This window comes from Zoogloea sp. (assembly GCF_028689785.1).
Classification (GTDB): domain Bacteria; phylum Pseudomonadota; class Gammaproteobacteria; order Burkholderiales; family Rhodocyclaceae; genus Zoogloea.
In genome coordinates, this window is the sequence record NZ_JAQVCN010000008.1 from 1 (window position 1) to 56,745 (window position 56,745).

General features: G+C 64.9%; 49 protein-coding genes and 1 tRNA gene (1 of these 50 only partly in view). 22 read left to right on the plus strand and 28 right to left on the minus strand.

Features of this window, described 5'->3' with window-relative positions:
* On the minus strand, positions 1-517 hold a 517-nt coding region (locus PHI64_RS05855), incomplete at its 3' end, for an STN domain-containing protein (RefSeq protein WP_299880051.1).
* A 322-nt stretch (positions 518-839) separates the two neighbouring features.
* On the opposite strand from PHI64_RS05855, the gene acs reads away from it, so the two are divergent.
* The 6 genes from acs to PHI64_RS05885 all read left to right on the plus strand — a co-directional run bounded on the left by acs (position 840) and on the right by PHI64_RS05885 (position 8,018).
* On the plus strand, positions 840-2,798 hold the full coding sequence (gene acs / locus PHI64_RS05860; RefSeq protein WP_299880054.1) for an acetate--CoA ligase: 1,959 nt from the start codon (positions 840-842) through the stop codon (positions 2,796-2,798).
* Positions 2,799-3,176: 378 nt separating this feature from the next.
* Positions 3,177-3,485: a DUF485 domain-containing protein gene (locus tag PHI64_RS05865; protein ID WP_299880057.1), complete on the plus strand. Its 309-nt coding sequence runs from the start codon at positions 3,177-3,179 to the stop codon at positions 3,483-3,485.
* On the plus strand, positions 3,485-5,254 hold the full coding sequence (locus tag PHI64_RS05870) for a cation acetate symporter (protein ID WP_299880060.1): 1,770 nt from the start codon (positions 3,485-3,487) through the stop codon (positions 5,252-5,254). Before PHI64_RS05865 ends, PHI64_RS05870 begins: the two co-directional genes overlap by 1 nt.
* Positions 5,255-5,703: 449 nt before the next feature.
* Positions 5,704-6,378 (plus strand): response regulator transcription factor, encoded by a 675-nt coding sequence (locus tag PHI64_RS05875; RefSeq protein ID WP_299880063.1) that lies wholly within the window; start codon positions 5,704-5,706, stop codon positions 6,376-6,378.
* Positions 6,365-7,861, plus strand: a complete 1,497-nt coding sequence (locus tag PHI64_RS05880; RefSeq protein WP_299880066.1) for a sensor histidine kinase — start codon at positions 6,365-6,367, stop codon at positions 7,859-7,861. The genes PHI64_RS05875 and PHI64_RS05880 overlap by 14 nt, the downstream gene beginning before the upstream one ends.
* Before the next feature lie 81 nt (positions 7,862-7,942).
* A tRNA-Phe gene (locus PHI64_RS05885) sits at positions 7,943-8,018 on the plus strand.
* Between the two features lie 115 nt (positions 8,019-8,133).
* Here PHI64_RS05885 and PHI64_RS05890 read toward each other — a convergent pair.
* Entirely contained in the window at positions 8,134-8,331 is a 198-nt protein-coding gene (locus PHI64_RS05890) for a hypothetical protein (RefSeq protein WP_299880069.1), read from the minus strand.
* Positions 8,332-8,580: 249 nt separating this feature from the next.
* Between PHI64_RS05890 and PHI64_RS05895 the strand changes: the two genes are divergently transcribed.
* A complete protein-coding gene (locus PHI64_RS05895) occupies positions 8,581-10,584 on the plus strand; it encodes a glycosyltransferase family 41 protein (RefSeq protein WP_299880072.1) in 2,004 nt (667 codons plus the stop codon).
* A 13-nt stretch (positions 10,585-10,597) separates the two neighbouring features.
* On the opposite strand, the gene PHI64_RS05900 is transcribed toward PHI64_RS05895, so the two are convergent.
* The 3 genes from PHI64_RS05900 to PHI64_RS05910 form a co-directional block, all read right to left on the minus strand.
* On the minus strand, positions 10,598-11,452 hold the full coding sequence (locus PHI64_RS05900) for a 3-keto-5-aminohexanoate cleavage protein (protein ID WP_299880075.1): 855 nt from the start codon (positions 11,450-11,452) through the stop codon (positions 10,598-10,600).
* Position 11,453: 1 nt separating this feature from the next.
* On the minus strand, positions 11,454-12,122 hold the full coding sequence (locus PHI64_RS05905; protein ID WP_299880078.1) for an acetyltransferase: 669 nt from the start codon (positions 12,120-12,122) through the stop codon (positions 11,454-11,456).
* A 226-nt stretch (positions 12,123-12,348) separates the two neighbouring features.
* Positions 12,349-12,495 (minus strand): hypothetical protein, encoded by a 147-nt coding sequence (locus PHI64_RS05910; protein ID WP_299880081.1) that lies wholly within the window; start codon positions 12,493-12,495, stop codon positions 12,349-12,351.
* Between the two features lie 157 nt (positions 12,496-12,652).
* Here PHI64_RS05910 and PHI64_RS05915 point away from each other — a divergent pair, with 157 nt between their 5' ends.
* The 5 genes from PHI64_RS05915 (at position 12,653) to grxD (ending at position 17,366) form a co-directional block, all read left to right on the plus strand.
* Complete coding sequence (locus PHI64_RS05915) at positions 12,653-13,651, plus strand: LysR substrate-binding domain-containing protein (RefSeq protein ID WP_299880084.1); 999 nt, start codon at positions 12,653-12,655, stop codon at positions 13,649-13,651.
* A 118-nt stretch (positions 13,652-13,769) separates the two neighbouring features.
* Complete coding sequence (gene hemA, locus PHI64_RS05920) at positions 13,770-15,023, plus strand: glutamyl-tRNA reductase (RefSeq protein WP_299880087.1); 1,254 nt, start codon at positions 13,770-13,772, stop codon at positions 15,021-15,023.
* Positions 15,024-15,071: 48 nt separating this feature from the next.
* Complete coding sequence (gene prfA, locus PHI64_RS05925) at positions 15,072-16,157, plus strand: peptide chain release factor 1 (RefSeq protein ID WP_299880090.1); 1,086 nt, start codon at positions 15,072-15,074, stop codon at positions 16,155-16,157.
* A 2-nt stretch (positions 16,158-16,159) separates the two neighbouring features.
* Positions 16,160-16,990, plus strand: coding sequence for a peptide chain release factor N(5)-glutamine methyltransferase (gene prmC, locus PHI64_RS05930; RefSeq protein ID WP_299880093.1), 831 nt, complete (start codon positions 16,160-16,162; stop codon positions 16,988-16,990).
* A 61-nt stretch (positions 16,991-17,051) separates the two neighbouring features.
* Positions 17,052-17,366, plus strand: a complete 315-nt coding sequence (gene grxD / locus PHI64_RS05935) for a Grx4 family monothiol glutaredoxin (protein ID WP_299880096.1) — start codon at positions 17,052-17,054, stop codon at positions 17,364-17,366.
* 26 nt (positions 17,367-17,392) lie between these two features.
* Here grxD and PHI64_RS05940 read toward each other — a convergent pair whose 3' ends face one another.
* From PHI64_RS05940 to argH, 6 genes are all read right to left on the minus strand, one after another.
* A complete protein-coding gene (locus PHI64_RS05940) occupies positions 17,393-18,493 on the minus strand; it encodes a nucleotidyltransferase family protein (protein ID WP_299880099.1) in 1,101 nt (366 codons plus the stop codon).
* Positions 18,490-19,404 carry an HprK-related kinase A gene (locus tag PHI64_RS05945; protein WP_299880102.1) on the minus strand — a complete coding sequence of 305 codons (915 nt, stop codon included), beginning with the start codon at positions 19,402-19,404 and terminating at the stop codon, positions 18,490-18,492. The genes PHI64_RS05940 and PHI64_RS05945 overlap by 4 nt, the downstream gene beginning before the upstream one ends.
* Positions 19,401-19,715 carry a PqqD family peptide modification chaperone gene (locus PHI64_RS05950; RefSeq protein ID WP_299880104.1) on the minus strand — a complete coding sequence of 105 codons (315 nt, stop codon included), beginning with the start codon at positions 19,713-19,715 and terminating at the stop codon, positions 19,401-19,403. The genes PHI64_RS05945 and PHI64_RS05950 overlap by 4 nt, the downstream gene beginning before the upstream one ends.
* Before the next feature lie 17 nt (positions 19,716-19,732).
* Positions 19,733-20,275 (minus strand): hypothetical protein, encoded by a 543-nt coding sequence (locus PHI64_RS05955; RefSeq protein WP_299880107.1) that lies wholly within the window; start codon positions 20,273-20,275, stop codon positions 19,733-19,735.
* A 244-nt stretch (positions 20,276-20,519) separates the two neighbouring features.
* Positions 20,520-21,800, minus strand: a complete 1,281-nt coding sequence (locus PHI64_RS05960) for a serine/threonine-protein kinase (RefSeq protein WP_299880110.1) — start codon at positions 21,798-21,800, stop codon at positions 20,520-20,522.
* A 10-nt stretch (positions 21,801-21,810) separates the two neighbouring features.
* Positions 21,811-23,265, minus strand: a complete 1,455-nt coding sequence (gene argH / locus PHI64_RS05965; RefSeq protein ID WP_299880113.1) for an argininosuccinate lyase — start codon at positions 23,263-23,265, stop codon at positions 21,811-21,813.
* An 85-nt stretch (positions 23,266-23,350) separates the two neighbouring features.
* Here argH and PHI64_RS05970 point away from each other — a divergent pair, with 85 nt between their 5' ends.
* The 3 genes from PHI64_RS05970 to PHI64_RS05980 all read left to right on the plus strand — a co-directional run bounded on the left by PHI64_RS05970 (position 23,351) and on the right by PHI64_RS05980 (position 27,417).
* Positions 23,351-24,370 (plus strand): histidine kinase, encoded by a 1,020-nt coding sequence (locus tag PHI64_RS05970; RefSeq protein WP_299880128.1) that lies wholly within the window; start codon positions 23,351-23,353, stop codon positions 24,368-24,370.
* Positions 24,367-25,143, plus strand: coding sequence for a LytTR family DNA-binding domain-containing protein (locus PHI64_RS05975; RefSeq protein ID WP_299880130.1), 777 nt, complete (start codon positions 24,367-24,369; stop codon positions 25,141-25,143). The genes PHI64_RS05970 and PHI64_RS05975 overlap by 4 nt, the downstream gene beginning before the upstream one ends.
* A gap of 144 nt (positions 25,144-25,287) precedes the next feature.
* Positions 25,288-27,417, plus strand: coding sequence for a YgiQ family radical SAM protein (locus tag PHI64_RS05980; RefSeq protein WP_299880323.1), 2,130 nt, complete (start codon positions 25,288-25,290; stop codon positions 27,415-27,417).
* Between the two features lie 118 nt (positions 27,418-27,535).
* Here PHI64_RS05980 and ppc read toward each other — a convergent pair whose 3' ends face one another.
* Positions 27,536-30,298, minus strand: a complete 2,763-nt coding sequence (gene ppc, locus PHI64_RS05985) for a phosphoenolpyruvate carboxylase (RefSeq protein ID WP_299880132.1) — start codon at positions 30,296-30,298, stop codon at positions 27,536-27,538.
* Between the two features lie 203 nt (positions 30,299-30,501).
* Here ppc and hemC point away from each other — a divergent pair, with 203 nt between their 5' ends.
* From hemC to ahpC, 5 genes are all read left to right on the plus strand, one after another.
* Complete coding sequence (hemC, locus tag PHI64_RS05990) at positions 30,502-31,431, plus strand: hydroxymethylbilane synthase (protein WP_299880133.1); 930 nt, start codon at positions 30,502-30,504, stop codon at positions 31,429-31,431.
* 12 nt (positions 31,432-31,443) lie between these two features.
* Positions 31,444-32,235: a uroporphyrinogen-III synthase gene (locus PHI64_RS05995; RefSeq protein WP_299880134.1), complete on the plus strand. Its 792-nt coding sequence runs from the start codon at positions 31,444-31,446 to the stop codon at positions 32,233-32,235.
* Positions 32,236-32,245: 10 nt separating this feature from the next.
* On the plus strand, positions 32,246-33,349 hold the full coding sequence (locus PHI64_RS06000) for a uroporphyrinogen-III C-methyltransferase (protein ID WP_299880136.1): 1,104 nt from the start codon (positions 32,246-32,248) through the stop codon (positions 33,347-33,349).
* An 8-nt stretch (positions 33,350-33,357) separates the two neighbouring features.
* Positions 33,358-34,533, plus strand: coding sequence for a heme biosynthesis HemY N-terminal domain-containing protein (locus PHI64_RS06005; RefSeq protein ID WP_299880138.1), 1,176 nt, complete (start codon positions 33,358-33,360; stop codon positions 34,531-34,533).
* A 196-nt stretch (positions 34,534-34,729) separates the two neighbouring features.
* The gene (gene ahpC, locus PHI64_RS06010) at positions 34,730-35,293 is read left to right on the plus strand and encodes an alkyl hydroperoxide reductase subunit C (RefSeq protein WP_299880140.1); all 564 of its coding nucleotides are present in this window, start codon (positions 34,730-34,732) and stop codon (positions 35,291-35,293) included.
* 95 nt (positions 35,294-35,388) lie between these two features.
* Here the strand turns inward: ahpC and hemF are convergent, their stop codons facing one another.
* The 16 genes from hemF to PHI64_RS06090 all read right to left on the minus strand — a co-directional run bounded on the left by hemF (position 35,389) and on the right by PHI64_RS06090 (position 55,508).
* Positions 35,389-36,297, minus strand: a complete 909-nt coding sequence (gene hemF / locus PHI64_RS06015) for an oxygen-dependent coproporphyrinogen oxidase (protein ID WP_299880142.1) — start codon at positions 36,295-36,297, stop codon at positions 35,389-35,391.
* 66 nt (positions 36,298-36,363) lie between these two features.
* Positions 36,364-36,729 (minus strand): 5-carboxymethyl-2-hydroxymuconate Delta-isomerase, encoded by a 366-nt coding sequence (locus tag PHI64_RS06020; protein WP_299880144.1) that lies wholly within the window; start codon positions 36,727-36,729, stop codon positions 36,364-36,366.
* A gap of 81 nt (positions 36,730-36,810) precedes the next feature.
* Complete coding sequence (purD, locus tag PHI64_RS06025) at positions 36,811-38,100, minus strand: phosphoribosylamine--glycine ligase (RefSeq protein WP_299880146.1); 1,290 nt, start codon at positions 38,098-38,100, stop codon at positions 36,811-36,813.
* A gap of 13 nt (positions 38,101-38,113) precedes the next feature.
* Positions 38,114-39,694 carry a bifunctional phosphoribosylaminoimidazolecarboxamide formyltransferase/IMP cyclohydrolase gene (gene purH, locus PHI64_RS06030; RefSeq protein ID WP_299880148.1) on the minus strand — a complete coding sequence of 527 codons (1,581 nt, stop codon included), beginning with the start codon at positions 39,692-39,694 and terminating at the stop codon, positions 38,114-38,116.
* A 54-nt stretch (positions 39,695-39,748) separates the two neighbouring features.
* Positions 39,749-39,988 carry a helix-turn-helix domain-containing protein gene (locus tag PHI64_RS06035; protein WP_299880150.1) on the minus strand — a complete coding sequence of 80 codons (240 nt, stop codon included), beginning with the start codon at positions 39,986-39,988 and terminating at the stop codon, positions 39,749-39,751.
* A complete protein-coding gene (dusB, locus tag PHI64_RS06040; RefSeq protein WP_299880152.1) occupies positions 39,985-41,013 on the minus strand; it encodes a tRNA dihydrouridine synthase DusB in 1,029 nt (342 codons plus the stop codon). Before dusB ends, PHI64_RS06035 begins: the two co-directional genes overlap by 4 nt.
* 112 nt (positions 41,014-41,125) lie before the next feature.
* Positions 41,126-41,818, minus strand: coding sequence for a monofunctional biosynthetic peptidoglycan transglycosylase (mtgA, locus tag PHI64_RS06045; RefSeq protein ID WP_299880154.1), 693 nt, complete (start codon positions 41,816-41,818; stop codon positions 41,126-41,128).
* A gap of 11 nt (positions 41,819-41,829) precedes the next feature.
* Positions 41,830-42,651 carry a shikimate dehydrogenase gene (gene aroE, locus PHI64_RS06050; protein ID WP_299880156.1) on the minus strand — a complete coding sequence of 274 codons (822 nt, stop codon included), beginning with the start codon at positions 42,649-42,651 and terminating at the stop codon, positions 41,830-41,832.
* A gap of 16 nt (positions 42,652-42,667) precedes the next feature.
* Complete coding sequence (locus PHI64_RS06055; RefSeq protein ID WP_299880158.1) at positions 42,668-43,618, minus strand: TonB family protein; 951 nt, start codon at positions 43,616-43,618, stop codon at positions 42,668-42,670.
* A 6-nt stretch (positions 43,619-43,624) separates the two neighbouring features.
* Positions 43,625-45,610, minus strand: a complete 1,986-nt coding sequence (locus PHI64_RS06060) for an RNB domain-containing ribonuclease (RefSeq protein ID WP_299880160.1) — start codon at positions 45,608-45,610, stop codon at positions 43,625-43,627.
* Between the two features lie 78 nt (positions 45,611-45,688).
* Positions 45,689-51,733 (minus strand): Hpt domain-containing protein, encoded by a 6,045-nt coding sequence (locus tag PHI64_RS06065; protein ID WP_299880163.1) that lies wholly within the window; start codon positions 51,731-51,733, stop codon positions 45,689-45,691.
* Between the two features lie 46 nt (positions 51,734-51,779).
* Positions 51,780-53,903 (minus strand): methyl-accepting chemotaxis protein, encoded by a 2,124-nt coding sequence (locus PHI64_RS06070; protein WP_299880166.1) that lies wholly within the window; start codon positions 53,901-53,903, stop codon positions 51,780-51,782.
* 55 nt (positions 53,904-53,958) lie between these two features.
* Complete coding sequence (locus PHI64_RS06075) at positions 53,959-54,474, minus strand: chemotaxis protein CheW (RefSeq protein WP_299880169.1); 516 nt, start codon at positions 54,472-54,474, stop codon at positions 53,959-53,961.
* An 11-nt stretch (positions 54,475-54,485) separates the two neighbouring features.
* Positions 54,486-54,851: a response regulator gene (locus PHI64_RS06080; RefSeq protein ID WP_299880172.1), complete on the minus strand. Its 366-nt coding sequence runs from the start codon at positions 54,849-54,851 to the stop codon at positions 54,486-54,488.
* A 20-nt stretch (positions 54,852-54,871) separates the two neighbouring features.
* The gene (locus PHI64_RS06085; RefSeq protein ID WP_299880175.1) at positions 54,872-55,273 is read right to left on the minus strand and encodes a response regulator; all 402 of its coding nucleotides are present in this window, start codon (positions 55,271-55,273) and stop codon (positions 54,872-54,874) included.
* An 82-nt stretch (positions 55,274-55,355) separates the two neighbouring features.
* Positions 55,356-55,508: a rubredoxin gene (locus tag PHI64_RS06090; protein ID WP_296565200.1), complete on the minus strand. Its 153-nt coding sequence runs from the start codon at positions 55,506-55,508 to the stop codon at positions 55,356-55,358.
* A gap of 118 nt (positions 55,509-55,626) precedes the next feature.
* On the opposite strand from PHI64_RS06090, the gene PHI64_RS06095 reads away from it, so the two are divergent.
* Both PHI64_RS06095 and thiE read left to right on the plus strand, forming a co-directional pair.
* Positions 55,627-56,481, plus strand: coding sequence for a hydroxymethylpyrimidine/phosphomethylpyrimidine kinase (locus tag PHI64_RS06095; protein ID WP_299880178.1), 855 nt, complete (start codon positions 55,627-55,629; stop codon positions 56,479-56,481).
* A protein-coding gene (gene thiE / locus PHI64_RS06100; protein ID WP_299880180.1) for a thiamine phosphate synthase crosses the window boundary here: on the plus strand, positions 56,478-56,745 show its start. Its footprint extends 347 nt past the window's final position; the window shows 268 of its 615 coding nt (coding positions 1-268); the start codon lies at positions 56,478-56,480; the stop codon falls past the right edge of the window. The genes PHI64_RS06095 and thiE overlap by 4 nt, the downstream gene beginning before the upstream one ends.

Consider the following 56,745-nt stretch of genomic DNA (forward strand, 5'->3'; position numbering starts at 1 on the left):
CTCCTGCCAGGCTGCCCGTTCCGCTGGTGCCGATCTGGGTGTTGGTCGAGACGGTGCCGGTCACGCTGCGGTTGAGATTGACGTAGTCAAGCCGGTAGCTGCGCAGGAACGGGGTGTCCGGCATCACTGCGAGACTCCTGCCATTGATCTCGTAACGCAGATCTACCTGCCGTGCCAGGCGATCCAGGATCTGCGGCAGGGTCTGGTCGATAGCGTTGAGGGTGACGGTGCCGGTGAGGCCAGGGTGGATGTCGATGTTGATCCGGGCATCTCGGGCCAGGGCAAACAGCAGATCCTGCACACGTACAGCGGTGACCACGACGGAGTAGGTCTCCAGCCGGGCGGCTGGCGTTGGGGGTGCAAGGGGCAGGATGTCAGGCAGCCGGCCTGGGGTGGGCTGCGCCTGAGAGGGACGCGGTGCGGCGCGGAGGTGGCTGGAGGAGGGGAGCTCAGGGGGGTGGGATGCGCAAGCGGCCAGCAGCAGGGGGAGCGGCAGAAGGAGGCGGTGGGCTGGCATCGCAGGAGTTCGGGTTATGTTTATGACATTTATTCTATTTCACTTTTATCTGTTTTGAATAAATGTGTGCGCCCGGTCTGCAAGGATGCACTCTGAGGGGGCGTGGCGGGACTCGTATGCCCGGAACGGGTGTCCTGGTTTTCGTGTGTAAGTCCTGTGTAAGATTGATCGACTTAAATGCCGGTCGGACCCAGGGCCGGAGCACCAGAAAGCGCCACCATAAGGCGTATGCATCCATGACGCGTGAGCGGCCGGATTCCCCGCCAGCAAGGTTTCAGAGCTAACAACGTTGCACACTCATAACACGAGGAGAGGTGAAAAAATGACGAGCGAAACCACCCAGAAGTTCTACTATCCGTCTGAAGAGGTGGTGAAGAACGCGGCCGTGTCGGGCATGGATGCGTACAAGGCCTTGTGTGCCGAAGCCGAGAAAGATTACGAAGGTTTCTGGGGCGCCCGTGCCAAAGAGCTTCTCGACTGGCAGACCCCCTTCACCCAGGTCCTGGACGAGAGCAATGCTCCGTTCTTCAAGTGGTTTGCCGACGGCAAGCTGAACGTCTCCTACAACTGCCTTGATCGCCAGGTCAAAAACGGTCTGGGTGACAAAGTCGCCCTGATCTTCGAAGGCGACAAGGGCGACGTAACCAAGGTTACCTACTCCGATCTGCTCGGCCGCGTCAGCAAGTTTGCCAACGCGCTCAAGGCTCAGGGTGTCAAGAAGGGCGATCGCGTCGTCATCTATCTGCCGATGTCCATCGAAGGCGTGGTGGCCATGCAGGCCTGCGCCCGTATCGGCGCCACCCACTCCATCGTGTTTGGCGGCTTCTCCGCCCAGTCCCTGGCTGATCGTATCAACGATGCCGGCGCCGTTCTGCTGATTACTTCCGACGGGCAGAACCGCGGTGGCAAGGCGCTGCCCCTGAAGTCCATCGCTGACGAAGCGCTGGCCAGCGGCTGCCCCTCCATCAAGAGCGTCATCGTGGTCAAGCGCACGGGTGCCGAGACCGCCATGGTCGCCGGCCGTGATATCTGGGCGGATGATCTGGTTGCTCAGCAATCCGACGTCTGCGAACCGGAATGGGTTGAAGCCGAGCATCCTCTGTTCCTGCTCTATACCTCCGGTTCCACCGGCAAGCCGAAGGGTGTTCAGCACTCCACTGGTGGCTACCTGCTGCACGCCATCCTGACCATGAAGTACACCTTCGACATCAAGCCGAATGATGTTTTCTGGTGTACCGCCGATATCGGCTGGGTTACGGGTCACACCTACATCACCTACGGCCCCCTGGCCTGCGGTGCGACTGAAGTCGTCTTCGAAGGCGTGCCCACCTATCCGGACGCCGGCCGCTTCTGGAAGATGATCCAGGATCACAAGGTCACCGTGTTCTACACCGCCCCGACCGCGATCCGTTCGCTGATCAAGTCTGCGGACAACACCCCGGCCGTGCATCCCAAGAACTACGACATGTCCAGCCTGCGCATCCTGGGTTCGGTCGGCGAGCCGATCAACCCCGCAGCCTGGGAGTGGTACTACGAGAACGTCGGCGGCAGCCGCTGCCCGATCGTCGATACCTTCTGGCAGACCGAGACCGGCGGCCACATGATCACCCCGCTGCCGGGCGCCACCCCGCTGATCCCCGGTTCCTGCACGCTGCCCTTCCCGGGCATCCAGGCCGCTGTGGTCGACGAAACCGGTACCGAAGTTCCCTGGGGTCAGGGCGGCATCCTGGTCGTCAAGCGTCCGTGGCCCTCCATGATCCGTACCATCTGGGGTGATCCGGACCGTTTCGTGAAGTCCTACTACCCGGCCGATTTTCAGGGCAAGCTCTACCTGGCTGGCGACGGCGCCATCCGCGACAAGGACACCGGCTACTTCACCATCACCGGTCGTATCGATGATGTGCTGAACGTCTCTGGTCACCGCATGGGCACAATGGAAATCGAATCTGCCCTGGTGGCCCACGAGAAGGTTGCGGAGGCTGCCGTGGTTGGTCGCCCGGACGATCTGACCGGTGAAGCGATCGTGGCTTTCGTTGTGCTCAAGGGTGCTCGCCCCACCGGCGAAGAAGCTGCCAAGGTGGTCAAGGAGTTGCAGAACTGGGTGGGTCAGGAAATCGGGCCCATCGCCAAGCCGAAGGACATCCGCTTCGGTGAGAATCTGCCGAAGACCCGTTCCGGCAAGATCATGCGCCGCCTGCTCCGTCAGCTGGCCAAGGGTGAGGAGATCACTCAAGACACCTCGACGCTGGAGAACCCGGCGATCCTGGAGCAGCTCAAGTAAGAGACATATGCCCTGGCTTTTGAGCCGGGGTGATTTGCAGCCGGCAGTTCCCCGAATTGCCGGAAATAAAAATAGAGCAAGTCGAATAAAGAAAAAACAGGGGAGGAACCCGGTGCTGTAAGGCCGGGGGTAGAGGGGGAGAAAAAGGCGCGAATTTCGCGCCTTTTTTTCGTCCTGATTTTTTTACGTAAAGCGCCTTGTTTTAAAAGAATTTTTCGAGCCTTTGGGTGCTGCGGCGCGATATTTCATCGGCTGTCGTCAAGATGGGGGTTTCATTTGTCAGCGTAAGGTCGATGTAAGTGTCCGCCGGTAACTTGCCACTACCCCTAAAGGAGTCCTTTTGGCTCCTGGCAGGTTAATTCGAAGAGGAGGAGAGAAATGAAAGACGACCTCGGCGACCGCATCCGGGCAAACCCGAAATACCAGGAGCTGGTCTCGAAACGCAATTCCTATGGCTGGATCATGACAGCGCTGATGATGATCGTTTACTACGGTTACATCCTGCTGGTGGCCTTCGACAAGGAATTTCTGGCGCAGAAGACAGGTGCAGGTGTCATGTCGATCGGGATCCCGATCGGCGTGGGCGTGATTCTGTTCACCATCATCATCACCGGTATTTACATTCGTCGTGCCAATACCGAGTTTGACGATCTGAAGGCTCAGGTCATCAAGGAGGCCACCAAGTGATGCGCAATTCCAAATTCTTGCTCGGCCTCCTGGCCATGCTGGCCTCTGGTGCCGCTCTTGCTGCCGGTGCCGACCTCGGCCAGGCTGAAAAGCAGGCCACCAACTGGACTGCCATCATCATGTTCGGCGTCTTCGTCGCCGGTACAATGTTCATCACCAAGTGGGCAGCGTCCAAGACCAAGTCGGCGGCGGACTTCTATACGGCCGGCGGCGGCATCACCGGCTTCCAGAACGGTCTGGCAATTGCCGGCGACTACATGTCTGCTGCGTCCTTCCTGGGTATTTCCGCTGCGGTGATGGCCAACGGCTACGACGGCCTGATCTTTGCGATCGGCTTCCTCGTGGGCTGGCCGGTCATCACCTTCCTGATGGCAGAGCGTCTGCGCAACCTCGGCAAATTCACCTTCGCCGACGTGGCCGGTTACCGCTTCCAGCAGACCCCGATCCGTGCCTTTGCTGCTTCCGGCACGCTGGTCGTGGTGGCCTTCTACCTCATCGCCCAGATGGTCGGTGCCGGTCAGCTGATCAAGCTGCTCTTCGGCCTTGAGTACTGGATGGCTGTGGTGATCGTTGGCGCGCTGATGATGGTTTATGTGCTCTTCGGTGGCATGACCGCCACCACCTGGGTGCAGATCATCAAGGCCGTGCTGCTGCTGGCCGGTGCGTCGTTCATGGCGTTCATGGTGCTCGTCAAGTTCGGTTTCAGCCCGGAAGCGATGTTCGCCAAAGCTGTCGAGATCAAGACCGCCCTCGCCGCCAAGGACGCCAAGCTGATTGCCGACGCCGCGACCGCCGCTGCCGCCTCCGGCAAGGATGTGGCTGAAGTGACCGCCGCGATGGCCGCCAAGAAGGGCGACTCCATCATGGGCCCGGGCTCCTTCGTGAAGGATCCGATCTCCGCCATCTCCTTTGGTATGGCGCTGATGTTCGGTACCGCGGGTCTGCCCCACATCCTGATGCGCTTCTTCACCGTGCCGGATGCCAAGGAAGCACGCAAGTCCGTGGGTTGGGCGACCGTCTGGATTGGCTACTTCTACATCCTGACCTTCGTGATCGGCTTTGGCGCCATCTGCTTCGTGCTGACCGACCCGACCTTCCTGGATGCCAAGGGCGCCCTGAAGGGCGGCGGCAATATGGCGGCAATTCACCTCGCCAGCGCTGTGGGTGGCAACGTCTTCCTCGGCTTTATCTCCGCGGTTGCCTTCGCCACCATTCTGGCGGTGGTTGCAGGTTTGACGCTGTCCGGTGCTTCCGCCGTGTCCCATGACCTGTACGCCACCGTGTTCAAGAATGGCAATGCCGATTCCGCCTCCGAACTGCGTGTCTCCCGAATCACCACCATCGTTCTGGGTTTGATCGCGGTGATTCTGGGTATCGCCTTCGAAAAGCAGAACATTGCCTTCATGGTGTCCCTGGCTTTCGCCATCGCCGCGTCCGCCAACTTCCCGGTGCTCTTCATGAGCGTGCTGTGGAAGGACTGCACCACCAAGGGTGCTGTGATCGGTGGTTTCCTTGGCCTGCTGAGCGCTGTGGTGATGACCGTGTTGTCGGACTCCGTGTGGGTCGCAACCCTTGGCAACCCGAAGGGTTCCGCGCCGTTCCCCTACACCTCGCCGGCCCTGTTCTCCATGACCATCGGCTTCGTGGGTATCTGGATCTTCTCGCTGCTCGACCGCAGCCCGAACGCCCAGCAGGAGCGTGCCGACTTCGCTGCCCAGCTGATCCGGTCCGAAACCGGTATCGGCGCCGCAGGCGCGTCGGGTCACTAAGCAAGACTCCCGGGGGGCTTCGGCTCCACCGGATGCAATAAAAAAACCCCGGTCTGCCATCAGGCAGCCGGGGTTTTTCAATGGATGGAGGGAATGATGCACCGGCGGTCGTGCGTCATGCCGCATCGACGCAACGCAGCCTGCGGCAGGCTTGCGCGAAGCCCGGTCGGCCCTGTGCTAGACTCGAACGGAATTGTAATGAGGGCATACGCTGCTGACGCCCGGAAAGGCCCTGGAGTTGTGGGGCACAAGGACGGTTGCAGCTGTCGATCAGGGATTGGCCGAAAAAGGCGGCGGGGGATGCTCCGTCGGGCGGACCAACCCCCGAGGCGTTGTCGCGGCTTGCGCAGCGAACATGCCCCCAAGACCGAGTAAAAGGAGAACAGCGGGTTAACTGTGCCGTATTCCGCTTACTTCAAACTTACACTTCTGCTCCTCAAGAAAGCGCTATGCGGATCCTGTTGGCCGAAGACGACCTGATTATTGCTGACGGCCTGTGCCGTGCGCTAAAAAAAGCTGGATATGCGGTGGACCATGTTTCCAATGGCGCCGATGCTGATGCCGCGCTGCTGGTTCAGACCTTCGACCTGTTGATTCTGGATCTGGGGCTTCCAAAACTCTCCGGTATCGAGGTTCTGCGGCGTCTGCGTTCCCGCAAATGTGCGATGCCTGTGCTCATTCTCACCGCTCAGGATGGCATTGAGGACCGGGTGCGCGGCCTGGATGCGGGGGCCGACGACTATCTGACCAAGCCCTTTGCGCTGCCCGAGCTTGAAGCGCGCGTCCGTGCTCTGACCCGGCGTGGGACCGGTCAGGCGCGGTGCATCGAATATGCCCGGCTGGCTTACGATCAGGCGGACAGGGTCGTCAAGATAGACGGGCAGGTCGTTGAGTTGTCCGCCCGGGAGGTCGGGCTACTGGAAGTGCTACTGCTACGCGCCGGGCGTCTGGTGAGCAAGGAGCAACTGGTTGATCACCTGTGCGGGTGGGGCGAGGAGGTCTCCAATAATGCCATCGAAGTATATGTTCATCGCCTGCGCAAGAAACTCGAACAGAGCGGCGTGCAGATCGTGACCGTAAGAGGGCTGGGTTACTGCCTGGAAAAGCCTGATGTGGTCGCCTAGGTGGCGCAAGGTGGCGGATGAGGACGCCACCGATGGCAAGGCCTTCAACTCCCTGTTTGGGGAGATTCTTGACTGGATGTTGGCGCCACTGCTGTTCCTGTGGCCAATTTCCATCATCGTCACCCATAACGTCGCCAACAGCATTGCCAACCAGCCCTACGATCAAGCGCTGGCAGTCAACGTTAGGGCTATCGCCCGTCTGGTCAAACTCGAGAACGGACAGGCCCGGGTTAACTTTCCCGCGCCGGCGCGCCTGATATTGCGGGCCGACGAAGATGACACCGTCTACTACCAGGTGCTCGGCTTCAAGGGCGAACTGCTGGCTGGCGACAAGGATATTCCACCGATCGCCGCGCCGGAGAACGTGGTTCCCGACCTCGTCATGTTCCGCGACGAATCCATTGCCGGTGAAGAGGTGCGCGTGGCGTATCAGTTCGTTCAGCCTATTGATAGCGCCCCTTCCAGGCTCGTGCTGCTCCAGGTTGCCGAAACGCGCAACAAACGCAGCACCCTCGCCTCCCGGGTGGTGACCGGCGTGCTCCTCCCGCAGTTTGCCATCATCCCCATTGCGGTCATCCTGGTCTGGCTCGGTCTCTCCCGCGGTATCGCACCCCTCAATCAGCTCCAGCGCCTGATTCGTCGTCGTCGCCCTTCCGACCTGTCTCCTATCTCAGTGTCGGGGGTTCCGGAAGAAGTCCGGCCCCTGATCATCGCCTTCAACGAGATGATGGCCCGCCTTGAAGAGAATCTTCAGGCCCAGCAACGCTTCATTGCCGATGCGGCACATCAGATGCGGACACCGTTGACCGGGTTGCGCATGCAGACGGATCTCGCCCTGATGGAGACGGACCCCGCTCAGGTGCATCGATCCCTTGTGCATATCTCCCAGAGTGCTGAGCGGGCGGGGCACTTGATCAACCAGCTACTGTCCCTGGCCCGGGCCGAAGCTAGCTATGAAAAGATCTATGCCGTGGAGCGGGTGGATCTGGAAGTGCTGCTGCGCACAATGTTGAGTGATTTTGTTCCGCGTGCTCGCCAGAAGAACATCGACTTTGGTCTCGAGAACACCGGCGAGCCGCTGGTGATCGACGGCAACCCGGTACTGCTTGGCGAACTGGTCAAGAACCTGATCGACAACGCCATCAAGTACACCCCCAGCGGGGGGTGCGTCACCGTTCGCACCATCGCTACGGAACGCGCAATACTGGAAGTTGAAGATACAGGCGTCGGAGTGCCGGACGTAGACCGGGAGCGGGTTTTCGAGCGCTTCTACCGCGTGCTTGGAAGCACCGAAAGCGGCTCCGGCCTCGGCCTTCCCATCGTCCGGGAGATCGCAGAGCTTCATCGTGCCAAGGTCAGTCTCATCCCCAACCCCAGCGGCAAAGGCACCATCGCCCAGGTGGTCTTCCCGCGCAGTCGAGCGGGGGAGGAACACCTGCCACCTGAGCCCCGGGCTCTCGCCGAGCAGTTCCCCCCCGCTTGAGTGTGTCGACGTACGGGCTAAAAGAATCTTGATTTTCCCTTTGACATGGGCAGATACCTTGCCTATAATGCGTTCCTCGTTGGCCAGTTAGCTCAGTTGGTAGAGCAGCGGATTGAAAATCCGCGTGTCCGTGGTTCGATTCCGCGACTGGCCACCAAGAATTATCAAGCACTTAGCCCAGCCCATAAAGCTGGGCTAAGTGCTTTTTGTGCCTCGTTCTGACGTTTTTCGGTCAGGCGGGCGGTGGCCGAGTTCCGCGAACAGGGCGCACCTCATTGGCTTCCATTGCTTCGCCAGCCTGGGCCGGCCTGTAGGCCGGCTTTCGCGCGCCGGATGTACTTGATCTGCCATTGGACATAGTTCTTCAACGCGGCGGAGGCGACGGCCTCGCAGCTCTGCTTGGTGGCCGCTGCGATGCTGTGCAACAGGACCTGGTCTTGTTCGCTTAGGGTGACGGTCAGGTGTGCCATGGTTGCTCCTGGCGTGGCTGAAGCAAAATGATAGGGCGACCAGAGCGCAGGGCCGATCCCGGCCGAGCCACCAAAAAGCCGATGTGCTGGAGCGTGGCGCGGGTAGCTTTTCCGATTGCTGCGTGGGCAACGATTTCTGGAGCCCTGCAGCCTGCGTGGCTAAACTGTAGGTATCGTCCTATAGCCCTGCGGGACACGTCCGTGCTTTGGGTGTTCAGGCCCATGGCCCTACGGTCGTTGTCGGCGCTCATGAAGCCAAAAGCTCCCTCAAAAGCCTCTTTTTCGACGGCCCATCCGGCATTTCTCCGTTGGCAGCAGGCGTGCGCTTCCGCTCGCTATGCCGACTGTCTGAGCCTGGCGGAGGCGATCGCCGGGCAGTGGGGAGAGGATGGGCTGGCGCTCCAGTTGTTGGGTGTTTCTCACATGCTCATGGGCCGTTTCCTGGATGCGGTGCCGGTGCTTGAGCGGGCTAGTGCGCTCCGGAAGAGCGATCCGGTGGTCTGGGACAACTACGGTGCCGCGTTGCAGAACACCGGTCAGTGGGGGCTTGCGGCGCGGGCCTTTCGGCGCAGCCTGAAGCTTGATCCGCGTGCGGCGGGGGTCTGGTGCAACGCGGCGACCAACGCTGTCCAGGATGGTCAGCCAGAGGAGGGGTTGCGCTTGGCAGCCCGGGCGCTGTCTCTAGACCCGCGTCAGCCCCTCGCGCACGTTGCGCTGGGTTCTGCACACCATAGCGTCGGGCATACGGAGGAGGCCGAAGCGGCATATCGCGCCGCTTTGGCCATTGACCCCGCCTGCGTGCCGGCTCTGACCAATTTGGGGCGCGTCTTGCAGGAGCGGGGCGACAATCGGGCCGCCTGTGCGGTCCTCGAAAAGGCGGTTGCATTGTCACCGGGGTCGGTGGAGGGAAATGCCAATCTTGCCCTAGCCTTGAGCATGATGGGTGAGCTAGAGCATTCTGCGGCGGCGTATCAGCGGGTGCTCGACAGCAGGCCTGATGCTTTTTTTGCGTGGAGCGGCCTGCTGTACTGCCATGCTCACGACGAGGCGCGGTCGCCAGAGGTATTGTTCTCTGCCCACCGGGCTTTCGGTGAGGCGCTTGAGGCCCGCAGCGTGGCGGCGCCCCATCATAAAAACGTGCGCGACCCCGGGCGCCGTCTGCGGATCGGCTTCGTCTCCGCAGATCTGTGTGATCACCCGGTTGCGCGCCTGATCGAGCCGGTCTGGCGCACCCTTGACCGCGATGCCTTTGCTATTCATGCCTACTTCAACCGCCGTGGCGGTGATGCGGTCAGTGCGCGGTTGCGCGGGTACTGTGACGTGTGGCGCGAGGTTGCGGGGATGAGCGATGATGCCCTGTGTGCATGCGTTCGTGCCGATGCGGTGGATATCCTGGTCGACCTCTCCGGGCATACGGCGGGGAACCGTCTTCCTGTTTTTGCCGCCAGGCCGGCGCCGGTCCAGGTGGCATGGATCGGCTATCCCGGGACGACGGGTCTGCGGGCTGTCGATTATCGGCTGGTCGATCCGGTGGCTGCGCCGCCAGGGCGTCTTGATGCGGGGTTTACAGAGCACTTGGCCTATCTGCCCGCGATGTCGGTACTGGAGCGGCCGAATGTCCTGCCGCCGGTTGCGTCGGCGCCCTTGCTGGCCCGAGGGTACGTCACCTTTGGCAGTTTCAACCGCTTGAACAAGATAGGCGATGGCTGCCTCCACCTGTGGGCCCGGCTGCTGGATGGCGTACCCGGTGCGCGGCTGCTGGTGGGGGGCGTTTTCGGGGGCGATGCGGAGCGGTTTGAAGCGAGGCTGGTGGCTTGTGGCCTGGATCCGGCCCGGGTCGAGCTGTTGCCGCGGGTGCCCTTGGCTGCCTATCTGGAGCAGCATGCGGGGGTGGATATGCTGCTCGATACCTTCCCGTTTTCGAGTGGCACGACCGCAAATTATGGTCTGTGGATGGGGGTTCCGACTGTCACCCTGGCAGGGAACTCGCTGCAGCAACGCCAGTGCGCCAGCCGCATGCACCGGGCCGGTCTGGCGGATTTCGTGGCGGAAACGGAGGCGGACTACCTTCGAGTCGCGCTGCGCTGGGCTGGCGATGGCGCGGCACTCGCTGTACTGCGTCCGGTAATCCGTGCACGAATGGAGGCCGACATGGCGGTGCTTCCGATGGAAATGTCGGCCGCGTTGGGTGTGCGCCTGCGCCAGATGTGGACGCGTTGGTGTGCGGGCGAGCCGCCGGCCGTCTTGAACTGAGTTGCGACTTGGCCTATGCGGCAGCTGGCAGGCCGAGTCGCTGGCGCAGCCTGGCGGGGCTCTCCAGTGGTCGCTCCAGCTCAACGGCAAGGCGCAGGATGCGCTTGATCAATCCGACGTTGCTGGCTGCCTCGCTGCGACTGCTGTCCATCCACAGATTGTCCTCAAGGCCGATCCGCACCCCGTCGGTGAGAAGCAGGCCCAACGCATTGGCAGTGAGCTGGTTGCGACCTATGCCGGCAAGGGACACCACGCTGTCATCCGGCAGGTGGGTAAGCAGGGCGCCGAGGCTGAGGGGGTCGGCCTGAGCGCCTGCGATGTTGCCGAGCAGCAGGTTGACGTAGGGGGTGCGGGGTATCAGACCTTCCCGCGACAGCACCCTGCCAAAGTTCGCCATGCCCAGGTCGAAGACTTCGAGTTCGGGCAGGATGCCGCGCGTCTGCATGCGTGTGGCTAGCTGGCGGATGGTGTCGGGTGTGTTGATGCTGGCGGACTGAATGAAATTCAGGGAGCTCAGGGTGAGGCTGGCCATGTCCGGCTTCGCATCGCCGTCGAGATCGAGGACCCGTGCCCGCGATGGGAAGGATGCATCCTTGCGGCCGCTGGTGGTGACGCACAGGATGGCTTCGCGGCCGCCGGGCAGGGCGCGGATCGATTCGATCAGGCGGCCGTAAACCTCCGGATCGCCGGTCTGCACGCCTTCGGCGTCGCGGGCATGGAGGTGCACCATCTGTACGCCGAGCTCCAGGCAGCAGGCAACGTCGTCGATGATCTCCGCGTGGCTGAGCGGCACGTGCGGGTTCATGGCGCGAGTCGGAATGACGCCGGTGCAGGCCAGATTGAGGATCAGGGCGTCACCACTGCGCATGTCAGCCTCCTGTTACGTCGCGGGCGCTGCGGCTGGCCTTCTTGGCGGGGTTGCCGACGTAAACACCGTCCGCTTCGGTGTCGCTGACGACGACTGCGCCTGCGCCGATGAAGCTGCGTTCGGCGATGGCAAGGCCGTCGCGCAGGACGGCGCCGACACCGATGAATGACTGAGGCCCAATCGATACGTTGCCGCCCAGCGTTACGCCTGCGGCCACGAAAGCATGCTCACCGACCGTGCAGTGATGGGAGATGTGGGCTGCGCTGCGGATGATCGCGTTGTTGCCGATCCGGGCAAAGGGCTGGATGATCGCGTGTTCATAGATCAAGGTGTTCTCACCCACTTGAAGATCCGGCCAGACGCTCGCGCGGCTCGAAACGTAGCTTGCGAACCGGTAGCCGCGTGCCTTGCCCTCAAGGTAGCGGTCGCGCCGGATGCCGTTGATGGCGTGGTAGCCCAGCGGAATGATCAGGTGTGCGGCGTCGGGAGGGTGACTGGCTTCGAGCTCTTCGAACGGCAGGACGGGCAGCCCCTCGTGGGTGTCGGCGTGCATGAATTGCCGATCCACGGTGAAGGCGACGACCTCGTAAGGGCTGTCATGGGTCAGGCAATACCATGCCAGGCTGGCAAACGTGTTATTGCCGAAGACGACGAGTGGAATGCGGCTCATTGAGGCCCGGCTCGGGTGAGTGCCACCAGAATTCTCGAAGTCCAGAGTACAACATGTTGCTCTGCCCGAGGGAAGAGCTCACCGCCATCCTGGCGGGGGGGCTTGTCGCGGGATTGGGGGCGGCCTTTGTGTATTGCCGTGCCGAAAGACGGGTGGGCGGAGAGTCTGTCCGCCACCCCTCAGGAAACGCCCGATGCCTTTGGCAGTTTCCCTCGGGGGCGGTGGCTCACAGGATCTGGCCGGCAAAGACTTCCTTGAAATAGGCTTCGAAGTCGAGCGGCCCCGGGGGGCTGCTGGCAAGTGCCTTGCGTTCGTTCGCGACGCGCTCGTTCAGCGGAGTCGTGATGAGTCTGCGGAGGTAGTCGAGGTTCATCTTGTTCTCCTTGTGTAATTGCAGAAAAGGCGCGGTCCGGTTTCCGGCAGAGGGGAGGGTTGTCAGAGACCGGACCTTGCTGTGCGCCTGAGCTAAATGTAGGTTTTGTGTTGCATTGCAGCAAACCACGTTTTCTGATGCTACGATTAACTTTTGCTTGACCGAAACCGTCATGGGCTATCGATTGCCGCCGCTGCCTGCCCTGCGAGCCTTTGAGGCTGCGGCGCGCCATCTGAGTTTCAAGCGGGCGGCGGAGGAGTTGTTCGTCACGCCGGCGGCGGTGAGCCTGCAGATCAAGGCGCTGGAAGCCTATGTGGGCGCGCCACTGTTTCGTCGCCTGCCCCGGGCGCTTGAACTTTCTGAGCATGGGCGGGCGATGTTGCCCAGAGTTCGGGAGGGGCTGGATTGCTTGGCCGCGGCGGTCGAGCTCGTGCGCGATAGGCCGGAGGGGCTGCTGACCATACATGCACCGCCGTCCTTCGCGCAGCGCTGGCTGGTGCCGCGTTTATCCCGGTTCAACCGCCTGCATCCCGACGTGGAGCTGAGCCTGGCCAGTGATGTGTGCAACATCGACGGTTTGGGGCGTGGTGCGGAGAGCTTGCTGACAGATCCGCGGGAGGCGGGCAGTGCCGTGGCGGTGCGCTTTGGGCTTGGTGACTACCCGGGTTTCTGTCGTGATTTATTGCTGGCGCCGGGGTATGTGGTGGTGTGCAGTCCGGAGCTGCTGGTACGGACCGGGCCATTGGCTGCGTCTGCAGACTGGGGGCGCCAGGTTTTCATCCATGATGAGTCGATCCCCGATGAGGCCATGCGGCCGAGCTGGGCGGAGTGGTTTCGTCTGGCAGGTTTCGTGAATGTGGATGTCAGTCGCGGGCCGCGCTTTTCAAGTGCGGTGTTGGTACTGGAGGCTGCCATGGGCGGGCAGGGCCTGGCCCTTGCCTTGTGGCCGCTGGTCGAGGCGGATGTCCGGTCGGGGCGTTTGGTGATGCCGTTTGCCACGATGCTGCCATCCCGCTATGTGTATAGTCTGGTGGTGCCCGAGGCCTTGGTCGAGCGCACGCTGGTTAAGAACTTTCGTGCCTGGCTGCTGGCGGAGGCCGAGGTGCCGTCCCTCCCCGTGCGCCATGAAGAGCCTCTTTCCGGCGGCGCTGCCTGATCTTTGCCGGGTGGCGTGGGGCGTTCGTGTGCCCGCCTTGATCCAGGCCCTGCTGTGCGCAAAAGGTCGGGTGATATAATCGCCGGCTGAAAAATTCCGCCCCTGCCTGGCGCCACCCATGCAGCTGTTTGCCCTAGGACTGAACCACCACACCGCACCGCTCGCCATCCGCGAGCAGGTGGCGTTTCGTCCTGAGCGGCTGGTCCAGGCCTTGGCTGATTTTGTTAAGGCCAAGCCGGTCAAAGAGGCGGCCATCCTGTCCACCTGCAACCGCACCGAGCTGTACTTTGCCACTCAGCAGCCTCGTCACGCGGCAGACTGGTTTGCCGAGTACCACCGGGTAGCCTTGCAAGACTTGTCGCCCTACTTGTACACCCTGCCCCAGCGGGATGCCGTGCGGCACGTGTTCCGGGTGGCCAGCGGGCTCGATTCCATGGTCATCGGTGAGCCCCAGATCCTCGGCCAGATGAAGGACGCCGTGCGTCAGGCCGAAGAGGCCGGCACTCTCGGCGCCACCATGCACAAGCTCTTCCAGCGCACGTTCTCGGTGGCCAAGGAGGTACGCTCCACCACGGCGATTGGCGCCAACATCGTGTCCATGGCTGCAGCTGCAGTGCATCTTTCCGAGCGGATTTTCGAGCGGGTCAGCGATCAGCGGGTGCTCTTCGTGGGCGCAGGCGAGATGATCGAGTTGTGTGCCGCCCACTTCGGTGGCGAAAAACCCCGTCGCATCACCATTGCCAACCGCACGGTGGCCCGGGCCGAGGCTGTGGCTCAGCGCTTCGGTGGTGATGTGTTGCGCCTGGACCAGGTAGGCGAGGCGCTGCCTGGTTACGACATCGTGGTTTCATGCACAGGTAGCCCGCTGCCGGTGATCGGACTGGGTGTGGTTGAGCGGGCGCTCAAGGCGCGCCGCCGCCGCCCCATGGTGATGGTGGATCTGGCTGTGCCACGGGATATCGAGCCCGAAGTGGCCGAGCTGGACGATGTGTTTCTGTACACCGTCGATGACCTGGCCCAGGTGGTCGATTCCGGCCTTGAGTCGCGCCAGGCGGCGGTGGTCGAGGCGGAGGGCATCATCGATGAGCGCGTCGATGGCTTTCTGCACTGGCTCGACAGCCGTGACACCGTCCCGACCATCCGTGCGCTGCGTGAGCATGCCGACCAGCTTCGCCAGGCCGAGCTCGAACGGGCCCTGCGCATGCTGGCCCGGGGTGACGATGCGCACAAAGTTCTCGAGTCCCTCAGCCAGGGCCTCACCAACAAGCTGATGCATGCCCCTACCCGCTTCCTCAGCGATGCGGAGGGTGACCATCGGGGTGATTGCGCCCAGCTGGTCCAGCGCCTCTTCAATCTTTCCAAGGACCGCTAGCCTGTCGGGCTGGCGCCTTCATGCCTGCAGCTGCGGGCCGGTATTCCCATGAAACAGCGTATCCGCGACAAGCTGGACAATCTTGCCGACCGCCTTCAGGAGCTCGACCGTCTGCTGGCCACCAGTGAGGCGGCCAGCGACATGGATAACTATCGCAAGCTGACCCGGGAGCACGCCGAGATCACGCCGGTTGTAGCCCTTTACCAGGCCTTTTGTCAGGCCGTTGCCGATGAGGCCACGGCAAAGGAGCTGATCGGCGACCCGGAGATGAAGGAGCTCGCCGAACTTGAACTCGAAGCGGCCCGGGAGGCCCAGGAGCGGATCGAGGCCGATCTGCAGACTGCGCTGCTGCCCCGGGATCCGAACGATGAGCGCAATCTCTTTCTTGAAATCCGGGCCGGCACCGGGGGGGATGAGGCGGCGCTCTTTGCTGGCGACCTGCTGCGCATGTACACCCGTTACGCCGAGCGCCAGGGCTGGCGGGTCGAAACCATTTCCGCCAGTGATTCCGAGCTTGGCGGGTTCAAGGAGGTGATCGTCCGGGTGGCGGGCAATGGCGCCTATTCGCGCCTGAAGTTCGAGTCGGGCGGGCACCGGGTGCAGCGCGTGCCAGCGACCGAAACCCAGGGGCGCATCCACACCTCAGCCTGCACGGTGGCAGTCATGCCCGAGGCCGATGAGGTCGGCGACGTGGAGCTCAACCCCGCCGACCTGCGCATCGACACCTTCCGGGCGTCCGGCGCCGGTGGCCAGCACATCAACAAGACCGATTCGGCCGTCCGCATCACCCACTTGCCCACCGGCATTGTGGCGGAGTGCCAGGATGGGCGCTCCCAGCACCAGAACAAGGCATCGGCCTTGCGCGTGCTGGCGGCCCGGATCAAGGACATCCAGGTGCGTGAGCAGCAGGCTCGGGAGGCCGCCACTCGCAAGAGCCTGGTCGGCAGCGGAGACCGCTCCGAGCGCATCCGCACCTACAACTATCCCCAGGGCCGGCTTACCGATCACCGCATCAACCTGACCCTCTACAAGCTGGATGCAGTCATGCAGGGGGAGTTGGACGAAGTACTGGCAGCCCTGACAGCCGAACACCAGGCGGAATTGCTGGCAGCACTTGCTGACGAGGGGCACTGAGCGTGGCATTGGCAAGCATCGGCGACGCCCTCCAGGCGGCCCGGGGGCGAATCCCGGCCAGTGAGGCGCGCCTCTTGCTGGGCAAACTGTTGGGGTGCTCCACCGCCCAGATCGCCGCCTACCCGGAGCGGGGGCTCGCCGAGCCGGTCGCGGCCCGCTTCGCCGATTTCCTTGAGCGCCGTGCTGCCGGCGAGCCGGTGGCTTACTTGTTGGAAGTGCGGGAGTTTTTCGGGCGCGATTTCCGGGTGACGCCGGCGGTGCTGATTCCCCGTCCTGAGACCGAGCTGATTGTCGAACTGGTGCTCGGCCGGATGGCGGAAGGTGCTGCGCCGAAGCTGCTCGACCTGGGGACTGGCAGTGGTGCGCTGGCGGTCACGCTGGCCCTTGAAGTGCCGGCAGCCCGGGTGCTGGCGGTTGATCTTTCGGCTGCCGCCATCGAGGTGGCGGCGCAGAATGCCGCTGCGCTGGGGGCCCGGGTGCGCTTTGTCGAGAGCAACTGGTTCTCCGCGGTGGACGAGACGGGCTTTGATTTCATCGTCAGCAACCCGCCATACATTGCTGCGGGCGATCCGCACCTGGCGGAGGGGGATGTGCGTTTCGAGCCTCCGGGAGCGCTCGCATCCGGGGCCTCCGGCCTTGACGACCTGGCCCGCATCACGGTAACAGCGCCGGATTTCCTCGTGCCCGGGGGATGGTTGATGATGGAGCATGGATACGATCAGGCTGCCGCCGTCCGCACCCTGCTGACGGCGGCCGGTTTTGAGGCGGTGGCTTCGGCCACGGATCTGGCCGGAATCGAGCGGGTCAGCTTCGGCTGCTGGCCCTGTTCTTGACGCGCCGCCCAAGCAGGCCTAGACTTTTCCGACTGAATTGCTCAACTATTGTGAGACCAAGATGGACGTCCAAAAGATTATTCACGACCAAGTTACTTCCAACCCGGTGGTCCTGTACATGAAGGGCTCTCCGGCCATGCCCCGCTGCGGCTTCTCTGCCAACGCTACGCAGATCCTGCGTGCCTGTGGCGTGACCGAGTTTGTGGCGGTTGATGTGCTGGCCGACGAAGCCATCCGCCAGGGCATCAAGGAATACGCCAGCTGGCCGACCATTCCCCAGCTGTACATCAAGGGTGAGTTTGTCGGCGGTTCGGACATCATGCGTGAGATGTATGAATCCGGCGAGCTGAAGAAGCTCCTCGACGGCGCGGCCTGAAAGCCGCTGTTCCGGGAAAAGGCGGCTCAGGCCGCCTTTTTTTCGTCCATGGGGGGGAGCGCTTCCGGCTTGGGCGGGAAGAGGGCCTTGTGGGCAAGGTGGTAGGCCAGCAGCAAGGGCGGCATGCGCAGCCAGTGGGCGCGAATGTAGAGGGCCTTGCGGGCTACGGATGTGAAGCGATCTGCGGTGCTGGGGTGCTGGGGCCGCAGCATCCGGCTGTACAGCAGATCCAGCAGGCGCTGACCTGCATTGCCTGAGCTGCCATTTCCCGCCTGTTTGCGGATGCGTGCCGGGATCGGGGTGTCGAGCAGACGTTCCGTATAGCGCAGGGCGAGATTGAGAGGGCCGGAGAGTTGCAGCCGCTGGGCCCGCGCAAGGAGGGCGTCCCAGGCTGCATCGTCCCGGCCCAGGTGTTTCAGGAGCAGATCCAGGTCGGTAAGGTCGCGCAGCAGGTTGTCCGGCTCGCCTTCATGGAAGAGGTGGGAGGCGCTGTGCAGGATCAGGTCTTCCAGGGCCAGGGTGCGGACGCCTGGCAGGTCGGGGATCTCCACGCTGGCCTCGATGAGCAGCCGCGCGTCGGGCTTGAGGCGGGCCGTGGGGGGCAGGATGGTGTGGTGCACATCCAGGGTGGTGCCTCGGAAAACATGGCGCATGGCCGGCAGCTCGTGCATCCAGCGTCGGTAATAGCGTTGGTCGTAGGCGTCGGTGACGCTGCTTTGCCAGCCGGTGAGCATCAGCGCTGATTCAGCCGTGTCCAGGCGTTCGTGGGGGACGAGGATATCGATATCAGCAAACAGCCGCCCTTGGGCGGCAGGCAACCGGCCGGCCACATAGGCCGCCCCTTTGAGCAGGATCAGAGGAATCTCGTAGGGGGCCAGCGCATCGCGCAGCAGTCGGGCTTCGCGACGGATCGAATACTGCTGCTGGGTCGCCATGATGGCGCCGGACTGCAGGTGATTGCGGGGGCGCCGGGGAATGTCGGCTTCCAGCCCGGCGGCACACAGCCGCTCGTAGAGGCGGCCGAGCAGGTTGGCGTGCCGGGTCTGGCGGACAAGCAGATCCCACTGGGCGGGGGAGAGCTGCCGGACGCTGTGCGGATCGCGCAGGGCTGCGAGCAGGTGGTTCACGCTTGCTCCCCGGCAAGTTGCTCGAAAACGGCAATGGCATCATCCAGCCGGCTGTATTCGAAACTGAAATTTCGGCACTGATCGACGGTACGGCCGACAGCCTCGAAGCCCCGGGCGCCAAGAATATGGTAGTTCATGGCATTGTCGGCCAGCTGCATGAAGGCGGCTCCATTGCCCATGGGCGTGAGGCGGGCATCGGCTCCGGCTTGGTAGCGGGGCAGGACCATCCAGGCAGCGCGCGTTGGCGTGTTGACGGCCTCGACGCTGGCCTGCGTGGGGGCCATCAGGGCCACGGTGCCCTTGGTTGTGTCGAGCACGGGCCGGGTCAGGAAGGCGTCCGGTGCATAGTTGCGGATGATGTCGATGGAGGCGTTCTTGAGGCTCACCGGGCGTGCCAGCCCCATCAGTTCGCCAGTGTCCAGGCGAATCATGGTGAGCTCGTCTGACAGCAGGCGCCAGCCGCGATTGACCAGCGCCGCGCACAGGGTGCTCTTGCCGGAGCCGGGTGGGGCAGGCAGGATGGCCGCCCGGTTGCCACGCGCCACTGACGCAGCATGGATGACCAGGATATGCTGGCTGTACGCGGTGATGCACCAGTTCAGCCCCCATTCAAGCATGGGCAAGGATTGATCCCGAGGGAGGGGGGTGAAGGGCTCGATGGCGTCGACGATGAAGCGGGCCTGGGGGCGTAGCCAGCGCCGCAGGCCGTGGCCTGGCTGGATCGCCACGTGGAAATCCACGAACCGGGTGTTGTCGATCAGCGGGTGGTGGGCGTAAAGGCGGGCCAGCTCGCCGGCGATTTCCGGAACGCCGCTCTGTAGCCGGCAGTTGAAGGGGCCGGCGGCCAGGCGAATGCCGTCACCGGCCAGACGTTCGCTGAACTCTGCGGGGGAAAGCGCGCTGACTTTCAATGCTGTGTGGCCTGAATCAGGCGGGCGTCGAGCAGGGCTTCCAGGGCAATTTTGACCTGGGCCCTGCATTCGGCAGGGTCTGCGTCCGGTTCTTCTTGCAGGACGGCCTGGCTTAATGCGGCTTCAGAAAGCTGTTGTCCAGGGGTCGAAAGCTGGTCGAGGATAAAGCGGGTGATGGGGGCGAGGAGAAGCGTTTCTCCTGCATGGGGGTCAAAACGCACCCAGCCCTCGTCGACACTTTTCCAGAGAATGCTGGGCAGTGCGTCGAAGAGGGCGTCGCAGGCAGAGTAGTGAATGCCGGCAGAGGGCAAATGCGCTTGGCCGGAGCTCAGGACAGAACGTAATCCAGGTAGGCTTCGACTTCGGCGGCATCCCACGAGTCGCCGGCACTGGCGGGGTAGGCGCCACCGATCACGCCCAGGTTCCACATGTCCTTGACGGTGGCCGCAGGCAGGAAGCTGCCGGCTTCGGCGCTCAGCAGGGCGGCGACGATCTTGGCATGCACGTTGGTGTTGCCCTTGGCCAGTGCCTGACCGAAGGTCGTGATACTCGGATCGATGGAGGCATTGAAGTTGGGCGGGGCGAAAGGCCTGTCCTTCTGCTCGATGGTCGCGTTGGTGTTCCAGTAGTTCACGCCGTTGAGCTTGGGCGCGCAGGGGGTGGTGCCGTTGCGGCTGAAATTGCCGGAAACGGAGAAACCCGACGGCAGCTTGCAGTTGGCAGCGAGTACCGGGGTGCTCTTGAGGGCGAGCAGAACCGGAGCACCGACCAGACCGGTCTGGATGAGTTTGCGGCGCGTGTTCTGGGAAGCGCTGACACCGGCTTCGGTCGTGCGCTGCTCGGCAGAATTTTCGGGGTGTTCCTGATTCATCCTAAACCTCTTTGGACTTGCGCCGGACACGGCGCGCGTAAATGCAGTATAGGCGGACCTGGCTTTCGCTTGTATGACCTATGCCCGCTCTTGGCTGATATTCTTTAAGCAAATCCTGTTCCAAAATGGGGTTTTCCCCATAGGGCAATGATTTTAAAAGAGAATAAAAAAAATACAGATGTTCTGCCAGGCCCTGGAAAGGGGGCGTGTCAAAAAAATCGACACGCATCAAGGGTTTGCCTCGCTAAATGCTGGCGATGCGGCTGTTCGCCAGGGAGAGCCGGGACGACAGGACTTCCAGGAAGCCCTTGTAGAAATGCATCTGGCACAGGGCAGAGGCGCGCAGCAGGGCAGGCGCGCGGATGGTGAGGATGCGCGTTTCGGCGGTGGCCTCGACCGAGGCGGTGCGTGCGCCGCGACCAGCGGCAAACAGGGCCATCTCGCCAAAACAGTCGCCAGCACTGAGGACGTTGAGAAGATGCCCCTTCTTGACGATGCGCAGCGCCCCTTCAATCACGAAGCAGAAGTAGTTGCCCGGTTCGCCTTCCTTCATGACCACGGTGCCCGGCGCAAAGAGCTTCCATTCGGCGAAGCGGACGATCTCCCAGATCTCGATGTCGCTGAACTCCCGGAAGAAGCGGAAGGCACGCACGCGTTCGAATTTCTCGCTGTCCGGCGGCTCTCCACGATCCGCCGTGAGGCTGCGGTTGCGGTAGGCCTGGGCGAGATCATGGGAGAACTCCATCCAGGTGCCGTAACGTTCGGAGATCTCCCGGCGCATGGCGCGGCCGACGATGGCGTTGAGCTCGGCGGGGATCTCCGGCCGGATGCTGACCGGGGGCGGAGCCTCGTGGTGGGCGATCTGGTACGCCATGTTCACGTTGCTGGTGGCGTCGAAGGGCAGCCGGCCGGTGAGGAGCTGGTACATCACCACGCCGAGGGAGTAGATGTCGGTGCGATGATCTACCGGCATCTCGCGCACCTGCTCGGGCGACATGTAGGCCGGTGATCCGAAGCCTGCCACCTGGGTGGTCTCGCTGGCGGTGAACAAGGCGGCGCCGAAGTCGGAGACCTTGATGTCCTGGCCTTCCGGGGTGGTCAGCAGGATGTTGGCGGGTTTGATGTCCCGGTGCGTCACACCCTGAAGGTAGGCGTGATCGAGGGCCCGGGTGCATTTGAAGATGATCTCGATGAGCCGCTCGAAGGGCAGCAACTGATCGGCGCGGGTGAAGGCTTCGAGGGTGCCCCCGGGGATGTACTCCATGACTACGTAGGCATCGTGGTCGTCGATCACCGCATCGTGGATCTGGATGATGTGCGGGTGCTGGAGCTTGCCGGCGAGGGCGGCCTCGTTGAGCAGCAGGTGGCGATAGAGGGCGCTGCGTTCACTGCCGCGCAGGGCTTCCGGGTGGAGGCGCTTGATGGCTACCTCCCGCTGGGTGAACGGATCGAAGCCAAGATAGACCTCGCTGGTGGCACCTTCACCAATCAGGCGGCTGATCTCGTACTTGCCGATCCGTTCCATGGGGCCGTCCTCAGGCGAGCTGACCGCGGGCGCGGGCAATGGCGGCCCGGACCTGTGCCGGGGCGGTGCCGCCGACATGGTCGCGGGCTGCGAGGGAGCCCTCGACGGTGAGCACCTGGAAGACGTCGTCGCCAAGGCGTTCCACGGCGCCGGGCACATGGGCCATGGCGCTGCGGAGGTCTTCCAGGGAAATCAGAGGCAGGTCCACACCCCGGACATCGGCGGCGCGTACGGCCAGGGCCACGGCCTCGTGGGCGTCACGGAAGGGCAGGCCCTTCTTGACCAGGTAGTCGGCCAGGTCGGTGGCGGTGGCGTAGCCCTGGGTGAGCGCAGCCTTCATGGCCTCGCCCTTGACGCGTACGTTGAAGACCTTCTGGCCGTTCTCGACGCGGCTGCCCATCATGTCGGCATAGATGCGCAGGGTGTCGATGGCGGTGTCGGCGGAATCGAACAGGGGCTCCTTGTCTTCCTGGTTGTCCTTGTTGTAGGCCAGGGGCTGGCCCTTCATCAGGGTCAGAAGGGAGACCAGGTTGCCGTTGGCGCGGCCGGTCTTGCCACGTACGAGCTCGGGCACATCCGGGTTTTTCTTCTGGGGCATGATCGAGCTGCCGGTGCAGAAGCGGTCAGCCAGGTCGATGAAACCGACGCGCGGGCTCATCCACAGGATCAGCTCTTCGGACAGGCGCGACAGGTGAGTCATGAGCAGCGACACGGCGGCGCAGAATTCGATGGCGAAATCGCGATCGGAAACGGCATCCAGCGAGTTGTAGCAGACTTCCTCGAAGCCCAGCAGCTCGGCCACGTATTCCCGGTCGATGGGGAAGGTGGTGCCGGCCAGGGCGGCGGAGCCCAGGGGCAGGCGGTTGACGCGTTTGCGGCAGTCGGCAAAGCGCTCGGCGTCGCGGCGGGTCATCTCGTAGTAGGCCATCAGGTGGTGACCGAAGGTGACGGGCTGGGCCACCTGAAGGTGGGTGAAGCCGGGCAGCGGGGTGTCGGCGTGGTGTTCGGCGAGGTCGAGCACCGCCTGCTGGAACTCGCGGATCAGGCCGAGGATGGTGTCGATGGCGTCGCGCAGCCACAGGCGGATATCGGTGGCCACCTGGTCGTTGCGACTGCGGCCGGTGTGCAGGCGCTTGCCGGCGTCGCCCACCAGGGCGGTCAGGCGCTTTTCGATGTTGAGGTGGACGTCTTCGTCGTCGAGGTTCCAGTTGAGCTCGCCGCGTTCGATCTCGCCGACGATCTGGGCCATGCCCCGCTCGATGTCGGCCAGGTCGGCTGCGCCGATGATGCCCTGGCGGGCGAGCATGGTGGCATGGGCCAGGGAGCCGCGGATGTCCTGGGTGGCCATGCGGTTGTCGAAAAACACGCTGGCGGTGTAGCGCTTGACCAGGTCGGAAACAGGCTCGGTGAAACGACCGGACCAAGCCTTGGCGGCGCCGTCCTGGGGTGCGGAGTGATCTGCCATAATTATTGATGCTCTCAGCGATAAGAGGGCCGTGTGCCACGGAGAGAAGCCCGTGGATTCAAGGTTTTGGCCCGTTTTTTGACCCATGAGTATAAAGCAAAACCCGCGCCGCGCCGGCCGTGGCCGCTATGAAGGGACCTTGCCCGATTTCCGCAACCTGGGCGTCGTACTGCGGATGCTGCTGCTGGTCAATGGCCTCGCCCTCGTGGCCGTGCTGATCCGTAACCGGGAGCTCGTGGTGCTCGGGGAGGAGATTCTCGACATGGCGCTACGTGTCGAGTTTCCCCTGATCCTGTCGGTGGCGGCCTTGTTTTTGCTGCGGACGCCTCTGCAGCGCCTGCCATACCGCGTTGGTCTGGTGGGCACCGGGGCCGTGGTGATAGGGGTGGTGCTGGGGGTTCAGGGCCTGCTGGCACCGCTCGGCTATGGCGGCGGCGGGCGTCCACTGTTGTGGTCGATGGTGACGGCGGGGTGTGTGATGACTTACTTCCATCTGCGGGGGGCCGCCCAGGCGCCGGTGCTGGCGGAAGCCCGGCTGTTGGCTTTGACCGCCCGTATCCGCCCCCATTTTCTGTTCAACAGCCTCAATGGCGTGCTTGGGGTGCTGCGCTCCAATCCGCGTCGCGCCGAAGAGGGGCTGGAGGAACTGGCCGACCTGTTCCGTGCCCTGATGCAGGATAACCGCGAGTTGGTACCCCTTGCCGACGAGATCGTGCTGTGCGAGCGCTATCTCAATCTGGAGCGCCTGCGGCTTGGCGATCGGCTGAAGGTGGCTTGGCAGCGGGATGCCGCGGCGGAGGAATCCCTGGTGCCGCCCCTCTTTCTTCAGCCTTTGGTCGAAAACGCGGTGTATCACGGTGTCGAGCCTGGTGCCGGGCCAGGCCAGGTTTCCATTTCCATAGCCCGGCGCGGCCCGGAGGTGGTCATCGAGATCGCCAATCCGGTGATTGACGCCGAGCAACATCATGCCGGCAACCGCATGGCGCTTGATAACATCCGCGAACGTCTGATGCTGTTCTATGACCTTGAGGCGGCCCTCGACACCGAGCAGACGGACGATGCCTATCGGGTGCGCATTCGCCTACCCTTCCGGAGTGAACGATGAGTGATGACGTGCCCCTGGCCCCCCTGGCGGTGCTCTTGGTCGATGACGAGGCGCCGGCCCGGGAGCGTCTGCGCGACCTGCTGGGGGATCTGGCCGAGCAGCAGCCCACCCGGATCATCGGCATGGCGGCCAACGGTGTCGAGGCCCTGGCGCTGCTGGAGACCGAGCCGGCGGACCTGGTGATCACCGACATTCGCATGCCGGTGATGGATGGCGTCGAACTGGCGCGCCACCTGGGGCGGCTTGAGCCAACACCGGCGGTGATCTTTTCGACGGCCTACGATGAATACGCGGTGCGCGCCTTCGAATTGGCGGCTGTGGATTACCTGCTCAAGCCGGTGCGGGCCACCCGTCTGGCCGACGCCCTGGCCAAGGCCCGCCGCCTGCGCCCCCAGGCCGATGAAGTGCTGCGCCGGATGGCGCCGGCCACCCGCAGCCATTTCAGCATCAGCGAGCGCGGGCGCATCTTGCTGGTGCCGGTGTCCGAGGTGCTGTTCCTGAAGGCCGAACAGAAATATGTGGTGGCGCATACTCGGGAGCGGGAATACCTTCTGGATGAATCTCTGGTGCAACTGGAGGAAGAGTTTCCCCAGCGTTTTCTGCGCATCCACCGTAACTGCCTGATCGCCCGCCCGGCCGCCCGGGGCGTGGCCAGGGCTACCACTGGTGAAGATGGAGAAGCCCACTGGGTGATTCTGCTCGACGGGCTGGCCGGACAGCTGCCGGTCAGCCGGCGCCAGTGGCCTGTGGTCAAGGAGGCACTCGGCCTGTGATACGCAGTGGAGAACGTCCGTTTTGACGGGTGTTTCAAAGTGGGCTCCCGTACAATTCGCCCCATGGAAAACCCCGGCCTCACCCCCTCGCTGCCCGCCTATCCCCGTCACCGGCCCCGCCTCCGACCGGCGCCCTTTCTGCCCATGTCCCGGGCCGAGATGGACGTCCTGGGTTGGGACGCCTGCGACATCATCATCATTACTGGCGACGCCTATATCGACCATCCCAGCTTCGGCATGGCCCTGATCGGCCGTACCCTGGAGGCCCAGGGCTTCCGGGTCGGCATCATCAGCCAGCCCGACTGGCATTCGGCCGATGCTTTCCGCGCGCTGGGCAAGCCGCGCCTGTTCTACGGCATCACCGCCGGGAACATGGATTCGATGATCAACCGCTACACCGCCGACCGCAAACCCCGCTCCGATGACGCCTACACGCCTGCCGCCGAGCCCGACAAGCGGCCGGACCGGGCCGTGGTGGTGTACGCCCAGCGCGCCCGCGAGGCCTACCCGGACGCCAACATCGTGATTGGCAGCATTGAGGCCAGCCTGCGCCGCATCGCCCACTACGATCACTGGTCCGAGAAGGTGCGCCGCTCGGTGCTGCCCGATTCCAAGGCCGACCTGCTGGTGTTCGGCTCGGGTGAGCGGGCGGTGATCGAACTCGCCCATCGCCTGGCTGCAGGGGAGCCCATCGAGGCCATCCGCGACCTGCGCGGCACCGCCTTCATGGTCAAGCCGGGCTGGCGGCCGGAGGGGTTCGTGGAGGTCGCTTCCATCGACATCGACCGGCCCGGCCCCGTCGAGCCGCACCGCGATCCCTACGCCATGGAGCCCGCCGGGGCACCTGCAGGGGCGACTTCAGGCGCCCAATCCACCACCCAGCCCATCCGCATCATCCCTGCCGCAGAGCGCGTCGCTGCGCGCAAGGCCGACCGGGCACGCCAGGTCATCCGCCTGCCGGCTTACGAGGTGGTCAAGGACGACAAGGTGATGTACGCCCACGCCTCACGCACCTTTCATCTGGAGTCCAACCCCGGCAACGCCCGGGCCATGGTGCAGGCTCACGGGGTGGGCCCCGGTTGTCGCGACGTGTGGCTCAATCCGCCGCCTATCCCCCTCACCACCGAAGAGATGGACTGGGTCTTCGGCCAGCCCTATGCCCGGCAACCCCATCCGAGCTATGGCGAGGCGCGTATCCCGGCCTGGGACATGATCCGCTTCTCCATCAACATCATGCGAGGCTGTTTTGGTGGCTGCACCTTCTGCTCCATCACCGAGCACGAGGGGCGCATCATCCAGAGTCGCTCGGAGGCCTCCATCCTCAAGGAGATCGAGGAGATCCGCGACAAGACGCCGGGTTTCACCGGCACCATCTCCGACCTGGGCGGCCCCACCGCCAACATGTATCGGATGGCCTGCAAGGACCCGAAAATCGAGTCTTCCTGCCGGCGTCTGTCCTGCGTATTTCCGGGCATCTGCGAGAACCTCGGCACCGACCACGGCCCCCTTATCCAGCTCTACCGCAAGGCGCGGGCTATCCCGGGGGTCAAAAAGGTGCTGATCGGCTCCGGCCTGCGCTACGACCTGGCCGTGCGCTCGCCCGAGTACGTGAAGGAGCTGGTCACCCACCACGTGGGCGGCCTGCTCAAGATCGCCCCGGAACACACCGAGGATGGTCCCCTCGACAAGATGATGAAGCCGGGCATCGGCACCTACGACCGCTTCAAGGAGATGTTCGAGCGTTTCTCGAAGGAGGCAGGCAAGAAGCAGCACCTGATTCCTTACTTCATCGCCGCTCACCCGGGCACCACCGATGAAGACATGGTCAACCTGGCCCTGTGGCTGAAGGGCAACAACTTCCGCCTGGATCAGGTTCAGACTTTCATGCCGACGCCCATGGCCATGGCCACCACCATGTATCACACTGGCAAGAACCCCTTGCGCAAGGTGTCGGCCGACTCGGAGGCGGTGGAGACTCCGAAGTCCGGGCGCCAGCGCCGCCTGCACAAGGCACTGCTGCGCTACCACGATCCGGAGGGCTGGCCGCTGATCCGCGAAGCCCTGCGGGCCATGGGGCGAGCCGACCTGATAGGTGCTCAGGCCCGGCACCTGGTGCCCCGCGACCAGCCGGTGGTCCTTGATCGAAGCCCGGCCGGCAAGCCGGGCGCTTCCCGCAAGAGTGGGGGCAAGGCTGACAGTCCGGTGGGGGCCCGGCGAGCCCCGCCACCGACGCGGCGCGGTAGTGGCGTGGTACGCAGAGGGTCGGGCAAGTAGGCCCGGATGGGCTGCCAACCGGCGTCTGACACAGCCAAGCCGAGCCGGCTCCCCGCACGATCCGGGTGGGCGTCCTCAACCGGGCCACCCGGGGGCTAGAGAGCCAGGGTTGACGGCCTCAGCCGCTGTTGCGCAGGCCCGCGGCGATGCCGTTGATGGACAGGTGGATGCCGCGCCGCACGCGCTCGTCCTGATGGCCCTCGCGGTAGCGGTGGAGCAGCTCGACCTGCACGTGGTTGAGCGGGTCGAGGTAGGGAAAGCGGTTGCGGATGGAACGCTTGAGCAGAGGGTTTGCGTCCAGCAGTTCGCCCTGGCTGGTGATGGCCAGCAGCATCTCGATGGTGCTGGCGTGCTCTTTGGCGATGCGCGGGAAGATGGCTTCGCGCAGGGCACCGTCCTTGACCAGCTCGGCATAGCGGCTGGCGATGGCGATGTCGCTCTTGGCCAGCACCATGTCCATGTTGGAGAGCAGGGTGGCAAAGAATGACCATTCCTTGTGCATGGCCCGGAGGCGTGCCAGGCCGGCGTCGCCGTGCGCCTTCAGATAGGCATGGACCGCCGAACCGAAGCCGTACCAGCCCGGCAGCATGATGCGGCACTGGGCCCAGCTGAACACCCACGGAATGGCCCGCAGATCCTCGATGGCGGTGGATTTTTTGCGAGAGGCTGGGCGGCTGCCGATGTTCAGCGCCGCGATTTCGGAGATCACCGTGGATTCCCAGAAGTATTGCTCGAAGCCCTCGGTTTCATAGACCAGGTTGCGGTAGGCCTTGAAGGCGGCGTGCGACAGCTCGTCCATGGCCTCCAGGTATTCGGGGCGGGGGGCCGGGTCGCGGGGGGCGAAGAGGGTGGCTTCCAGGGTGGCGGCAGCCAGCACCTCCAGGTTGCGTCGGCCCACCTCGGGGTTGGCGTACTTGGAGGCGATCACCTCGCCCTGCTCGGTGAGGCGGATCTGGCCCTGCACGGCGCCGCCCGGCTGGGCCAGGATGGCCTGGTAGCTGGGGCCGCCACCGCGGCCGACGGAGCCGCCGCGGCCGTGGAACAGGCGCAGGCGTACGCCGTGGCGGGCGAAGGTGTCCACCAGGCCGATCTCGGCCTTGTAGAGCTCCCAGCCCGAGGTGAGAAAGCCGCCGTCCTTGTTGCTGTCGGAGTAGCCCAGCATCACCTCCTGCTCCTTGCGGCGGGATTCCAGCAGCGCCATGTACTCGGGGATGGCGAACAGGCGGTCCATCACCCCGGCGGCGTTCTGCAGGTCGCCGATGGTTTCGAACAGCGGAATGATGTTCACGTCCAGCGCACCTTCGAGAGGGCGCAGCAGGCCGGTTTCCTTGGCCAGTACAGCCACTTCGAGGATGTCGGAGACATCGTCGGTCTTGGAGATGATGCAGTTGGGCACTGCGGCCTTGCCGTAGCGCAGGTGGGCGGCGCGGGCTGCGCGGAAGATGGCCAGCTCGCCCTGGCTCTCTTCGGAGTAGTCGATCCACGGTGAGGCCAGCGGGCGTGGGGTAGCCAGCTCTTCAAGCAGCATCGCGATGCGCCCGGCCTCGTCCAGAGCCAGGTAGTCGCGGTTCGGGTCGATGGCCTTGATGAGTTCGGCGACGACGCGCTCGTGTACGTCGGAGTTCTGGCGCAGGTCGATGGGCGCCAGGTGGAAGCCGAACACTGACACGGCGCGGCGCAAGTGGCGCAGACGTCCGCGGGCGAGGGCGCCGAGGCCGTTGGCGGTGAGGGAGCGATGCACCACTTCCAGCTCGTCCGACAGTTCGTCGGGGCTGGGGTAGGGGGCGGCAGGGGCTACCGCATGGCGTGGCGGCTGATGGCCGAGCAGTTGAGTGTAGGTGGCGGCCAGCCGCGCATAGACGCCCGTGAGGGCGCGACGGTAGGGCTCATCGCTACGGTGGGGCGAGCCGTCGGGCGAGGCTTCGGCGAGGCGCAGCAGGGCGTCGGACGCGCTCACCAGGCCCTGGGCCACAGACAGCTGGGAGCCCAGGGTGTGGATCTCGTCCATGTAATAGGTCAGGACTTTCTCGGCCTGGGTGGCCAGGGCCCTTTCGAGGATCTCGGCGGTGACGAAGGGGTTGCCGTCCCGGTCGCCGCCGATCCAGCTGCCCACGCGCATGAAGTTGGGCAGCTCAATTGCGCCCCAGCTGCGGTCGTGGCGGGTCAGGCGGTCTTCCAGCCCGGCGTACAGGCGGGGGAGTTCGCGCAGGAAGGTGTAGTCGAAGTAGGACAGGCCGTTGGATACCTCGTCCATCACCGACAGTTTTTCGGTGCGCAGCATGCGCGTCTGCCACAGGGTAAGCACCGCCCGGCGCAGGGCCTCCTCGTTGGCCTGCTGCTCGTCGGGGGTGAGCTGCATGCGGTCGCGTGCGTCCAGCAGACGGGCGATGACCATCTGGCAGTTGAGAATGCTCTTGCGCTGGACCTCGGTGGGGTGGGCCGTGAGCACCGGCACGATGTTGGCCGTATCGAAGAAGGACACCAGTTCGGGGCTGCCCAGGCCGGCGGCAAAGGCGCGGTCGAGGGCGTGGGCCAGGCTGCCTTCCTTGGGGGCCGAGCCGGCGATCTGGTGGGCCCGGGAGCGGCGGATGTGGTGTTGATCTTCGGCGATGTTGGAGAGGTGCGAGAAGTAGCTGAAGGCCCGCACCACGTCGATGGTCTGGTCCCGGGACAAGGAGTCGAGGGTGGCCTCCAGTTCGCGGCGGGCGCCGTGGTCTTCGTGGCGGCGGAAGCGGATGGAGCTCTGGCGGATGGTCTCCACCAGGTCGAACACCGCCTCGCCCTCCTGGGCGCGCACAGTGTCGCCCAGCACGCGGCCGAGCAGGCGGATGTCGTCGCGGAGGGGGAGGTCTTTGTCTTCGCTGGTGTTCTTGTCGCTCATCGTGGCGGATCCTGTCCTGTCGGTTGCTGTCGGCGCGAAAGGCGCATCAGGGCCCCATGCTAGAATCCCGACCCGAATGGCCGCCATAGGTGCCTACCCTGATGCTGCACTGCGGAAGCCCGCAGAGTGCCCCGGTTGGCCCGTGCTTGTCCATATCGCCGCGTCGCCCCGATCATCCTTTCAGCCAGCCGAGCCCGAATACCGTGAGCGCACCTACGCCCGACCGCATCGTCATCGCCACCCGTGAAAGCCGCCTCGCCCTGTGGCAGGCCGAGCACATCAAGGCCCGTCTCGAAGCCCTCTATCCGTCCTGCTCCGTGGAGCTGCTGGGCATGACCACCCGCGGCGACCAGATCCTCGACCGGCCGCTGGCCAAGGTGGGCGGCAAGGGCCTGTTCGTCAAGGAACTCGAAACCGCGCTGCTCGACCGGGCCGCCGACATCGCCGTGCACTCCATGAAGGACGTGCCGATGACCCTGGCCCCCGAGTTCGCGCTGGTCGCCATCGCCGAGCGCGAAGTGCCGCTGGACGCCTTTGTGTCCAACAAGTACGAGAGCCTCGACGACATGCCGCCGGGCGCCGTGGTGGGCACCTCCAGCCTGCGCCGGGAGTCCCAGATCCACGCCCAGTACCCGATGCTGGCCGTGAGCAGCCTGCGCGGCAACCTCGACACCCGCCTGCGCAAGCTCGATGAAGGCCAGTACGACGCGATCATCCTCGCCGCCGCCGGCCTGAGCCGCCTGGGCCTGGGCAGCCGCATCCGCTCCACGCTGCCTTCCGAAGTGTCCCTGCCGGCCGCCGGCCAGGGCGCGCTGGGCATCGAGGCCTTGGCCGACCGCCCCGAAGTGGCTGCCTGGATCGCGCCCCTGGCCGACCCCCGCTCCGCCGCCTGCGTGCGTGCCGAGCGTGCCACCTCCCGAGCCTTGGCCGGTAGCTGCGAAGTGCCGCTGGGGGCCTATGCTGAAGTGCAGGGTGGTGAGCTGTGGCTGCGTGGCTTTGTGGCCCTGTCGGACGGTTCCCGCATTGCCCGAGCCGAGCGCCGTGGCCCCATCGACCAGCCGGAAGCCCTGGGTCTGGCCCTGGCCGCCGACCTGCGGGCCGATGGCGCCGACGAGATTCTCGCCAGCCTGTAAGCCGTAGCCGGAATGGGTGAGCTGCCTCTCGCCGGGCGTTCCATCGTCATCACCCGCCCTGCCGGGCAGGCCGACAGCCTGTGCGCGGCGCTCGGAGCGCTGGGGGCCGAGCCCCTGCGCTTTCCCCTGCTGACCATCTCTCCTGTACCCGACGTGGCACCGCTTGAGCGCATGGCGCGGCGTCTGGGGGAGTTTTCCCTGGCCTTCTTCGTCAGCCCCAATGCGGTGAATCTTGGCCTCGACGCGCTGTTACGGGTAAGCCCGTGGCCCGCCGGCTTGGCCGTGTCCACCGTCGGAAAGGGCAGTGAGGCGGCGCTGGCTGCCCGGGGCTTTGGCCGGATCATCGCCCCCGACAGCGGCTTCGATAGTGAATCCGTCCTCGCCCTGCCGGCCTTCCAGGCCGCGGCAGTGAGGGGGCTGAGGGTGCTGGTCCTGCGCGGCGATGGCGGGCGCGACCTGCTCGGTGACACCCTGCGTGCCCGCGGGGCACTGGTTGAATACCTGACTTGCTACCACCGCAGTGGCCCCGTCGACGACCCCGCGCCCTTGCTGGCCCGGGCCCGACAGCGCCGCCTTGATGCCCTGACGCTGACCAGCAGCGAGGGCCTGGCTTACCTCGAAGCCCTGCCTGGCGGCGAGGCCCTGCGTGGGGTGCCGGTGTTCGTTCCCCATCCACGTATCGGCGAGCGAGCCCGGGGAGCCGGGTTTGCTTCAGTCATCACCACTGCAGCCGGGGATTCCGGGTTGATTGACGGCCTTGTCGCCCATTTTTCCGCGCGCAACCACAACACTTATCCGGGTTAAACTCACGCCCATGAGCAGCGAAATCCCCAGCCTTCCGCCCCTTGAGGCGGCCCAGCCCGCCGTGCCGGCGCAAGCCGCCCCCTCCACCTGGCTACGTCCTTCCGTTGTCATCGCTACCCTGGCCTTGGTCTTGCTGGGCTGGCAGTGGGTGGAAACCCGTGGCCGGCTCGCGGAACTGCAGGAAGAGCTGGCAAAGCGTTTGTCCGACGGTGATTCTGTGGCCCGCGAGGCCCTGACCCTGACCCGGCAGAATCAGGAGAACCTGCAGGACCTGCAGAACAAGCTGGGGGGGCTGGATGCCCGCTTTTCCGAAACCCAGGGGCAGCAAGTAGCCCTGGAGGCAATGTACCAGGAGTTCTCGCGCACCCGGGACGACCGGGTGCTGTCCGAGGTGGATCAGGCCGTAACCATCGCGGCTCAGCAGCTCCAGTTGGCCGGAAACGTGCACAACGCGCTGGCGGCCCTGCAGACCGCGGATGCCCGCCTGGCCAGCGTCGATAGGCCCCAGTGGCTGTCGGTGCGCAAAGCCTTGGCGGAGGACATCGATGCCCTCAAGGCGCTGCCCCAGGTGGATTCCGCTGGCGTGGCGCTCAAACTTGAAACCCTGATGGGGCGCCTTGATGCGCTGCCGCTGGCCTTTGAGGCCCGCCCCAAGGCGCAGCCGACACCCCGTGACAGCGAATCGGGCTGGTTGTCGGCCCTGTGGCTGGAGTTCTGGGGCGAGTTCAGGCAGCTGGTGCGCATCGAGCGCATGGACCGCCCCGATCCGGCCCTGCTGGCGCCCAGCAATGCCGTGTTCCTGCGCGAAAACCTCAAGTTGCGCCTCATGAATGCCCGGCTGGCCCTGCTCACCCGTGACGGCAACACCTTCCGTGAGGACATGCGTTTGTCGGCCAGTTGGCTTGAGCGCTATTTCGACCTGCGCAATGCCGCTGTGGCCACCGCTCGTGACGAGCTGCTGGCCCTGCAGAAATCCCCGGTTGGCGTTGATCTGCCTCCCCTGCTGGCCAGCCAGAATGCTCTGCGCGGTCTGCAGGCTCTTTCCGAGCGCAGGGCAGAGCCGGTCCCGGCCAGTCCGGCGGCCAAGGCGGCCCGTCCGGCCAGGAAGAACTGAGGCCGGCCATGCGAGGATTGCTGTGGTTGATTGGCCTGTTTGCCCTGGCCGCCGGACTGGCGGTCGCTGGCCGCTACAACGAGGGGTATGCCCTGCTGGTGTGGCCGCCGTATCGCATCCAGATCTCCATGAACCTGCTGTTTCTGCTCTTGGTGGGCAGCTTCGCAGCGCTCTACGCCCTGTCCCGGTTGGTGGCCCGTACGGCCGCGCTGCCTCGTGCAGTGCAGAGCTTCCGGGCCCGCAAGAGCCGTGAACGCGCTTCCCAGGCGCTCTACGATGCGGCCCGGCTGCGTATCGAAGGGCGCTTCGGGCAGGCTCTCAAGCAGGCCAGCCTGGCCTATGAGGCCAAGGAATCTCCGGGTCTGGCGGCGCTGCTGGCTGCCCGGGCAGCCCACTCCCTGCGGGACGAGACACGTTACCGGGAGTGGTTGGACAAGGCCGCCGGGCACGATCACGAGGTGCGTGTTGCGCGCTTGATGACAGAAGCCGAGTTGGCAGTGGAGGGGCGCCGTTTTGATGAAGCGGCGGAGCGCATTGAAGATCTGCAGGCCGGTGGGCAGCGTCATATCGCCGCCCTGCGCCTGGCCCTGCGCACGGCCCAGGCCAAGGGCAACTGGGTCGAGGCGGTGCGTCTGGTGCGACAATTGGTCAAGGTCAAGGCACTGACCGCGGAACAGGCCGACCCCGTGAAGCGGCGTGCTCACCAGGAAGGCCTCCGGCAGCGGGCCGGCGATGCCCAGGCCCTGCTGGCCTACTGGCATGATGTACCCCGGGATGAGCAGCGCGATGCGCGGCTGGTGGGCGAATTTGCCAGGGCCCTGCTCGCCTCAGGCGAGAGTGGTGCAGCCCAGAAGGCCATCGAGTCGCAGCTGGCCCTGGCCTGGGATTCAAATCTGGCCGACATCTACGGGCGTTGCGAAGGGGGCGATGTACGCAGTCGTCTGGCCAGCGCCGAAGACTGGCTGAAACGCCACCCGCGGGATCCGCAGCTCCTGCTCAGCCTCGGCCGCCTGTGCGTGCAGTCCCAGCTGTGGGGCAAGGCCGAAAGTTACCTCGATGCGGCGCTGGCCATCGAGCCGGGTTGGGAAGCCCACGTGGAGCTGGCACGCCTGGCCGAACGCATTGGCCGGACCGATGATGCCAACCGTCACTACCGCGCCGCGGCGGAGCTTTCCCGGCGCTGAGCTCGCGCCCGGCTTTTCGTATCCTGCCGGGCGGAATACCATATGCGTTTTTTTTGGGGGGCGAGCCGTCCGTCGCGCCCCAAAACGATCGATAGTTTTTGTTAATTCAGACGATTTCATCAATCAATTTGAACGATGAGTTCGGCCGGCCTATCATCCAAGGCTCCAAGTCTTCTCAACCTGTGAAGGAAACGCGATGTCCCTGATCAATACCGAAATCAAGCCGTTCAAAGCAACCGCCTTCCACAATGGCAAGTTCGTCCCTGTGACCGACACCGACCTGAAGGGCAAGTGGTCCGTGTTCTTCTTCTACCCGGCTGACTTCACCTTCGTGTGTCCGACCGAACTGGGTGACATGGCCGATGTGTACCCCGAATTCCAGAAGCTGGGCGTTGAGGTGTATTCCGTGTCCACCGACACCCACTTCACCCACAAGGCCTGGCACGACGCCTCTGATACCATCAAGAAGATCAACTACCCGATGATCGGCGACCCGACCGGCGCCATCAGCCGCAACTTCGACGTGATGATCGAAGAAGAAGGCCTGGCCCTGCGCGGCACCTTCGTGGTGAATCCGGAAGGCCAGATCAAGGTCGCCGAAATTCACGACCTGGGCATCGGCCGTGACGCCTCCGAGCTGCTGCGCAAGGTGAAGGCTGCCCAGTACGTGGCCTCCCACCCGGGTGAAGTCTGCCCCGCCAAGTGGCAGGAAGGCGCCGAGACCCTGAAGCCGTCTCTGGACCTCGTCGGCAAGATCTAAGTCCTGCTGACAGGGCGGCTGCGGCTGCCCTTAAGCAAAAAGCCCGGCCGTCGCAAGACGGGCCGGGCTTTTTATTTTCCGGGAGCGGGGGGCGATCAGGCCCAGTCGCGGGGGATCAGGAAGTCGGTGTACAGGCGAGCCTCCGGGCTGCCCGCCTCGGGGTGCCAGTCGTAGCGCCACTTCACGATCGGGGGCATGGACATCAGGATGGATTCGGTGCGCCCGCCGGACTGCAGGCCGAACAGGGTGCCCCGGTCGAAGACCAGGTTGAATTCCACATAGCGACCCCGGCGATAAGCCTGGAAATCCCGCTCCCGCTCGCCGTAGGGGGTGTCGCGGCGGCGCTCGATGATGGGCAGATAGGCCTTCAGGAAGGCATCCCCCACGCTGCGGGTCATGGCAAAGGCGCTGTCGAAGTCCACCTGGCCGTCGGCACCGTGGTCATCGAAGAACAGGCCGCCAACGCCACGGGGCTCGTTGCGGTGCTTGAGGAAGAAATAGCGGTCACACCACTCCTTGAGGCGGGTGTACTCGGCCTCACCCCAGGGCAGCACGGCGGCCTTGCAGCTGGCGTGGAAGTGCCGTACGTCCTCTTCGAAGGGGTAGTAGGGGGTCAGATCCTTGCCGCCGCCGAACCACCACACGTCGGGCTTGCCTGGTGCGGAGGCGATGAAAAAGCGCACGTTCATGTGCACCGTCGGGCAGTAAGGGTTGCGGGGGTGGAGCACCAGGGATACACCCATGGCCTCGTAGCTGCGTCCGGCCAGCTCGGGGCGGGCGGCGGTGGCGGAAGGGGGCAGACCCTCGCCCATCACATGGGAGAAGTTGCAGCCGCCGCGTTCGAAGAAGTTGCCGTCCTCGATCAGGCGGGTAAGGCCGCCCCCGCCGGCCGGGCGGGTCCAGCTGTCGGTGACGAAGGGCTTGCCGTCAAATAGTTCCAGGGCAGAGACGATGCGAGTCTGCAGATCGAGGAGATAGGCTTTGACGGCGTTGCGGTCGGGCATGGCGATTCTTTTCGGATACAAAAAAGACGGCTCCAGGAGGAGCCGTGGGTTCAGTCCGGCATCTGCTCAGGTGGCGGGCAGCAGGCGCTTGGCGTAGACCTCCCGGTCCATGTCGCGGGCGTCGGCGGTGATCTGAACGATCTGCCTGCCCGGGCCGATGAGGCTGCTCATGGCCAGCACCAGGGCTTCGGTGAGCCCTTGCTTGGTGGGCTTGTCGCGGCCCGACAGCATGGCCAGTTCGGCATGCACGAAGCCGTGCTCCGCGCCGCTGCCGACACAGAAGTGCTGCACGGGAATCAGGCGGACCTTGATGGAGTCCGGCGGGTTGAAGACGCCACTGGAAAGTAGGACGTCACAGGCTGCCTGGGCCAGGCTCACGCCGTCGAAGCGGCTGGCCATGTTTTCGCTGTATTCGATACGCAGGTGGGGCATGTCAGTGAGCGCCGGGCTGTCTCGAGCATGGCGCCGAGGTCTGCGAACGAAGTGCGCCTGAGGGGTGTTTCATAATGGTATTCAGCCCTTGCGGCCAACGGCTCGGTAGCCGATGTCACGACGGCACTGCATGCCGTCGAAGTGGATCTGGTCCACCTGTTCGTAGGCCTGTTTCTGGGCGCTCCTGACGTTGTCGCCGAGGGCCGTGACGCACAGCACGCGGCCGCCGCTGGTGACGACCTGCCCGCCCTGCTCGGTGGTGCCGGCGTGGAAGACGTGCACGTCGGCGTTCGCTTCAGTGGGCAGACCGTGGATGGCATCGCCCTTGCGCGGGCTGTCCGGGTAGCCGGCAGCAGCCATCACCACGCCCAGGGCGAAGCGGCGGTCCCACTCGGCTTCGATCTTGTCGAGCTTGCCGGCAATGGCGGCTTCGACCAGGTCTACCAGGTCGGACTTGAGGCGCATCATGATGGGCTGGGTTTCAGGGTCGCCCATGCGGCAGTTGAACTCGACCACGCGGGGGGCGCCCTTGCTGTCGATCATCAGGCCGGCATACAGGAAGCCGGTGTAGGGCAGGCCTTCGGCGGCCATGCCGACGAGGGTCGGCATGATGATCTCGCGCATGGCGCGGGCATGGACTTCCGGGGTGACCACCGGGGCGGGGGAGTAGGCTCCCATGCCACCAGTGTTGGGCCCCTGGTCGGCGTCCTTGAGGCGCTTGTGATCCTGGGAGGTGGCCAGGGGCAGGGCGTGACGGCCATCTGCCATGACGATGAAGCTGGCTTCCTCGCCTTCCATGAACTCTTCGATCACCACCCGCGGGCCGCGTTCGTCGTACTGCACGCCCAAGGTGTTGTGGGTGAGCATGGCGTCGATGGCCGCGTGGGCCTCGTCCATCGTCATGGCCACCACTACGCCCTTGCCGGCAGCCAGGCCGTCGGCCTTGATGACGATGGGGGCACCTTCGGCATCCACGTAGGCGTGGGCCTGAACCGGGTCGGAGAAGGTCTGGTAGCGGGCGGTGGGGATCTTGTGGCGCTGCAGGAACTGCTTGGCGAAATCCTTGGAGCTCTCCAGCTGGGCGGCCAGCCGGGTCGGCCCGAAGATGGGCAGGCCGGCGGCCCGGAAGGCATCCACCACGCCGGCGGCGAGGGGAGCCTCGGGGCCGACGACGGTCAGGCCGATCTGCTCCTGGCGGACAAAGTCGATCAGCGCCGGAATGGCCGTGATGGCCACGTTCTCAACGCCGGGCTCCCGAGCGGTGCCGGGGTTGCCGGGGGCGACGTAAACCTTATGGACGCGGGCCGAGCGGGACAGTTTCCAGGCCAGCGCGTGTTCGCGACCGCCGGAGCCGATGACGAGGATTTTCATGTTGGGGCCTGGATCAGTGGCGGAAGTGGCGGAAGCCGGTGAGCACCATGGCGATGCCCTGCTCGTCGGCAGCGGCGATCACCTCGGCGTCACGCATGGAGCCGCCCGGCTGGATGACCGCGGTGGCGCCAGCCTGGGCCAGCACGTCGAGGCCATCACGGAACGGGAAGAAGGCATCGGAGGCCACCACGCAGCCGGGGATGACGAGGCCGGCGTTCTCGGCCTTGATCTTGGCGATGCGGGCGGAGTCCACACGGCTCATCTGGCCGGCGCCAACACCGATGGTCATGCCATCCTTGCAGTAGACGATGGCGTTGGACTTGACGTATTTGGCCACGCGCCAGGCGAACAGCAGGTCGCTGAGCTCCTGTTCGGTGGGGGCGCGCTTGGTGACGACCTTCAGATCGGCTGCGGCGATGGGGGCGAAGTCGGCGCTCTGGACCAGCAGGCCACCACCGACACGCTTGTAGTCGGGCTGCTTGACGATGCCCAGCGGGACGATCAGCACGCGGACGTTCTGCTTGGCCTTGAGGAGTTCGAGGGCTTCGTCGGTATAGGCCGGGGCGATCAGCACTTCCAGGAACTGGGCGCTGACGGCTTCGGCGGCGGCGCGATCAACGGTGGTGTTGAAGGCGATGATGCCGCCGAAGGCCGAGGTGGGGTCGGTGGAGAAGGCCTTCTTGTAGGCTTCGAGCGGGCTGGCGGCCACGGCCACGCCGCAGGGGTTGGCGTGCTTGACGATCACGCAAGCCACAGTGTTGGCAACTGAGTCGAAGGCCTTGACGCACTCCCAGGCGGCGTCGGAGTCGGCGATGTTGTTGTAAGACAGCTCCTTGCCCTGCACCTGAGTGAAGGCGGCGATGGTGCCGGCCGGGGCGCTGGACTCGCGGTAGAAGGCGGCGGACTGGTGGGGGTTCTCGCCGTAGCGGAGGTCCTGCACCTTGTCGAAGGCCAACTGGAAGCGCTCCGGGTAGGCCAGCTTGCTGCCGTCGTCGGCCAGGGCTGTCAGGTGGTTGGAGATGGCCGAGTCGTAGCGGGCGGTGTGGGTGAAGGCCTTGCGGGCCAGATCGAAGCGGGTCTTGTAGGACAGGGCGCCGTTGCCGGCCTTGAGCTCGGCGACGATGGCGGCGTAGTCCTCGGGGTCGGTCACGATGCCGACGCCACCGGCCTCGTTGCCGTGGTTTTTTGCCGCGGCGCGGACCATGGTGGGGCCGCCGATGTCGATGTTCTCGATGGCGTCTTCGAGGGTGCAGTCAGCCTTGGCGACGGTAGCCTGGAAGGGGTAGAGGTTAACCACCACGAGGTCGATGCGCGGAATGCTGTGCTCTTCGAGTTTGGCCAGGTGCTCGGGCAGGTCACGGCGGGCCAGGATGCCGCCGTGCACCTTGGGGTGCAGGGTTTTGACGCGGCCGTCGAGCATCTCGGGGAAGCCGGTGTAGTCGGACACGTCGGTGACCGGCAGGCCGGCGTCGCGCAGGCTCTTGGCGGTGCCGCCGGTTGACAGCAGGTTCACGCCGAGGGCGGACAGTTCGCGGGCGAATTCGATGACGCCGGTCTTGTCGGAGACGCTGAGCAGGGCTTGGGTGACTTTCATGGGGCTTCTCTGGATGGCCGCGGCAGGGCGCGGCACTGAATGAGGGGGTGACGATTAGAGGAGTGCGTGTTCGGAGAGCTTGCGGCGCAGGGTGTTGCGGTTGATGCCCAGCATTTCCGCGCACAGGGTCTGGTTGCCGCCGGCCTGCTTGAGCACGAATTCGAGCATGGGGCGCTCGACGTTCTTGATCACCATGTCGTACAGGGCATTGGGCTTTTCGCCGTCCAGATCCCGGAAATAGGTGTCCAGCGCGCGACAGACGGAGTCGGCGATATCATTGCTGGTACTGCTCATGCGGCAAGCTCCTGAGGAAATTCTTCGGGGTCTGCATAGACCAGTCGGCTGTCTCTGTCAGCGAGCCGACCGAAGAACTCGTCAATGGCGGCAATCTGTTCTTGTACTGTCGGCAGGGTGTTCATGGTCTTGCGGAACTGGGCCGAGCCGACCAGGCCCTTGGTGTACCAGCTGATGTGCTTGCGGGCGATCTTTACGCCTGTGTCCTCGCCGTAGAAGGCGTAGAGGTCGGCGAGGTGCTCCTTGCACACCTGCAGGATCTCGGAGACCAGGGGCGGGGGCAGTTCTTCGCCGGTCTTCAGGAAGTGCTCGATCTCACGGAAGATCCACGGGCGACCCTGAGCGGCACGGCCGACCATGATGCCGTCGGCGCCGGTGTAGTCGAGCACGAACTTCGCCTTCTGGGGCGTGGTGATGTCGCCGTTGGCGATGACCGGGATGTGCACCCGGGTCTTCACGTCGGCGATGGTGTCGTACTCGGCTTCACCTGTGTACTGGCAGGCGCGGGTGCGGCCGTGGATGGCGATGAGCTGGATGCCGGACTCTTCGGCAATGCGGGCGATCATCGGAGCATTCTTGTTGGCCTTGTTCCAGCCGGTGCGGAACTTGAGCGTGACCGGGGTGCTGCCCGCGGCGCCGACCACGGCTTCCAGAATGCGGGCCACCAGAGGCTCGTCCTGCATCAGTGCGGAGCCGGCCATGACGTTGCAGACCTTCTTGGCCGGGCAGCCCATGTTGATGTCGATGATCTGGGCGCCCCGGTCGATGTTGTGACGGGCGGCTTCGGCCATCATGGCCGGATCGGCACCGGCGATCTGCACGGAGATGGGGTCCACTTCGCCATCATGGTTGGCGCGCCGCTGGGTCTTGGCGCTGCCGTAAAGCAGGGAGTTGGAGGTGACCATCTCGGAGACGGCGACACCCGCACCCATCTTCTTGCAAAGCTGGCGGAAAGGACGGTCCGTGACGCCGGCCATGGGCGCGACGAACAGATTGTTTCGCAAGGTGAATCCGGCGAATTGCATCGGGGGAGGCACGACTGGGGAAAAGCAGCGCATTCTACCCCAAGGGCCCTCGGTCGGGCAGGGGCCGACGTATCCCGTGGGTGTGCAGAAATACCGTTTCGAGGGTGAAGCCTCAGGGGACTTCCGAGTACTGCATGCGCCCCTGGATGCGTGCCGCATGGGCCGCCAGGCGTGGTCCGAAGCTGGTTTCGTACTTGCGGGGATTGGGCAGCATCACCGCCATCCGGGCGGCCTGGGCTGGGTTCAGACGAGCGGCGGAGGTTTTGTAGTAGCGCTGGGCGGCGGCTTCGCAGCCGAAGATGCCGTTGCCCCATTCGACCACGTTGAGATACACCTCAAGGATGCGGCGCTTGTCCCAGACGGCTTCGATCATCACCGTGATGATCGCCTCCTCGGCCTTGCGGAAGTAGCTGCGGGAGGGTGACAGGAAGAGGTTCTTGGCCAGTTGCTGGCTGATGGTGGAGCCGCCGGCCACCGCCTTGCCCTTCTTCTGGTTCTTCTCGATGGCCTTCTGGATGCCTTCCCAGTCGAAGCCTTCGTGGTCGACGAACTTGTCGTCCTCGGCGGCGATGACCGCGCGTTTCAGGTGCGGGGAGATCTGCTCGTAGGGCACCCAGCGGTAACGCAGTTCGGCGTCGGACCTCTTCTGGTTGAGTTCATCGAGGCGCAGGCTCATGAAGCTGGTCTCGGAGGGGGGAACCCACTTCCACCAGACGACGAGCCCGAACAGCCACAGATGCCAGGCGATGAAGAGCAGGGCCAGGGCCAGTAGCGCCCGCCGGGTCCAGTGCCAGACGGTCTTCATCGCCGCTCGTGTCAGAGGCCGGCGCGCAGCTGCGTCAGCACGGAGGCGGTGTCGGGGCGCAGGCCCCGCCACAGCAGGAAGCTCTCGGCGGCCTGTTCCACCAGCATGCCGAGGCCGTCGCAGAGGCGGGCCGCGCCCTGCTCCCGGGCGGCGCGCATGAAGGGGGTGTCGCCCTTGCCGTACATCATGTCGTAGGCCAGGCTGCCCGGCGCGTAGAGGCCGTCGGGCAGGTCGGGGGCTGCGTCGGAGAGGCTTGCACTGGTGGCGTTGATGACCACGTCGAAATGCTGTCCGGCGAGCTCGGAAAAGCCGCAGCCCAGGGGTTTCAGGGGGCCGGAGCGGGCAAACTCGTCGGCCAGCTCGGCGGCCTTGCTGGCCGTGCGGTTGGCGATCACCAGGCTGGCCGGGGCGGCCTCGAGGAGGGGCAGTACGGTGCCCCGCGCGGCGCCGCCAGCACCGAGAAGAAGCACCCGCCGGCCGGCGACGCGGCAACCCTGGTTGACGGTGATGTCGCGCAGGATGCCGGCGCCGTCGGTGTTGTCCCCGAGGATGCCGTCGGCACCGAAGGCCAGGGTGTTCACCGCGCCGGCAGCTTGGGCCCGCGGTGTGTGGCGGTCAGCCAGTTCGAAGGCCTCGAGCTTGAAGGGCACGGTCACATTGAGCCCGCGACCACCTGCAGCCTGGAAGGCCGTCACGGTGCCGACAAAGGCGTTTATGGGGCCAAGGAGGGCCTCGTAGACCAGTTCCTGGCCGGTCTGCGCGGCGAACAGGCTGTGGATGCGGGGCGATTTGCTGTGGGCGATCGGATTGCCGATCACGGCGTAGCGGTCCATGGTGTGCTCGCTGGGGTTACTCGGAGTTTTCCGTTTTGACCATGTCGGCGTTGGTGAACTTCCAGGTCCGGGTGATCACGATCTCATCCGTGTCCTTTCGGATGTTCTCCGGGAAGGCCGGGAAGGGAGAGGCCAACTGGACGATGCGGACGGCGGCATCATCGAGGATCTTGTTACCGGAGGAGCGCTGGATCTCCACATGGCGGACCGCACCGTTGGCGCCGATGCTGATGGACAGCAGCAGGCTGCCATACATCTTGCCTCGGGCGGCGGGCGGGTAGTTGAGGGTGCCGACGCGCTCGATCTTCTGGCGCCAGTCTTCCACATACTGGGCAAACCGGTATTCACCGGCGCGGGCGCCGATGAACTTCTTGCGAGGTCGGGCGGCGTAGTCCACCAGGTCCTTGTCGATCTGGGCTTCGATCCGGGCGACTGCAGCAGAGCTGTCGAGGAGGTCGTAGCCCGAGACGGGGCTGGGGGCTTCCGTCGGGCTGACCTGCTGGGCGTCCAGTTGGATCGCCTTGCCCTTTGCGCCTGTCATGGCCTGCATCTCGGGGGCCTGCTGCTGCTCGCTGCGGCGTTGTGCTTCGACCAGGCCATCACCAACCCGGGAATGCTCCTGAGGGGGCAGGGGGGTGGCCATCTGGCCGGATTGGTCACCGGTTCCGCCGGCATCCAGGTTGCTCTGGGCCAGTACATCCACCTTGTCTGGGCGCTGGACATGGCGGGAGTTGACCAGGACGACCTGGAGCCCCTTGTCCTGGTGCTTGAACGTGTCCGGGTCCGGCATGACGAAATGGATGGACAGCAGAATGGCGTGGAGGGACAGGGACAAGCCCACCCCCCACTCCAGAGCGTAGCGTACGGTGGTACCCGCGAAGACCGGCATGGGGCTGAGCGGTGTGGTGGTGGCGCTACCGGCGGCGGGGGAGAGCCGGGCGGGGAGGCGGCGGAGAGCCTGCAGCATCAGGGGTCAGGCGGGATGGGCCGGGGGAGTGTCAGCAGTGGGGGACGGCAGTGGGGCTGCCGCTTCATCTTTCGTGGCGCCCAGGGCTTCGGGAATCTCTTCCTCATCCACTTCGATGGGTTCGCCGCTGGATGCTGCCAGGGTTTCAAGATAGGTGGCTCGCACCTCTACGTCGATCAGGTCGGTGCTGTCGATCGCCAGGCGAACCCGGGTTCCGGGGGGAAGCGTGGGCAGGGACGGCACCTTGAAGACCAGCGGGATTTCCTCCAGGCGGACCAGACTTTCCCGTAGCACGCGGGCACTCATGGCTGGGTGGCCTGCCTGGCGTAGCCAGCGGAGGCACCAGTAGCGCTCCATTCCACGCTGGAATTCAGCGTAGGCAGTATAGGTGAGCTCGAAGTCGCGCATGGCAGCGATGAGGTCGGGGGACTTGGGCGGAAATGCCGGCATGCTGCCCTGCAGCCAGGCGATCAGCTGCCACTGGTTTACCAGATCGACATAGCGGCGCAGGGGGGAGCTGGACCACGCGTAGCAGTCGACACCAAGCCCTTCGTGGGGGGCCGCAGCCGTGGTCATGCGCACCTTGCCACCGGTCTGGGCCCGGTACAGGGCTGGGATGCCGGCCTCAGCCAGGGCTTTGCCCCAGGTGCTGTTGGCGGCAATCATCAGCTCGGCAACCAGCTTGTCGAGGGGCGAACCACGGGGGCGCCGTCCGATCTCGATGCGGCCGGGGCCATCCTCGGTGCTTATGCTCCAGTCCACGCTGAAGTTGTAATCCACCAGATTCTGGTTGGCGGCGGGCTTGCCTCGGCCGGCCTCCAGGACGGTGGCCAGCTCCCACAGCAGGTTCAGCTCTGCCTTCCAGGGGAAGTCTGGCCCGCCCTCGGCAAGGGTGGTGTCGTTGAATACGGGCTCGATGTCGTGGTGGCGCAGGTTGGCCACCACCGGCACGCGTTCGATGCAGGAATGGTTGCCGGTGACGATGAGGTCGCGGCTTACTTCCAGGTACAAGGACAGGGCCGGGCAGTCGCGGCCTTCGCCTAGGGTAAAACGCTCGACGATGCTCTCTGGCAGCATGGTGATCTTGTTGCCCGGCATGTACACCGTGGACAGGCGCTGGCGAGCGATGCCATCGAGGCCGGACTCCCGGCCGAAGCCAAGGCCTGGGGCGGCGATGTGGATGCCGATGCGCCAGCCCGCGTCGGTGGGCGTTACCGAGAAGGCGTCGTCGATCTCGGTGGTGGCGGCATCGTCGATGGAGAAGGCGCGCACGGCTGCCACGGGCAGCTCGCTGGGAGCCACAGGGTCGTCCACAGCAGGAAAATCGGTGCCTGCGGGGAAGTACTCGAACAGGAAACGATCGAAGTGCAGTTCGTGGGACGAGGCCAGGGCGCCACAGGAGAGGAGCAGGCGGGCCGGCGACTGGCCGTTCTCGGCACAGGCCGCTTCAAGGGCCTTGGTTTCCAGGCGGTTGCGGTCGGGTTTGTAGAGCAGCTGCCGGACCATGGGCTGGAGCTCTTCGGGCAGGCGGCCGGCGAGGAGCTCGTCACGCATGCGTTCCACGGCGGCGGCCTGGAGGCGCTTCTTTTCAAGCCCGGCCAGGGCGGCCTGAAGAATCTCGGCGGGGGCTTTGCGGAAACGGCCACGGCCCTTGCGATGGAAGTAGATGGGTGCGGCGTGGAGACGCAGCAGGATGGCCGTGGACTCGATCGGGGTGGGAGGATGACCGAAATATTCCTTGGCGAAGTCGGTGAACACGAATTCGTCGTCACCGCAGACTTCCCACAGAAATTCGGTATCGAAGCCTTCAGCCTCGGCTTCGGCGCGCTCCAGCAGCTCGCCCGCGGACGGCTGGGCGAAGCGCATCAGCACGTCCTTGCTCTTCAGTTTGAGGCGCTTGCCGTGGGGTGTTTCCACCTGCAGGGAGGCGTCGTTGTCGGTCAGGATGGTGCCGGTCTTGAAGGCACCATCCTCTTCGAAGAGCAGATTCATGGGACGGTCGGGCTGGAAAACACCCGATTATAGCCAAGCCCGCCCCTCCCCCGGACGAAAGCGCGGTTTTGGCGCGGGTCAGGACTCGGACGGTGGTGCAAAACCCCGGATCAGATCCAGTAGTACATCTTCGTCGTAGGGCTTGCCCAGGTAGTGATTGACTCCAATCTCCTCGGCGTAGCGCTTGTGCTTCTCGGCGGTGCGCGAGGTGATCATGATGATCGGCACGACCTTGAGCTTCACGTCGGCGCGGATGTTGCGTGTCAGGTCGAAACCATCCATGCGTGGCATTTCGATGTCGGCGATGATCACGTCGGGGCGCACGGTGAGCAGTTGCTCAAGGGCATCCACGCCATCCTTGGCGGTGATCACCCGGTAGCCTTCCCGTTCGAGCAGGCGGCCGGTGATCTTGCGGACGGTGAGGGAATCATCCACCACCATCACCGTGGGCTGGCTGGGAACCGTGACGGCGGCCTGCAGGATGGCGCCATCGTCGGCACCTGCAGGGCTGCGGGCCGCCAGGGCGACCGGGTTGAGGATCAGTACGATCTCGCCGTCGCCGAGCACCGTGGCCCCGGAGTAGCCGACCATGCGGGCGTACTGGGGCCCGGCGTTCTTGACCACGACTTCCTGGTTGCCGCGCAGGGCGTCCACGTGGAGGGCCACGGTCTCGCTGCCGGCGCGCAGCAGCAGCACCCAGTTGAAGCGTTCGATCTGGGGCCGGGATTCGAAATCGCCGAGCAGGCGTGGCAGGTAGCGGTAGCCGAAGTGCTCGCCCAGCCAGTCGGTGCCTCGTTCGTCCCGCAGCTTTTCAAGGGCACTGGCCTTCAGCTCGAGCACCTGGGCCACCATCGACGAGGGAATGGCGAAGGTGCGGTTGCCGGCGCGCACCAGCAGAGCCTGGGTGACGGCGAGGGTGAGGGGAAGGTGGATGCGGAAGCAAGTGCCCTGGCCAGGGGTGCTGTCGACACTGATGCGTCCGCCGACAGCGGCAGTCTCGCTCTTTACCACGTCCATGCCCACACCCCGGCCGGCCAGGCTGGACAGGCTGGCGGTGGTGAAGCCGGGCACGAAAATCAGGTTGGTGAGGCGCTTGTCGTCGGCGTCCTCATCGGGGGCCAGCAGGCCGCTCTCAATGGCCTGGGCACGGATGCGCTGGAAGTCCAGGCCGGCGCCGTCGTCACGGAACTCCATGACAACCTCGTTGCCTTCGTGGGACACCCGCAGGTTGATCTGACCGATCTCGGGCTTGCCGGCTTCCCGGCGTTTCTCTGGCGACTCGATGCCGTGGGCGACTGCGTTGCGCACCAAGTGGCCGAGGGGGCCAGTCATGGCGTCGAGCACGCTGCGATCGATTTCGATCTGACCGCCGATGATGTCCAGGTTGGCGCGGCGACCGAGCTCCTTGGCGGTCTGGCGGACCAGGCGGTAGAGGCGCTCGGCGAGGCTGTCGAAGGGCACCATGCGTACGTGCATCAGCGACTGCTGCAGCTCCCGCGCCATGCGCGACTGAGAGTGAAGAGCGACTTCTGCGCCGTCGAGGTTGCGCAGCAGGTTTTGCTGCACCGTGGTCACGTCGCCGACGCTCTCCGCCATCATCCGGGTGAGTTCCTGGAGGCGGGTGTAGCGGTCCATTTCCAGGGGGTCGAACTCGGTGTGCTGGGTCTCGACCTGGGAGAGTCGCGACTGCATCTGCGTGTCGGCCTGGATTTCTACCTCGCGCAGCTGGTTGCGCAGACGGATGACGTTCTCAGTGAGGTCGAGGAGGGAGCGGCGCAGGGTGCGCAGCTCTCCTTCGATACGGGTGCGGGCGATGCTGATTTCGCCAGCCTCGTTGACGAACTGGTCGATTCGGCTGGCTTCCACACGCAGTTGTACCCGGGTTCCCGGAGCGGTCGTGTCTCCAGGCTGGGCTGGTGCGCTGTCTTCGGAAGCGACCGGGGCTTCGTTGATGACGGTGGCGACCGGGGCCGGTTGCTGCAGGTTCTCCAGCGCTTGGCGGGCCTGGTCGAGGGAGGCTTCGAGGTCGTCGACGATTCCCTGGCCGCCAGGGGCCTGACTGCGGGCTCGTTCGAGCCGGGTTTCGAGCTCGTGCAAGCTTTGCCCGAGGCTCATGGCACCCACCATCCGGGCGCTGCCCTTCAGGGTGTGGAGGAGGCGGGCCACGCTGCTGGCGTGGCCGGGGTCCGCCGGGTCGTCGCGCCAGTTGCGCAGGGCGGCGTCGAGGTTGTCGAGGAGCTCGCTGCCCTCGTCGAGGAAAATCGGCAGGAGTTCGGGGTCGAGCTCATCGCGCAGGGGGGCGCTGGGCGCTGCGGGTGTTTCGGGCGGACGCGGCGCTGCGTCGCGGCTGCTGGCCGGGGTGACGAGGGCTTCGGGCGCGGAGGCCGGATGCAGGGCGATGACTTCGGCCAGGTGGGATACGAGAATGTCGTCGAGCGCCCCGGCCAGCTCGGGCATGGGCTCCGGCAACTGGCGACTGGCCAGCTGGACGAGCATGCTCTCCAGGGCTGTTGCCGCAGCGTTGAGTGTGGCGGCCTGGGGGGCGGTGGGGGCCCGGTCGTGGTCCGTGAGGCGCTGCTGGGCCAGTTCGAGGGCCTTGGCGAGCTGCTGGGGGGCGGAGAAGCGGGCTGTGCCGGAAATGCCAGCCAGGGTATGGGCGGCACGGATGGCACCGCCGGTGGGGATCAGGCTGGGGTTGACCGAAAGCCGGGCCAGCTCATGTCGCAAGGTGGCCACATGCTGCCGGGCTTCGGCAAGGTAGAGATCGAAAAGTGGGCGGGACAGGGTGACGTCACCAAGACGGACCTCGTCCGGGTCGGTGCTGGCTTCCGGCTTGGTGTCTTCGTCGTCCGGCAGATCGGCGAGGTCGAGCACATCGGGGGCCTCGACCGGTGCTTCGTTATCGGTCTGGCCTTCACCGGCTTCCGGTTCCGCGTCGGTGCCAGGCTCGTCGATCTCCGGGAAGGCGTCGGGCTCAAGGGGCTCGTCCTGCAGTGCCGGTACGTCGGTGAGCTCTGCCCGCTCGATTGGCTCGGCAAAGTCGATGGATTCCAGGGCCTCGAATGCTTCGATGGTTTCAGGCGCATCGAAGACTTCAGGGACTTCAAAGACCTCGGGAGCGTCGATGATCTCGGCGGCCCCTGCGGGTTCGGGCATCCTCGTGCCGGCCAGTGCCCCGTCATCCTCGAAGAGGTCTTCCACTTCGAGGACCTCGTCCGGCGTGTCGGCCTGGCTGTCTTCGGTGACGGGGGCTTCTTCGCCAACGATCTCCAGGGCTTCGATGGGCAGGAAGACGTCTTCGTCGCTTGCAACCGGTTCCTCGACTGCTTCGCTGGGTAGCTCGAAGCTCAGATCGAAGTGGGGACTTGCCAGGTCGTCCTGCAGGAGGAGTTCGTCGACACGGGAGCCGGCAGCCCCGCCAGTGGCTTCTTTGGTGGCGGTGGGCGCGTCCGAGCCTGCCGGATCGACAAAGGACAGTTCAGGGAAGTTGAGGTCGAAGGCTTCGTCCGGTGCTTCCTCGACCATGGCCCTGGGCAGGTTCAGGGCGGTGGCGGCGAGGTCGTATTCGTTGAGCAGCAGTGTCGCCTCAAGGTCGAGCTCCTGGGGCTCGTCGGTCAGCGAAACGGAGATGAGGCTGCTCTCGGTGGGCTGGTAGTCGTCGAACTCGGGAGCCTCGATGGTCAGGGCTGTGTCGAGCTGGGCGGGAATCTCGGGTGCCGGGGGGGCAACCGGCGCAGTGTCCGGTTCTGCCGGGGTGGGCGTTGCAGCCGGGAACTCGGCATCGCCATCACCACGCAAGCGGGCAGACTCGGCAAGCAGGGCGCTGACGTCGCGCTGGGGGCCGGAGCCGGACTGGAGCTGTTCGATCCAGCCGGAAAACTCGGCCAGCGCCTGACCGATCAGGCTGAGGAGTTCCGGGGTGACTGCCTGTTCGACCCGGAGCCAGTGATTCAGGGTCTGCTCGATGCTCCAGGCGGCTTCACCGAAGTCCTTGAGGCCGACCATGCGGCCGCTGCCCTTGAGGGTGTGGAAGCTGCGTCGAATGGTGGTGAGGACGTCGGTGTCGTCCGGTGCCTCGTCCAGGAGCACGAGGTTGCGGGCGATGGTGGCCCTCACGTCGATCGCTTCTTCGATGAAGATGTCCAGCAGCTCGGCGTCTATCTCGGCGGCGCTGGCGTCCAGCAGGCGGGTGGCCTCGGCGGACAGGGCGGGGGCCTCAGGGCTGCTGGCCAGGGGGACGGCCTCGGCGAAGAGTTCGCCGGCATCGAGCATGGTGAGGGCCTGGCGGGCCTGTTTCTCGAGCTCGGTGTTGGCAGTGAGGGAGGCGTCCTGGCGCAGGTTCTCGAGGTTGAGCTGGAGCTCGGTGCGCAGGCCGAAGTCGTCGGGGTTGTCTTTGAGGGCGGCAGCCAGGGCAGCGGCGTCGCGCTTCTGCTGATCAAGTTCGGCTTCGATGCTGGCGCCCGAGGTGGCCGGGGCTGGCTGGTCGGGACGTAGGATGCGGTCGAGGTCGGCCGGGCCGTGTTGCAGGGCTTCGATATAAACGCCGAGTGCCGACAGGCGGTGAGCGATTTCTTCGAAGGCTGGAGTGTCGGCGTCGCTGCCGGCAGTGGTCAGGGCGGCGATGCGTGCGGCTGCGTCCTGCAACAGACGTACGGCGCCGTCTTCGTTCATGACCGACAGGGCGCCCTCGATCTGCTTGAGAGGCGCGCGCACGGCGTTCAGGATGTCGGTCTGGGTCGGGGCCCGGAAGAAACTGTCGAGGCTCTGCTCGACATCACCTAGGCTCGCGAGGATCTCGTGGGCAAGCTGGCGATTGATCTGCCTGTCGTCGGACTCGGGCTTGATGATGTCCAGCGGCGGCAGATGCTCGCCCCGCTTGTGGGCCTGCAAACGGTTGATCAGGGCCTGGATCTGCGGGGTGTTGTCTGGCGCGCCCTGGCTGTGGGTGTCTAGCTGCGCATCCACCAGCAGCATCAACGTTGCCACGTCCATGGACATGGTGTCGTTGAACTGCAGGGGGTCTTGGCGCAGCCATAGGGCGAGATCCGTGAGGGACTCGACGAACTCGGCGATCTCGGGGTGATTGAGCTCCCGGGCCTGGGTGGCCAGCGGAGCTATGGACTCCTGGAAGCGAGGCAGACCGATGGCACCGCCTTTGGAGAACTGGGACCAGGCGTCGCGGGCATCGGCAAAGCCCTCGCGGAGCTTGCGCAGCAGAGGCGCCTGAGGGGTGTCACTGATCTGGTACTTGCCGGCCGGAATGAGCCGTTCGAGGGCGTAGGCCTCGCGTACTGCAGCGATGCTCGGGGATTGGGCCGAGGTGCTTGCCACGTGGTAGAGCACGTCGCGCATCAGGCGCTCGGCGACCATGCTGGAGCCTTCCATCACCCGGCGCATTTGAGCGTCGATGCGTCCGCACAGCCGCTTGGTGGCGGGGTCGGCAGGGGCGTCGCGCTGCTCAAGAGCGTCAAAGAAGGCGGTAGCGGCAAACCAGAAGGCGCGGGACGTGGGGACTCCCTGCAGCCTCTCAATGCCCGACACTGCTTCGCGCATCTCCTGGGGGCCGGCGGGGTCCAGGCCGTTGCGGAACCACTTGAGAAGACCGCGCTCGAAACGCCCCCGCAGGGCGCGTAGGCGCTTTGGATCTTCGCTGGTGTCGGCAGGGCCGGCGAAGACCGGGCGCTGGGACAGGTCCGGGTAGAACAGCTCGCCGGGGGTCGGGGGCTCCTGGCCACGCGCCGCGGCGAGTTCGACGTAGAGATCGAAGAGCCGCAGGGCCTGATCGGGCTGGCCGCGGGTGAGTTCGTCCAGGTAGTTGCCGATGGCGGCGATGCAGCGGGAGGCGAGGCGTGCAACCTCCGGGGTGTAGGACACCTGACCGGCAGCCAGTTCGCCAAGCAGGCGGTCGACATGCTCCGAGAATTGGGTCAACCCGTCCAGGCCGACGATGGACAGGGCGCCATGGGCCTGGTGCAGGTGGGTCTGGGCGAATTTGATCCGGCCGAGGCGGTCGGGGGCACTGCCGGCTTCGGCAAGCGCCGTTTCCGACCGTTCCAGGGCCAGGTCGATCTCGCCTTTGACCCAGGTCAGCGGACCGAGGTCGAGTTCGTGTGCGGAGCTCATCAATGGGTCTTGGTCGGTTTCCGTTCCGGTAGGGATGCGGCGTGGCTCAGACCTTGAAGCCGGAGACCGAGCCCTTCAGCTCGACGGCCAGGTCGGCCAACTCGCCAATCGAGACGGCCGTCTGCTGGGTGCCGGTGGTGGTGCGGTCGGTGATGGCGAGAATGTTCTTCATCTTCTCGGCCACCTGGGTCGCTGCCTTGGCCTGGACTTCGGTACTGACGGAGATGCGTTCGATGAGTTCGGCAGTTTCGGCCGACACCCGTTCAATCTCTGCGAGTTCCTGGCCGGCGGTCTCGGACAGGTGGGCGCCGTCCACCACATCGCGGGTGGCGTTTTCCATGGCAGCTACGGCGTCGCCGGTGTCGGTCTGGATGGTCTTCACGATGGCACCGATCTGCTTGGTGGCTTCGGCCGAGCGTTCGGCGAGGCGCTGCACTTCTTCGGCCACCACCGAGAAGCCCCGGCCAGCTTCACCAGCCGAGGCTGCCTGGATGGCAGCGTTGAGGGCCAGTACGTTGGTCTGCTCGGTAATGTCGGAAATGAGCTCCACGATTTCGCCGATCTCTTGGGAGGACTCACCCAGACGCTTGATGCGCTTGGAAGTTTCCTGAATCTTCTCGCGGATGTCGTTCATTCCCTTGATGGTGTCTTCCACGGCGGCGGCACCCTTCTGAGCGGCCTCCAGGGAGCGGCGGGCCACCTGGGCGGACTGCAGGGCGTCTTCGGAGGCCGCGCTCATGGAGCTGGCCATGGTCTGGGCGGTTTCGCCGGCGAGGCGCAGCTCCTGGGCCTGGCGCTCGGTGGCGGCGATCAGTTCGTCGGAGGTCTGCTGGGCAGATTCGGTGGCGGAGGTTACACGAATGGCGGCGTCGTTGATGCGGCGCACCAGCACGGAGAGCTCTTCAATGGTGTAGTTAACCGAGTCGGCAATGGCGCCGGTGATGTCTTCGGTGACGGTGGCGCGTACGGTCAGGTCACCGTCGGCCAGGTCGCCCATCTCGTTCATCAGGCGCAGAATGGCCTGCTGGGTGTTGTTGCGCTCGAATTCGGCGGTTTCCTTGAGGCGTTCGGCGGCAAGGCGGCGGCGGGCGATGTCGTCGTTGTAGGTCTTGGCCATCAGGGCCAGGCAGATCACCGTGGCCAGGGCACACAGTACGATGGCCAGGCTGACCCAGGTAAAGAAGCCGGTGTAGGCACGGGTATAACCTTCGGCGAGGGCGGAGGTCTTTTCGAGCAGGGGGCCGGAGTTCTGGAAGATCTGGCTGCCGGCCTGCTTGGCCTGCACCAGGCGCTGGATGCTGCCGAGGATGGCGGTGACGGAGGCGAGGTTGTCCTTGCCCACGTTTTCCAGTTCGGCCAGCTTGCCCTTGGCATCGCTGCCGTCGGAGGTCATCTTCTGGAGTTGCTCGATCAGCTCGCGGAAGGTGTTGGTGTCCTTGCCGAGCAGGAAGGCCACTTCAGGGTCGATGGCGTTGGCGACCAGCAGCGCGTTGGCATTCTTGGCGATACGCTGGGTCAGCATCACCACCTGGTTGGCGACGGCGATCTCGCGGGCCGATGCGCCACCCTGGAGCTTGAGGGCGGCGACCTGTTCGGACAGTTCGAGCAGCTGGGGATTCTTGGTGTTGATGGTGTTCACCGCCTTGCCGAGGCTGGCCAGGTTCTTTTCTTGCTCGATCAGGTTGGCGGCATCCTTGTCGGTTTTCTGCCACAGCTCGGTGACCACGGCGAGTTCGTCGCTGACCGCGCTGCTGCCTCCGGGTACTGAGGTGCCGTCCACGTCGCCGCCGTTGGTGACGGCACCGAGCAGGGTGTTGAACTGCTCGCGGCTGCCTTTCAGTTCGTTGAAGGCGGCGGCGTCGCCCTGCAGGGCAAGCTGGCTGGCCTTGGCGAGCTGCTGGGACAGGGTACGCATCTGGCCTGCGGCCGTGACGTAGGCGGTGCCAAAGCTGCTGACGCGGATCTGGTAGAGCACGAAGCCGATGGTCAGGGCGGCGAAGATCAGGAAGGGGATGCGCAGCACGCGCAACTGTTCCGCAGCACTTTTGCCGGCCAGGAAAGGCAGGGGTGCCGTGGCCTGTGCCACCTCGCCGGATTCAAGGATCGTGTCCACATTGGTGGATGCTGGTTTGCTGTCGCCGCGCGACAGACCCGGTAACTTGAATGCCATGGGGTTCCTCTTCAGCGGGCGGGGCCCGCTGCTCCTCCCGAATGGATTTTCATGATCATGATTGTGCTGCGTCCAGAAAACGCGTGTTATTCAGCAGGTCGGCCACCTTGAGCCGTGTCCAGGCGGTACCTCGGGCATCCCGGAGTTGCTCGCCGATCCAGGGTTGGTCTGCGTCGGGGGACGAGGGCAGGAGCTCGAAATCCTCGAGAGAGCGCAGACCCAGGGCGCGAGTCACAAGCAGCGCGCAGTTGAGGTTGTGGCGTACACCGATGAGCAGCAGACGGGCGTGCCCGGCCGGTGCGATGGCCTGGTCACCGTGAAAGGCGGCAAAATCGACCACGCCGAAGAGGTTGCCGCGCACGCTGGCGAGACCACGGAACCAGTGCTCGCTGAGAGGGACGGGAGCCAGGGGCGGCACCGCCAGGATCTCACCCGCCTCGGTCAGGTCGACCAGCCAGTGACGTTTGCCAGCTTGCACACCCAGAAAGGCCGAGGCGCGGGTGTCCCGTGCTTCGGCGAGGCGCCGGGCCAGCCCGGCCTGGAATTCGTGGAGACTGATCCGCTTTGCCATGCTCTTCGGCCTTAGCTGAAAGCCCGGATCTTCTCGAGCAGCACGCTGTGATCAAGGGGTTTGACCATGTAATCGAAAGCGCCCTGGCGCATGCCCCAGATCTTGTCGGTTTCGTGTCCCTTGCTGGTGCAGATGATGACCGGGATGTTGCGCGTGGCTTCGTCGCGGACGATGGTACGGGTGGCCTGGTAGCCATTGGTGCCAGGCATCACGACGTCCATCAGGATCAGGTCGGGCTGCTCCGTCTTGCTCTTGACCACGGCTTCATCGCCGCTTTCGGCAGTGACGACCTGGTAGCCGCTTTTTACCAGCATCTCTGAAAGGGCGAGGCGTTCGGTCGGGGAGTCGTCGACGACGAGAATTTTCTTGATCGGCATGGAGATGCGTCTGTGGGAGGTCAGTCGTTGGCAGCGGCCTGGCGCGGGGCGCCGGTGTGGCAGGCCACGGAGCGCAGCAGGCTTTCCTTCGTGAAGGGTTTGGTGAGGTATTCGTCCGAGCCGGCAAGGCGACCACGCGCCCGGTCGAACAGGCCGTCCTTGGAGGACAGCATGATGACGGGAGTGGCCTTGAGCCGGGCGTTCTTCTTGATCAGCGTACAGGTCTGATAGCCGTCGAGGCGCGGCATCATGATGTCGACGAAGATCAGGTCGGGGGCATGGTCGGCAATCTTGGAGAGGGCGTCGAAGCCGTCCTCCGCCAGCACCACCTGGCATCCGGCCTGGGCGAGAAAGATCTCGGCACTGCGGCGGATGGTGTTGCTGTCATCGATGACCATGACCTTGATTCCGCTGAGATTCACCTTGGTCCTCCGGGGTCCGTGCCGATGTCGTTGCGGACGTGCATTGTTGTGGTGCCTGGGCTGGGGTGATGACGGCTGGCCTTCAGATCGCGACCATTTCGAAGTCGTCCTTGCGTGCGCCGCATTCGGGGCAGGTCCAGTTGGGGGGGATGTCCTCCCAGCGGGTGCCCGGGGCGATGCCCTCTTCAGGGGAACCGGTTTCTTCGTCGTAGATATAACCGCAGATCAGACACATCCAGGTCCGGTATTGGGGATTTGCCATTGGGGTGCGTTGCGATGATTTCGGCTAGAATCTTCTGGATCGTGAATGGTAGCGCAGTCGCAGTTAAATTTGTGCGTCCTCGGCTTTCCTAATGACTATAAACCGCAACGATCCCAATCCCCCGCTGGTTCTCGTTTTCGCCGCCGCCGACCCCACGGGTGGCGCCGGCATCCAGGCTGACATTATGACGTTGGCAGGCATGGGTTGTCATGCCCTCACCGTCATAACCGCGCTCACCGTCCAGGATACGGCCGGCGTGGAGGACGTTCTGCCGATCGATGCCGATTTTGTTGCCGAGCAGGCGCGCGCTGTCCTTGAGGACATGCCAGTCCAGGCCTTCAAGCTTGGGGTGCTCGGCAGCGCCGACAACATTGCCGTGATTGCCGAGATCATCGCCGACTATCCCCACATTCCCGTCGTCGTCGATCCGGTGGTGGCGTCTGGTCGCGGCGACGAGCTGGCGTCGGACGCCATGCTCGACCTGCTCTGCGAACTCATTCTGCCCCAGGCGACGGTGATCACCCCGAACACCATGGAGGCCCGCCGGCTGGCGGCGGGCCGCACCGGCATGGGGGGCGACCCCGAAGGCCGAACCCAGTCGGACTGCGCAGCGGCGCTCATGGAGATGGGCTGCGAGTACGTGCTCATCACCGGCTCCCATGCCCAGACACCGCAGGTGGTTAACACCTTGTACGGCAGCGGTGGGGTGGTGCGGGCCGACACCTGGGAGCGTCTGGGCGGGAGCTACCATGGTTCCGGGTGTACGCTGGCCTCGGCTGTGGCGGCTGCGTTGGCCCATGGCCTCGACATGCCGCAGGCGGTCTACGAGGCACAGGGCTTTACCTGGCAAGCGCTGGCGCATGCCTTTCGGCCCGGAATGGGGCAGCATATTCCTAACCGTATCTTCTGGGCCCGCCCGCCAGCCGGAACGGATGTTGACTCATGAAACTGCGTGGGCTGTATATCGTGACGCCGGACCAGACTGACACCGGGGCGCTGCTGGCTGCGGTGGCCCGGGTGCTGCCGGCCCGTCCGGCGATTGTCCAGTATCGCAGCAAGCTGGCTGACGCCGGCCTGCGTCGGCTGCAGGCGACGCAACTGCTGGCCCTGTGCCGTCAGTTCGGCATCCCGCTGGTGATCAACGACGACCTGGCTCTGGCCCTGGAGATTGACGCCGACGGCGCCCACCTGGGGCGGGACGACGGCGATC

What these genes read in the sequence shown, in the direction of transcription:
- acs (WP_299880054.1), top strand. Translation starts at nt 840, where the DNA reads ATGACGAGCGAAACCACCCAGAAGTTCTACTATCCGTCTGAAGAGGTG.
- PHI64_RS05865 (WP_299880057.1), top strand. Translation starts at nt 3,177, where the DNA reads ATGAAAGACGACCTCGGCGACCGCATCCGGGCAAACCCGAAATACCAG.
- PHI64_RS05870 (WP_299880060.1), top strand. Translation starts at nt 3,485, where the DNA reads ATGCGCAATTCCAAATTCTTGCTCGGCCTCCTGGCCATGCTGGCCTCT.
- PHI64_RS05875 (WP_299880063.1), top strand. Translation starts at nt 5,704, where the DNA reads ATGCGGATCCTGTTGGCCGAAGACGACCTGATTATTGCTGACGGCCTG.
- PHI64_RS05880 (WP_299880066.1), top strand. Translation starts at nt 6,365, where the DNA reads ATGTGGTCGCCTAGGTGGCGCAAGGTGGCGGATGAGGACGCCACCGAT.
- PHI64_RS05890 (WP_299880069.1), bottom strand. Translation starts at nt 8,331, where the DNA reads ATGGCACACCTGACCGTCACCCTAAGCGAACAAGACCAGGTCCTGTTG.
- PHI64_RS05895 (WP_299880072.1), top strand. Translation starts at nt 8,581, where the DNA reads ATGAAGCCAAAAGCTCCCTCAAAAGCCTCTTTTTCGACGGCCCATCCG.
- PHI64_RS05900 (WP_299880075.1), bottom strand. Translation starts at nt 11,452, where the DNA reads ATGCGCAGTGGTGACGCCCTGATCCTCAATCTGGCCTGCACCGGCGTC.
- PHI64_RS05905 (WP_299880078.1), bottom strand. Translation starts at nt 12,122, where the DNA reads ATGAGCCGCATTCCACTCGTCGTCTTCGGCAATAACACGTTTGCCAGC.
- PHI64_RS05910 (WP_299880081.1), bottom strand. Translation starts at nt 12,495, where the DNA reads ATGAACCTCGACTACCTCCGCAGACTCATCACGACTCCGCTGAACGAG.
- hemA (WP_299880087.1), top strand. Translation starts at nt 13,770, where the DNA reads ATGCAGCTGTTTGCCCTAGGACTGAACCACCACACCGCACCGCTCGCC.
- prfA (WP_299880090.1), top strand. Translation starts at nt 15,072, where the DNA reads ATGAAACAGCGTATCCGCGACAAGCTGGACAATCTTGCCGACCGCCTT.
- grxD (WP_299880096.1), top strand. Translation starts at nt 17,052, where the DNA reads ATGGACGTCCAAAAGATTATTCACGACCAAGTTACTTCCAACCCGGTG.
- PHI64_RS05955 (WP_299880107.1), bottom strand. Translation starts at nt 20,275, where the DNA reads ATGAATCAGGAACACCCCGAAAATTCTGCCGAGCAGCGCACGACCGAA.
- PHI64_RS05960 (WP_299880110.1), bottom strand. Translation starts at nt 21,800, where the DNA reads ATGGAACGGATCGGCAAGTACGAGATCAGCCGCCTGATTGGTGAAGGT.
- argH (WP_299880113.1), bottom strand. Translation starts at nt 23,265, where the DNA reads ATGGCAGATCACTCCGCACCCCAGGACGGCGCCGCCAAGGCTTGGTCC.
- PHI64_RS05970 (WP_299880128.1), top strand. Translation starts at nt 23,351, where the DNA reads ATGAGTATAAAGCAAAACCCGCGCCGCGCCGGCCGTGGCCGCTATGAA.
- PHI64_RS05975 (WP_299880130.1), top strand. Translation starts at nt 24,367, where the DNA reads ATGAGTGATGACGTGCCCCTGGCCCCCCTGGCGGTGCTCTTGGTCGAT.
- PHI64_RS05980 (WP_299880323.1), top strand. Translation starts at nt 25,288, where the DNA reads ATGTCCCGGGCCGAGATGGACGTCCTGGGTTGGGACGCCTGCGACATC.
- ppc (WP_299880132.1), bottom strand. Translation starts at nt 30,298, where the DNA reads ATGAGCGACAAGAACACCAGCGAAGACAAAGACCTCCCCCTCCGCGAC.
- PHI64_RS05995 (WP_299880134.1), top strand. Translation starts at nt 31,444, where the DNA reads ATGGGTGAGCTGCCTCTCGCCGGGCGTTCCATCGTCATCACCCGCCCT.
- PHI64_RS06000 (WP_299880136.1), top strand. Translation starts at nt 32,246, where the DNA reads ATGAGCAGCGAAATCCCCAGCCTTCCGCCCCTTGAGGCGGCCCAGCCC.
- PHI64_RS06005 (WP_299880138.1), top strand. Translation starts at nt 33,358, where the DNA reads ATGCGAGGATTGCTGTGGTTGATTGGCCTGTTTGCCCTGGCCGCCGGA.
- ahpC (WP_299880140.1), top strand. Translation starts at nt 34,730, where the DNA reads ATGTCCCTGATCAATACCGAAATCAAGCCGTTCAAAGCAACCGCCTTC.
- hemF (WP_299880142.1), bottom strand. Translation starts at nt 36,297, where the DNA reads ATGCCCGACCGCAACGCCGTCAAAGCCTATCTCCTCGATCTGCAGACT.
- PHI64_RS06020 (WP_299880144.1), bottom strand. Translation starts at nt 36,729, where the DNA reads ATGCCCCACCTGCGTATCGAATACAGCGAAAACATGGCCAGCCGCTTC.
- purD (WP_299880146.1), bottom strand. Translation starts at nt 38,100, where the DNA reads ATGAAAATCCTCGTCATCGGCTCCGGCGGTCGCGAACACGCGCTGGCC.
- purH (WP_299880148.1), bottom strand. Translation starts at nt 39,694, where the DNA reads ATGAAAGTCACCCAAGCCCTGCTCAGCGTCTCCGACAAGACCGGCGTC.
- PHI64_RS06035 (WP_299880150.1), bottom strand. Translation starts at nt 39,988, where the DNA reads ATGAGCAGTACCAGCAATGATATCGCCGACTCCGTCTGTCGCGCGCTG.
- dusB (WP_299880152.1), bottom strand. Translation starts at nt 41,013, where the DNA reads ATGCAATTCGCCGGATTCACCTTGCGAAACAATCTGTTCGTCGCGCCC.
- mtgA (WP_299880154.1), bottom strand. Translation starts at nt 41,818, where the DNA reads ATGAAGACCGTCTGGCACTGGACCCGGCGGGCGCTACTGGCCCTGGCC.
- aroE (WP_299880156.1), bottom strand. Translation starts at nt 42,651, where the DNA reads ATGGACCGCTACGCCGTGATCGGCAATCCGATCGCCCACAGCAAATCG.
- PHI64_RS06055 (WP_299880158.1), bottom strand. Translation starts at nt 43,618, where the DNA reads ATGCTGCAGGCTCTCCGCCGCCTCCCCGCCCGGCTCTCCCCCGCCGCC.
- PHI64_RS06060 (WP_299880160.1), bottom strand. Translation starts at nt 45,610, where the DNA reads ATGAATCTGCTCTTCGAAGAGGATGGTGCCTTCAAGACCGGCACCATC.
- PHI64_RS06065 (WP_299880163.1), bottom strand. Translation starts at nt 51,733, where the DNA reads ATGAGCTCCGCACACGAACTCGACCTCGGTCCGCTGACCTGGGTCAAA.
- PHI64_RS06070 (WP_299880166.1), bottom strand. Translation starts at nt 53,903, where the DNA reads ATGGCATTCAAGTTACCGGGTCTGTCGCGCGGCGACAGCAAACCAGCA.
- PHI64_RS06075 (WP_299880169.1), bottom strand. Translation starts at nt 54,474, where the DNA reads ATGGCAAAGCGGATCAGTCTCCACGAATTCCAGGCCGGGCTGGCCCGG.
- PHI64_RS06080 (WP_299880172.1), bottom strand. Translation starts at nt 54,851, where the DNA reads ATGCCGATCAAGAAAATTCTCGTCGTCGACGACTCCCCGACCGAACGC.
- PHI64_RS06090 (WP_296565200.1), bottom strand. Translation starts at nt 55,508, where the DNA reads ATGTGTCTGATCTGCGGTTATATCTACGACGAAGAAACCGGTTCCCCT.
- PHI64_RS06095 (WP_299880178.1), top strand. Translation starts at nt 55,627, where the DNA reads ATGACTATAAACCGCAACGATCCCAATCCCCCGCTGGTTCTCGTTTTC.